The 53291-nt window shown below is 69.9% G+C and carries 65 protein-coding genes and 3 pseudogenes (1 of these 68 running past the window's edge); 56 read left to right on the forward strand and 12 right to left on the reverse strand.

All coding sequences use genetic code 11. From position 1 onward, the window contains the following. The first annotated feature begins 102 nt into the window (after window positions 1-102). The 12 genes from ACTHMS_RS23245 to dmpG all read left to right on the forward strand — a co-directional run bounded on the left by ACTHMS_RS23245 (window position 103) and on the right by dmpG (window position 11316). Window positions 103-852: an IclR family transcriptional regulator gene (locus ACTHMS_RS23245; protein WP_440309031.1), complete on the forward strand. Its 750-nt coding sequence runs from the start codon at window positions 103-105 to the stop codon at window positions 850-852. Window positions 853-933: 81 nt separating this feature from the next. Next, on the forward strand, window positions 934-1995 hold the full coding sequence (locus ACTHMS_RS23250) for an NADH:ubiquinone reductase (Na(+)-transporting) subunit F (RefSeq protein WP_440309032.1): 1062 nt from the start codon (window positions 934-936) through the stop codon (window positions 1993-1995). Continuing rightward, entirely contained in the window at window positions 1992-2849 is an 858-nt protein-coding gene (locus ACTHMS_RS23255; protein ID WP_440309033.1) for an alpha/beta fold hydrolase, read from the forward strand. The genes ACTHMS_RS23250 and ACTHMS_RS23255 overlap by 4 nt, the downstream gene beginning before the upstream one ends. Before the next feature lie 4 nt (window positions 2850-2853). Then, window positions 2854-4572: a PEP-utilizing enzyme gene (locus tag ACTHMS_RS23260; RefSeq protein WP_440309034.1), complete on the forward strand. Its 1719-nt coding sequence runs from the start codon at window positions 2854-2856 to the stop codon at window positions 4570-4572. Further along, window positions 4565-5413, forward strand: coding sequence for a PEP/pyruvate-binding domain-containing protein (locus ACTHMS_RS23265; protein WP_440309035.1), 849 nt, complete (start codon window positions 4565-4567; stop codon window positions 5411-5413). The genes ACTHMS_RS23260 and ACTHMS_RS23265 overlap by 8 nt, the downstream gene beginning before the upstream one ends. Then, entirely contained in the window at window positions 5410-5976 is a 567-nt protein-coding gene (locus ACTHMS_RS23270; RefSeq protein WP_440309036.1) for an HAD-IA family hydrolase, read from the forward strand. The genes ACTHMS_RS23265 and ACTHMS_RS23270 overlap by 4 nt, the downstream gene beginning before the upstream one ends. Window positions 5977-6021: 45 nt before the next feature. Further along, the gene (locus ACTHMS_RS23275) at window positions 6022-6858 is read left to right on the forward strand and encodes a 2-keto-4-pentenoate hydratase (RefSeq protein WP_440309037.1); all 837 of its coding nucleotides are present in this window, start codon (window positions 6022-6024) and stop codon (window positions 6856-6858) included. Further along, the gene (locus ACTHMS_RS23280) at window positions 6855-7643 is read left to right on the forward strand and encodes a 2-keto-4-pentenoate hydratase (protein WP_440309038.1); all 789 of its coding nucleotides are present in this window, start codon (window positions 6855-6857) and stop codon (window positions 7641-7643) included. The genes ACTHMS_RS23275 and ACTHMS_RS23280 overlap by 4 nt, the downstream gene beginning before the upstream one ends. Next, window positions 7643-7837: a 2-hydroxymuconate tautomerase gene (locus ACTHMS_RS23285; RefSeq protein ID WP_440309039.1), complete on the forward strand. Its 195-nt coding sequence runs from the start codon at window positions 7643-7645 to the stop codon at window positions 7835-7837. The genes ACTHMS_RS23280 and ACTHMS_RS23285 overlap by 1 nt, the downstream gene beginning before the upstream one ends. Next, window positions 7834-9267, forward strand: coding sequence for an aldehyde dehydrogenase (locus ACTHMS_RS23290; RefSeq protein ID WP_440309040.1), 1434 nt, complete (start codon window positions 7834-7836; stop codon window positions 9265-9267). Before ACTHMS_RS23285 ends, ACTHMS_RS23290 begins: the two co-directional genes overlap by 4 nt. Window positions 9268-9322: 55 nt before the next feature. Next, window positions 9323-10282 (forward strand): acetaldehyde dehydrogenase (acetylating), encoded by a 960-nt coding sequence (locus ACTHMS_RS23295; RefSeq protein WP_440309041.1) that lies wholly within the window; start codon window positions 9323-9325, stop codon window positions 10280-10282. Further along, entirely contained in the window at window positions 10279-11316 is a 1038-nt protein-coding gene (gene dmpG / locus ACTHMS_RS23300) for a 4-hydroxy-2-oxovalerate aldolase (protein ID WP_440309042.1), read from the forward strand. Before ACTHMS_RS23295 ends, dmpG begins: the two co-directional genes overlap by 4 nt. Before the next feature lie 24 nt (window positions 11317-11340). Here the strand turns inward: dmpG and ACTHMS_RS23305 are convergent, their stop codons facing one another. Continuing rightward, window positions 11341-11880 carry a DUF5134 domain-containing protein gene (locus ACTHMS_RS23305; RefSeq protein ID WP_440309043.1) on the reverse strand — a complete coding sequence of 180 codons (540 nt, stop codon included), beginning with the start codon at window positions 11878-11880 and terminating at the stop codon, window positions 11341-11343. A 151-nt stretch (window positions 11881-12031) separates the two neighbouring features. On the opposite strand from ACTHMS_RS23305, the pseudogene ACTHMS_RS23310 reads away from it, so the two are divergent. The 4 genes and pseudogenes from ACTHMS_RS23310 to ACTHMS_RS23325 all read left to right on the forward strand — a co-directional run bounded on the left by ACTHMS_RS23310 (window position 12032) and on the right by ACTHMS_RS23325 (window position 15531). After that, a pseudogene (locus ACTHMS_RS23310) lies at window positions 12032-12906 on the forward strand (FAD binding domain-containing protein). Window position 12907: 1 nt separating this feature from the next. Then, window positions 12908-13513 carry a (2Fe-2S)-binding protein gene (locus ACTHMS_RS23315; RefSeq protein ID WP_440309044.1) on the forward strand — a complete coding sequence of 202 codons (606 nt, stop codon included), beginning with the start codon at window positions 12908-12910 and terminating at the stop codon, window positions 13511-13513. Between the two features lie 1044 nt (window positions 13514-14557). Beyond that, window positions 14558-15097 (forward strand): hypothetical protein, encoded by a 540-nt coding sequence (locus ACTHMS_RS23320; RefSeq protein ID WP_440309045.1) that lies wholly within the window; start codon window positions 14558-14560, stop codon window positions 15095-15097. Beyond that, window positions 15097-15531, forward strand: a complete 435-nt coding sequence (locus ACTHMS_RS23325; RefSeq protein ID WP_440309046.1) for a hypothetical protein — start codon at window positions 15097-15099, stop codon at window positions 15529-15531. Before ACTHMS_RS23320 ends, ACTHMS_RS23325 begins: the two co-directional genes overlap by 1 nt. Window positions 15532-15887: 356 nt before the next feature. Here the strand turns inward: ACTHMS_RS23325 and ACTHMS_RS23330 are convergent, their stop codons facing one another. From ACTHMS_RS23330 to ACTHMS_RS23355, 6 genes are all read right to left on the reverse strand, one after another. Continuing rightward, window positions 15888-17087 (reverse strand): NAD(P)/FAD-dependent oxidoreductase, encoded by a 1200-nt coding sequence (locus tag ACTHMS_RS23330; protein ID WP_440309047.1) that lies wholly within the window; start codon window positions 17085-17087, stop codon window positions 15888-15890. Further along, window positions 17084-18490 (reverse strand): cytochrome P450, encoded by a 1407-nt coding sequence (locus tag ACTHMS_RS23335; protein WP_440309048.1) that lies wholly within the window; start codon window positions 18488-18490, stop codon window positions 17084-17086. Before ACTHMS_RS23335 ends, ACTHMS_RS23330 begins: the two co-directional genes overlap by 4 nt. A 33-nt stretch (window positions 18491-18523) precedes the next feature. Further along, entirely contained in the window at window positions 18524-18844 is a 321-nt protein-coding gene (locus ACTHMS_RS23340; protein ID WP_440309049.1) for a 2Fe-2S iron-sulfur cluster-binding protein, read from the reverse strand. A gap of 390 nt (window positions 18845-19234) precedes the next feature. Further along, the gene (locus ACTHMS_RS23345) at window positions 19235-20326 is read right to left on the reverse strand and encodes a BtrH N-terminal domain-containing protein (RefSeq protein WP_440309050.1); all 1092 of its coding nucleotides are present in this window, start codon (window positions 20324-20326) and stop codon (window positions 19235-19237) included. Window positions 20327-20373: 47 nt separating this feature from the next. Continuing rightward, entirely contained in the window at window positions 20374-21615 is a 1242-nt protein-coding gene (locus tag ACTHMS_RS23350) for a cytochrome P450 (RefSeq protein WP_440309051.1), read from the reverse strand. Continuing rightward, window positions 21612-22082, reverse strand: coding sequence for a PaaI family thioesterase (locus ACTHMS_RS23355; RefSeq protein WP_440309052.1), 471 nt, complete (start codon window positions 22080-22082; stop codon window positions 21612-21614). The genes ACTHMS_RS23350 and ACTHMS_RS23355 overlap by 4 nt, the downstream gene beginning before the upstream one ends. 268 nt (window positions 22083-22350) lie before the next feature. Between ACTHMS_RS23355 and ACTHMS_RS23360 the strand changes: the two genes are divergently transcribed. The 7 genes and pseudogenes from ACTHMS_RS23360 (at window position 22351) to ACTHMS_RS23390 (ending at window position 30914) form a co-directional block, all read left to right on the forward strand. Continuing rightward, window positions 22351-22974 carry a TetR/AcrR family transcriptional regulator gene (locus ACTHMS_RS23360; RefSeq protein WP_440309112.1) on the forward strand — a complete coding sequence of 208 codons (624 nt, stop codon included), beginning with the start codon at window positions 22351-22353 and terminating at the stop codon, window positions 22972-22974. A 277-nt stretch (window positions 22975-23251) separates the two neighbouring features. Continuing rightward, window positions 23252-24736: pseudogene (locus ACTHMS_RS23365) on the forward strand (cytochrome P450). Continuing rightward, entirely contained in the window at window positions 24733-25404 is a 672-nt protein-coding gene (locus ACTHMS_RS23370) for a transglutaminase domain-containing protein (protein ID WP_440309053.1), read from the forward strand. Before ACTHMS_RS23365 ends, ACTHMS_RS23370 begins: the two are co-directional and overlap by 4 nt. A gap of 26 nt (window positions 25405-25430) precedes the next feature. Next, on the forward strand, window positions 25431-26573 hold the full coding sequence (locus tag ACTHMS_RS23375) for an acyl-CoA dehydrogenase family protein (protein ID WP_440309054.1): 1143 nt from the start codon (window positions 25431-25433) through the stop codon (window positions 26571-26573). 50 nt (window positions 26574-26623) lie between these two features. After that, a complete protein-coding gene (locus tag ACTHMS_RS23380; RefSeq protein ID WP_440309055.1) occupies window positions 26624-28153 on the forward strand; it encodes an aldehyde dehydrogenase family protein in 1530 nt (509 codons plus the stop codon). Further along, window positions 28150-29997, forward strand: a complete 1848-nt coding sequence (locus ACTHMS_RS23385) for an AMP-dependent synthetase/ligase (protein ID WP_440309056.1) — start codon at window positions 28150-28152, stop codon at window positions 29995-29997. Before ACTHMS_RS23380 ends, ACTHMS_RS23385 begins: the two co-directional genes overlap by 4 nt. 80 nt (window positions 29998-30077) lie before the next feature. After that, on the forward strand, window positions 30078-30914 hold the full coding sequence (locus ACTHMS_RS23390; protein ID WP_440309057.1) for an SDR family oxidoreductase: 837 nt from the start codon (window positions 30078-30080) through the stop codon (window positions 30912-30914). Between the two features lie 124 nt (window positions 30915-31038). Here ACTHMS_RS23390 and ACTHMS_RS23395 read toward each other — a convergent pair whose 3' ends face one another. Continuing rightward, entirely contained in the window at window positions 31039-32319 is a 1281-nt protein-coding gene (locus ACTHMS_RS23395) for an IS256 family transposase (RefSeq protein ID WP_440309058.1), read from the reverse strand. Window positions 32320-32445: 126 nt separating this feature from the next. On the opposite strand from ACTHMS_RS23395, the pseudogene ACTHMS_RS23400 reads away from it, so the two are divergent. The 3 genes and pseudogenes from ACTHMS_RS23400 to ACTHMS_RS23410 all read left to right on the forward strand — a co-directional run. Next, window positions 32446-33228, forward strand: a pseudogene (locus ACTHMS_RS23400) (CpaF family protein); the annotation flags it as partial. Then, entirely contained in the window at window positions 33228-34085 is an 858-nt protein-coding gene (locus ACTHMS_RS23405) for a type II secretion system F family protein (RefSeq protein ID WP_440309059.1), read from the forward strand. The pseudogene ACTHMS_RS23400 and the gene ACTHMS_RS23405, both read left to right, overlap by 1 nt. Then, a complete protein-coding gene (locus ACTHMS_RS23410; protein ID WP_440309060.1) occupies window positions 34082-35017 on the forward strand; it encodes a type II secretion system F family protein in 936 nt (311 codons plus the stop codon). Before ACTHMS_RS23405 ends, ACTHMS_RS23410 begins: the two co-directional genes overlap by 4 nt. A gap of 127 nt (window positions 35018-35144) precedes the next feature. On the opposite strand, the gene ACTHMS_RS23415 is transcribed toward ACTHMS_RS23410, so the two are convergent. From ACTHMS_RS23415 to ACTHMS_RS23430, 4 genes are read right to left on the reverse strand one after another with little or no spacing between them, the layout of a single operon-like run. Beyond that, a complete protein-coding gene (locus tag ACTHMS_RS23415) occupies window positions 35145-36602 on the reverse strand; it encodes a recombinase family protein (protein ID WP_440309061.1) in 1458 nt (485 codons plus the stop codon). Between the two features lie 3 nt (window positions 36603-36605). Then, a complete protein-coding gene (locus tag ACTHMS_RS23420) occupies window positions 36606-37193 on the reverse strand; it encodes a DUF4352 domain-containing protein (protein ID WP_440309062.1) in 588 nt (195 codons plus the stop codon). Then, window positions 37190-37621 (reverse strand): hypothetical protein, encoded by a 432-nt coding sequence (locus tag ACTHMS_RS23425; protein WP_440309063.1) that lies wholly within the window; start codon window positions 37619-37621, stop codon window positions 37190-37192. Before ACTHMS_RS23425 ends, ACTHMS_RS23420 begins: the two co-directional genes overlap by 4 nt. A gap of 24 nt (window positions 37622-37645) precedes the next feature. Beyond that, window positions 37646-38101 (reverse strand): hypothetical protein, encoded by a 456-nt coding sequence (locus ACTHMS_RS23430; protein WP_440309064.1) that lies wholly within the window; start codon window positions 38099-38101, stop codon window positions 37646-37648. 199 nt (window positions 38102-38300) lie between these two features. Between ACTHMS_RS23430 and ACTHMS_RS23435 the strand changes: the two genes are divergently transcribed. From ACTHMS_RS23435 to ACTHMS_RS23580, 30 genes are all read left to right on the forward strand, one after another. Then, entirely contained in the window at window positions 38301-38570 is a 270-nt protein-coding gene (locus ACTHMS_RS23435; protein WP_440309065.1) for a helix-turn-helix transcriptional regulator, read from the forward strand. After that, window positions 38567-38752: a hypothetical protein gene (locus tag ACTHMS_RS23440; RefSeq protein ID WP_440309066.1), complete on the forward strand. Its 186-nt coding sequence runs from the start codon at window positions 38567-38569 to the stop codon at window positions 38750-38752. The genes ACTHMS_RS23435 and ACTHMS_RS23440 overlap by 4 nt, the downstream gene beginning before the upstream one ends. Further along, window positions 38752-38910: a hypothetical protein gene (locus tag ACTHMS_RS23445; RefSeq protein ID WP_440309067.1), complete on the forward strand. Its 159-nt coding sequence runs from the start codon at window positions 38752-38754 to the stop codon at window positions 38908-38910. Before ACTHMS_RS23440 ends, ACTHMS_RS23445 begins: the two co-directional genes overlap by 1 nt. 131 nt (window positions 38911-39041) lie before the next feature. Then, the gene (locus ACTHMS_RS23450; protein ID WP_440309068.1) at window positions 39042-39416 is read left to right on the forward strand and encodes a hypothetical protein; all 375 of its coding nucleotides are present in this window, start codon (window positions 39042-39044) and stop codon (window positions 39414-39416) included. Further along, window positions 39416-39670, forward strand: coding sequence for a hypothetical protein (locus tag ACTHMS_RS23455; protein ID WP_440309069.1), 255 nt, complete (start codon window positions 39416-39418; stop codon window positions 39668-39670). Before ACTHMS_RS23450 ends, ACTHMS_RS23455 begins: the two co-directional genes overlap by 1 nt. Then, entirely contained in the window at window positions 39667-39855 is a 189-nt protein-coding gene (locus tag ACTHMS_RS23460; RefSeq protein WP_440309070.1) for a hypothetical protein, read from the forward strand. Before ACTHMS_RS23455 ends, ACTHMS_RS23460 begins: the two co-directional genes overlap by 4 nt. Beyond that, window positions 39852-40103, forward strand: a complete 252-nt coding sequence (locus ACTHMS_RS23465; RefSeq protein WP_440309071.1) for a hypothetical protein — start codon at window positions 39852-39854, stop codon at window positions 40101-40103. Before ACTHMS_RS23460 ends, ACTHMS_RS23465 begins: the two co-directional genes overlap by 4 nt. A gap of 94 nt (window positions 40104-40197) precedes the next feature. Further along, window positions 40198-41286 (forward strand): YqaJ viral recombinase family protein, encoded by a 1089-nt coding sequence (locus ACTHMS_RS23470; protein WP_440309072.1) that lies wholly within the window; start codon window positions 40198-40200, stop codon window positions 41284-41286. Continuing rightward, entirely contained in the window at window positions 41283-42377 is a 1095-nt protein-coding gene (locus ACTHMS_RS23475; RefSeq protein ID WP_440309073.1) for a recombinase RecT, read from the forward strand. Before ACTHMS_RS23470 ends, ACTHMS_RS23475 begins: the two co-directional genes overlap by 4 nt. Beyond that, window positions 42374-42784, forward strand: a complete 411-nt coding sequence (locus ACTHMS_RS23480; RefSeq protein ID WP_440309074.1) for a hypothetical protein — start codon at window positions 42374-42376, stop codon at window positions 42782-42784. The genes ACTHMS_RS23475 and ACTHMS_RS23480 overlap by 4 nt, the downstream gene beginning before the upstream one ends. A gap of 2 nt (window positions 42785-42786) precedes the next feature. Continuing rightward, window positions 42787-43227, forward strand: a complete 441-nt coding sequence (locus tag ACTHMS_RS23485; protein ID WP_440309075.1) for a hypothetical protein — start codon at window positions 42787-42789, stop codon at window positions 43225-43227. Beyond that, window positions 43224-43724, forward strand: coding sequence for a RusA family crossover junction endodeoxyribonuclease (locus tag ACTHMS_RS23490; RefSeq protein ID WP_440309076.1), 501 nt, complete (start codon window positions 43224-43226; stop codon window positions 43722-43724). The genes ACTHMS_RS23485 and ACTHMS_RS23490 overlap by 4 nt, the downstream gene beginning before the upstream one ends. Beyond that, the gene (locus ACTHMS_RS23495) at window positions 43724-44032 is read left to right on the forward strand and encodes a hypothetical protein (RefSeq protein ID WP_440309077.1); all 309 of its coding nucleotides are present in this window, start codon (window positions 43724-43726) and stop codon (window positions 44030-44032) included. Before ACTHMS_RS23490 ends, ACTHMS_RS23495 begins: the two co-directional genes overlap by 1 nt. A gap of 213 nt (window positions 44033-44245) precedes the next feature. Next, the gene (locus ACTHMS_RS23500; RefSeq protein WP_440309078.1) at window positions 44246-44638 is read left to right on the forward strand and encodes a hypothetical protein; all 393 of its coding nucleotides are present in this window, start codon (window positions 44246-44248) and stop codon (window positions 44636-44638) included. Continuing rightward, entirely contained in the window at window positions 44635-45483 is an 849-nt protein-coding gene (locus ACTHMS_RS23505; protein ID WP_440309079.1) for a DUF2303 family protein, read from the forward strand. Before ACTHMS_RS23500 ends, ACTHMS_RS23505 begins: the two co-directional genes overlap by 4 nt. A gap of 92 nt (window positions 45484-45575) precedes the next feature. Then, the gene (locus tag ACTHMS_RS23510; protein ID WP_440309080.1) at window positions 45576-45875 is read left to right on the forward strand and encodes a hypothetical protein; all 300 of its coding nucleotides are present in this window, start codon (window positions 45576-45578) and stop codon (window positions 45873-45875) included. Continuing rightward, window positions 45872-46156, forward strand: coding sequence for a hypothetical protein (locus tag ACTHMS_RS23515; RefSeq protein WP_440309081.1), 285 nt, complete (start codon window positions 45872-45874; stop codon window positions 46154-46156). Before ACTHMS_RS23510 ends, ACTHMS_RS23515 begins: the two co-directional genes overlap by 4 nt. Beyond that, complete coding sequence (locus ACTHMS_RS23520) at window positions 46153-46530, forward strand: hypothetical protein (protein ID WP_440309082.1); 378 nt, start codon at window positions 46153-46155, stop codon at window positions 46528-46530. Before ACTHMS_RS23515 ends, ACTHMS_RS23520 begins: the two co-directional genes overlap by 4 nt. Then, window positions 46527-46736, forward strand: coding sequence for a hypothetical protein (locus ACTHMS_RS23525; protein ID WP_440309083.1), 210 nt, complete (start codon window positions 46527-46529; stop codon window positions 46734-46736). Before ACTHMS_RS23520 ends, ACTHMS_RS23525 begins: the two co-directional genes overlap by 4 nt. Next, window positions 46736-47029: a hypothetical protein gene (locus tag ACTHMS_RS23530; protein ID WP_440309084.1), complete on the forward strand. Its 294-nt coding sequence runs from the start codon at window positions 46736-46738 to the stop codon at window positions 47027-47029. The genes ACTHMS_RS23525 and ACTHMS_RS23530 overlap by 1 nt, the downstream gene beginning before the upstream one ends. Then, window positions 47029-47280: a hypothetical protein gene (locus tag ACTHMS_RS23535; protein ID WP_440309085.1), complete on the forward strand. Its 252-nt coding sequence runs from the start codon at window positions 47029-47031 to the stop codon at window positions 47278-47280. Before ACTHMS_RS23530 ends, ACTHMS_RS23535 begins: the two co-directional genes overlap by 1 nt. Further along, window positions 47277-49268: a DNA cytosine methyltransferase gene (locus ACTHMS_RS23540; protein ID WP_440309086.1), complete on the forward strand. Its 1992-nt coding sequence runs from the start codon at window positions 47277-47279 to the stop codon at window positions 49266-49268. The genes ACTHMS_RS23535 and ACTHMS_RS23540 overlap by 4 nt, the downstream gene beginning before the upstream one ends. A 235-nt stretch (window positions 49269-49503) precedes the next feature. Further along, complete coding sequence (locus ACTHMS_RS23545; protein ID WP_440309087.1) at window positions 49504-49839, forward strand: DNA N-6-adenine-methyltransferase; 336 nt, start codon at window positions 49504-49506, stop codon at window positions 49837-49839. Further along, window positions 49836-50285, forward strand: coding sequence for a MazG-like family protein (locus tag ACTHMS_RS23550; RefSeq protein WP_440309088.1), 450 nt, complete (start codon window positions 49836-49838; stop codon window positions 50283-50285). Before ACTHMS_RS23545 ends, ACTHMS_RS23550 begins: the two co-directional genes overlap by 4 nt. Then, entirely contained in the window at window positions 50282-50950 is a 669-nt protein-coding gene (locus tag ACTHMS_RS23555; RefSeq protein ID WP_440309089.1) for a molecular chaperone DnaJ, read from the forward strand. Before ACTHMS_RS23550 ends, ACTHMS_RS23555 begins: the two co-directional genes overlap by 4 nt. Window positions 50951-51117: 167 nt before the next feature. Next, entirely contained in the window at window positions 51118-51924 is an 807-nt protein-coding gene (locus ACTHMS_RS23560) for a hypothetical protein (protein ID WP_440309090.1), read from the forward strand. Next, window positions 51921-52133 (forward strand): hypothetical protein, encoded by a 213-nt coding sequence (locus ACTHMS_RS23565; protein ID WP_440309091.1) that lies wholly within the window; start codon window positions 51921-51923, stop codon window positions 52131-52133. The genes ACTHMS_RS23560 and ACTHMS_RS23565 overlap by 4 nt, the downstream gene beginning before the upstream one ends. Further along, the gene (locus ACTHMS_RS23570) at window positions 52130-52777 is read left to right on the forward strand and encodes a hypothetical protein (RefSeq protein ID WP_440309092.1); all 648 of its coding nucleotides are present in this window, start codon (window positions 52130-52132) and stop codon (window positions 52775-52777) included. Before ACTHMS_RS23565 ends, ACTHMS_RS23570 begins: the two co-directional genes overlap by 4 nt. Beyond that, window positions 52774-53145 carry a DUF4326 domain-containing protein gene (locus ACTHMS_RS23575; RefSeq protein WP_440309093.1) on the forward strand — a complete coding sequence of 124 codons (372 nt, stop codon included), beginning with the start codon at window positions 52774-52776 and terminating at the stop codon, window positions 53143-53145. Before ACTHMS_RS23570 ends, ACTHMS_RS23575 begins: the two co-directional genes overlap by 4 nt. Continuing rightward, window positions 53142-53291 carry the 5' portion of a hypothetical protein gene (locus ACTHMS_RS23580; RefSeq protein ID WP_440309094.1) on the forward strand. It continues 378 nt past the right edge of the window, so 150 of the gene's 528 nt are visible here — the first part of the coding sequence; it begins with the start codon at window positions 53142-53144; its stop codon lies beyond the right edge, outside the window. Before ACTHMS_RS23575 ends, ACTHMS_RS23580 begins: the two co-directional genes overlap by 4 nt.

A 53291-nucleotide genomic window follows, 5' to 3' on the forward strand; every position in this document is an offset into this window, starting at 1 on the left:
CTTCTTCCCCTGGGGGGGTCAACACACCGCGCTATCCCCCCGCTCCGTGTGGTGTGGGGGTGGCGGGGCGGGGTGGGGGGGCGCGCGCCCCACGGCGAGGTGGTGGAGGGCGGACTGAAGTCCGTCCTCGCCACCCTCGACCTGCTCGACTGCTTCATGGCCGCTGACGAGCTCGGCGTCAGCGACATCGCGCGCCGCCTCGGCGTCGCCAAGAGCAGTGCCCACCGCATGCTGACGACGCTCGCGGCGCGCGGCCTGGTGGAGAAGAACGCCGAGACCGGGCGGTACCGGCTCGGCCTGCACGTCTACGAGCTCGGTGCGTTGACGGCGACCCGCAACCGGCTGCGCAACATCGCGCTGCCGGTGATGGAGGATCTGCGCCGCCGCACCGGGCACACGATCCACCTCACCGTCGCCGACGGCGCGGACGTCATCCACCTCGAGCGGCTCCAGTCGATGCACGGCATCCAGGTGCTCGGTGAGATGAAGCGCCGGTTCCCCGCCCACTCGACCTCCGGTGGCAAGGCCATCGCCGCGTTCGACCCGGCCGTCGCCCAGGCGCGCCGCGAGGCCGACTTCCCTGTGCTCACCCGGAACACCGCGAAGTCGGTCAAGGAGTTCGACGCGATGCTGGCCGACGTCCGCCGGCTCGGGTACGCGATGAACCGGGACGAGGCCCTGCTGGGCTTCACCTCGATCGCCGCCCCCATCCTCGACCCGACCAACCGCGCGCGCGCCGCCATCTCGATGGCCGGCCCGACCGAGGACTTCGCCGCGTCCGTCGCGCAGGACGCCCGGCTGGTCATCAGCGCCGCCCGGTGCATCGCGAAAGCGCTGCCCTGGGTCCCTTGAGGGCGGGTCCCTCGACGACCTGCGTTCCGTGACGAGGAACGACGCCTGTGGCTGGTGTCACCGCAGCCCAAGCTTGCCGGCATGAGCGAAACCTTCACGGTCACCGTCGAACCGCTCGGGGTCGACGTCGAGTGCCGCGCCGACCAGAACATCCTCGACGCCTGTCTGCGCCAGGGCGTGAACCTGCCGCACGCGTGCACGCACGGCACGTGCGCCACCTGCAAGGTCGACGTCGTGGACGGGTCCGTCGATCTCGGCGACGCGTCGGCGTTCGCGCTGATGGAGTTCGAGCGCTCGGAGGGCAAGGCCCTGATCTGCACGGCCTGCCCTCGCAGCGACGTCACGATCGAGGCGGACGTCGACGAGGAGGAGGACGTCGTCTTCCACCCGGTGCGCGACTTCGTCGGCACGGTCCGCGAGATCGACGACTGCGCCCGCGACACCCGCCGGCTGATCGTCGACCTCGACGACGACATCGCGTTCAACCCGGGCCAGTACGTGCAGGTGTCGGTTCCGGGGCAGGGCTGCACGCGGAGCTGGTCGATCGCCAGCCCGCCGGCCCAGCCGCGCACGATCGAGCTGCACATCCGGCGCACCCCCGGCGGTCTGGCCACGGACGGATGGGTGTTCGGCCGGCTGGCCGTCGGGGACGGGATCCGGATCAGCGGCCCGTACGGGCGGTTCTTCCTGCGGGAGGCACGCGACGAGCCGGCGATCCTGATCGGCGGTGGCACCGGGCTGGCGCCCCTGAAGGCGATGGTGCGTCACGTGCTGGAGGGTGGTGTCGGGCCGCGGCTGTACCTCTACCACGGCGCGCGAACCATCGCCGACCTCTACGACGTCGACTACTTCCGCGCGCTCGAGGCCGAACACGGCGGGCGTTTCCACTACCGGCCGGTGCTGTCGGAGGACGCCGTCGACGGCGTGGCAGAGGGCTTCGTGACCGACGCCGTCGATGCCGACTACGACACCTGCGCCGGGCACACCGCCTACCTGTGCGGTCCGCCGGCGATGGTCGACGCGGCACTGAAACTGTTGATGCGGAAGCGGCTGTTCCCCCGCGACATCTACCGTGAGAACTTCTTCGACGCCTCCGACAAGTCGGGCGGCGCGAAGAGCCCGCTGCTGCGGATGTCGTCATGACGGCGTCCGGCGGCCGTCCCGCCTCACTCGCCGTCGACGAGCGGCCCGAGATCGGCCGCACGGTGGTCGCCGACGGCATCGCCACCAACTACCTCGAAGCCGGTGCCGGCGCGCCGCTGGTGTTCGTGCACGGCTCGGGCCCGGGCGTCACCGCCTACGCGAACTGGCGCGGCGTGCTGCCCGTGCTGGCGGAGCACTTCCACTGCTACGCGCCGGACATGGTGGGCTTCGGCTTCACCGAACGCCCCGACGGCATCGAGTACGGCGTCCAGACGTGGGCCGACCAGCTGCTCGGCTTCCTCGACGCCCTCGGCCTCGACCGCGTGCACCTCGTCGGGAACAGCTTCGGCGGCGCGATCGCGCTGCGGCTGGCGGCCCGGCACCCCGAGCGGGTCGACCGGCTCGCGCTGATGGGCAGCGTGGGGGTGCCGTTCCCGATCACCGAGGGGCTCGACGCGGTGTGGGGGTATCAGCCGTCGTTCGAGAACATGCGCCGAATCATGGACTACTTCGCCTACTCGCGCGAGCTGGTCACCGACGAACTGGCCGAGGTGCGCTACCGGGCGAGCGTCCAGCCCGGTTTTCAGGAGTCGTTCGGTGCGATGTTCCCCGCGCCGCGCCAGCAGTGGGTCGATGCCATGGCCACACCCGACGACGAACTGGCCGCTTTGCCGCACCGCACGCTCCTCGTGCACGGCCGTGACGATCAGGTAATCCCGCTGGCCACGTCACTGCGGCTGCTGGAGCTGATCGACGACAGCGAGCTGCACGTGTACAGCCGGTGCGGGCACTGGACCCAGATCGAGCGCGCGGAGAAGTTCAGCCGTCTGCTGGCCGAGTTTCTGGTTGACTGACGTCGTGGCCGTCATTCCGGTCGACGAGTTCGTCACCGACGAGTGGTATCCGGGGTTCACTCCGTCCTACGGCCAGGCCCCCTTCGTCGTCGAGCCGTTCGGCACGTTCAGCAAGGCCGATGAGCAACGGTTCTGGTTCCTCGACTTCCACTGGCCGCGCGGTCTCACCCCCCTCGGCACGATCGCGATGGAGGACGGCTACGCCTGGGGCACGCAGCTGGCCGCCGAGCAGCTGCCGCTGCCGCCGGGGCGTGGCGTCGCCCAGCGCATGGCCGGCACGCACGCCTACGCCGCGGCCATCCCGGTCGACCGCGCACACGAGCGTGCGGCCCGTGCGGCGCGGCTGCAGCGGAGCCTGCCCGCCGTGCTGTCGTCACTGCGCACGACCTGGGCGGACCGCGTGGACGAGCTCGACGCCGGCTGGCAGCACTTCCGGCAACGGGATCTCTCGCGCTGCTCGCTGCCCGAGCTGGCGGCGCTGCTCGACGACGCCCGCCGCTACCACCGGCGCGCGTGGGAGATCCACTTCGAGGTGATGTACCCGCTGCTCTTCAACCACCTGGCCTTCGCGCGGTTGTGTTCGCGGCTCGGTGTCGACCCTGACCGGATCGGCACGTTCCTCGCCGGCTGCGAGACGCGGATCATGGAGTCCGACCGCGCGCTCGGGGGGCTGACGGCCGCGGCCCGCAGTGCCGGACTCGCGCCCGTGTTCCACGCCCACGAGCCCGAGGACCTGGCGTCGGCACTCGCCGGGCACCCCTGGCTGGCGTTGCTCGACCGTTTCCTGGACGAGCACGGCGACCGCACCGAGGGCATCGACGATGTGGCCCTGCCCTCGTGGCGGGAGGATCCGACGCCCGTCCTCGGCACGGTCAAGACCCTGCTGCAGAAGGGGGTCGACCACGACTTCGACGCGGCGCTGACGCGCGTGCGCGCCGAGCGGGACGCCGCGCTGGACGAGGTGCGGTCGACGCTGACGGGCCAGGAGCAGCAGGTGTTCGACGCCGGCCTCGCGGCCGCCGAGCAGGCCAACTTCCCGCAGTGGCAGGACGACCACAACGTCGTCATCGACCTGCGGGTGTCGCTGCCGATGCGGCACGTCGCGCTGGAGATCGCGGCGCGGGTGGGGGCGACGCGTCCGGACGACACCGTCTTCCTCTTTTTCCCCGAACTCGCGGCGGTGGCGGCGGGGGAGCGGAGCTACACGCACTTCGCCGCGCTCGTCGAGGAGCGCCGGCAGTACTACGACCACTGGCGTGCGCGCCGGTCGCGGATGCCGAAGGTGCTGGGCACCTGCCCCGATGCGGTGAGGGATCCGATCCTGATCGAGGTCTTCGGCCTGAACCGGCAGTTCCTGCGCACGGTCGAGGCGGCCGCGGCGGGCACGGCGGTCACGACCTTCACCGGTATCGCCGCCGCCCGGGGGGTGGCCCGGGGGGCGGCCCGCGTGCTGGCCGACTCCGACGCGCTCCACCGGCTGCGGCCCGGCGAGGTGCTGGTCTGCGAGTCGACCTCACCGAACTGGACCCCCGCGTTCGCCAAGGCGGCCGCGTGCGTCTGCGACACCGGCGGCATGCTGTCGCACGCGGCGATCGTCGGACGCGAGTACGGCGTCCCGACGGTGACCGCGTGCGGCATCGCCACGGCGGTGATCAAGGACGGTGACGAGCTCGAGGTCGACGGTGACCGTGGCGTCGTGACGCTGGTGCGGGCCCATGCCTGAGGTGGTGTGGCTGGCCGACCGACCGGCGGAGACGGTCGCGGGCGGGAAGATGGCCCGGCTCGCGCAGCTGCTGGGTGTCGTGCGGGTGCCGCGGTCGTTCGTCGTCGCCGCCGGTGCGCGCGGATCCCCGACGGTCGACCGGGCGATCGCCGCCGCGTACGCCGAGCTCGGCGGGCGGGTCGCTGTCCGCTCGTCGGCGGTCGGCGAGGACGCGTCGGGTGCGAGCTTCGCGGGGATCTTCGAGTCCTACCTGGGTGTCTCCGGCGCGGCCGAGGTGGTCGCCGCCGTGCACCGGTGCTGGGACACGGTCGCGTTGCCGCGGGTCGTGGCCTACCTGCGCGAACACGGCATGGCGGAGCTGCCGATGGCGGTCGGCGTCTGCGAGCTCGTCGAGGCGGTCGCGTCCGGCGTGGCGTTCTCCGTCCACCCGTTGACCGGCAGCCCCGACCGGGTCGTGATCGAGGCGAACTGGGGCTTGGGCGAGACGGTCGCGCAGGGCACCGTCAGCCCCGATCGCATCGAGGTCGACAAGGCCGACGGTCGGGTGCTTGTCCACACCGTCACCGACAAGACCGTCGTGTCGCAGCTGTCGCCGTCCGGGCGGGTGGTGCAGGTGCCGGCCCCGCCCGAGCTGCGGTGCCGCCCGGTGCTGGACGCCGCCGGCATCGCCGCCGTGCTCGACGTGGTGCGCGCCGTCGAGCGGCACGACGGACACCCGGTCGACCTCGAATGGGTGATCGACGACGCGGGCGTCGTCGTGGTGCAGGCACGTCCGATCACGGTGGCGGTGGCGCCCGCCGTCTGGGACCCCGTGGCCCTGTTCCTGGAGAGCATGCCGTGATCCGCGCCGTCGTCTTCGACTTCGGCGGACCGGTGCTGCGCACGCCGTGGGAGCTCGGCGTCCCGGGGGGCCCGTTCGGCGACGACCCGGAGTGGCGCGCCGTCGTCGATGGGACGCTGTCCGAACGGCAGTACTGGCGCCGTCGCGCCGACGGGGACATCCCCGCGTTCATGCGCGCGGTCTACCAGGGCCAGGACGCCATCAGGCCGGAGGCCGAGCAGTGCCTTGCGGACGTCACGCGCGCCGGGCTGCGCACGGCGATCCTCACCAACGACCTCGCTGCCTTCCAGACGCCGGAATGGGTGCGCGGCAACACCTTCGTGCAGACCGTCGACGTGCTGGCCGACGCCTCCGTGACCGGTCTCGCCAAGCCTGACCCGCGCGCGTACCGGGAGGTGCTGGCGGCGCTGCGGGTCGAGGCGCGGGAGGCGGTGTTCCTGGACGACCTGCCGCGCAACGTCCGCGGCGCCCGCGCCGTCGGCATGACGGCGATCTGGTTCGACGTGGGCGACGTCGCGGGCAGTTACGCGCGGCTCGCCGACGCGGTCCACGTTCCGGTCTGAGGAACGGTCCCTCGTCTCGCTCGCCGCGCTCCCTAGTTTCGCGGCATGCGGACGATGTCCACCTCCCCCGATCGCAGGCTCGCCGACGTCGCGGATGCGTTGCTCGGCGCCTACCGCGCGCGGGCGCCCCTTCCGCCGCTGCAGCAGAAGTTCGGTGAGCTCACGATCGACGACGCCTACGCCGTGCAGTTGGCCCAGGTCGACGCCTGGCTCGCCGACGGGCGGCGATTGTCCGGCCGGAAGGTGGGCCTCACCAGCGCGGTCATGCAGCGGCAACTCGGCGTCGACCAGCCCGACTTCGGCCACCTGTTCGCGGACATGTGCTTCGCCGAGAACGCGCCCATCTTGGCCGACCGCTTCCTGCAGTCGCGCGTCGAGCCCGAGGTCGCGTTCGTCCTGAAGGGGGATCTCGCCGGTCCGGGCGTGACGGTGGCCCAGGCGATCGCCGCGGTCGACCACGTGCTGCCCGCGCTCGAAGTGATCGACTCGCGCATCGCCGACTGGCAGATCGGCATCGTCGACACGATCGCCGACAACGCCTCCAGCGGCGGGTACGTCCTCGGCAGCCGGCCGGTCGCACTCGCCGACGTCGACCTGCGCACGGGCGGCTGCGTGCTCGTCCGGAACGGTCAGGTGGCCGGCACCGGTGCCGGCGGCGCGGTGCTCGGCTCGCCGGTCAACTCCCTCGTGTGGTTGGCGAACCTGCTGGGTGAGCGGGGCGAGTCGCTGCACGCGGGCCAGGTCGTGCTGCCCGGCTCGATCACCGCGTCGGTGCCGTTCGGCCCCGGCGACGTCGTCACGGCGACCTTCGCCGGCGTCGGCACCGTCACGGCACGCATGGCCACGGAGTTCCCGGCAGGAATGGAGTTGACGTCAGCATGAGCGACACATGGACGGTCGACCGGGCAGCGGCGGCGCTGCTCGACGCCGAGGAGACCCGCACCGAGCGTGAGCCGCTCACCGACGAGTGGCCCGAGCTCGACAAGGCCACCGCGTACGACATCCAGGACGAGACGATGTACCGGCGCCTGCGCCGCGGCGAGAACGTGGTCGGCTTCAAGCTGGGTCTGACGTCGCGGGCCAAGCAGGAGCGGATGAACGTCCGTGCGCCGCTGGTCGCCTGGCTCACCGACGCGATGGCGCTGCCGGCCGGCGACCCGGTGCCGCAGGACGCGCTGATCCATCCCCGGGTCGAGCCCGAGATCGTGTTCGTGATGAAGCAGCAGCTCGCGGGGCCGGGTGTCACGGCGGCGCAGGCCCTCGCGGCGGTCGAGCGGGTCTACGCCGGCGCGGAGGTGATCGACAGCCGCTACCGCGACTTCCGCTTCACCCTGCCCGACGTCATCGCCGACAACGCCTCCTCGGGCGCGTTCGTCGTCGGCGCGGTCGGGCTGCGTCCGGAACAGCTCGACCTCGCGCTCGAGGCGGTGCTGGTCGAGGTCGACGGCGCGGTCGTCGACTCGGCCACCGGCGCCGCCGTGCAGGGCAACCCGGCCGAGGCGCTCGCCCTCGCGGCCAACGAGCTGGCCGAGCGCGGGCTGGCCATCGAGGCCGGCCAGGTGGTGCTCACCGGCGGCATGACCGATGCGGTACCGATCCCGTCGGGCGGGACGGTGTCGTTCCACTTCAGCACGCTCGGCTCGGTGCACCTCAGCGGCGGTGCGTGATGCCCTTCGTCCAGGTCTCCCTGCGCGAGGGACGCACGCCGCAGCAGCTGCGCGCCCTGATCAGCGCGCTCACCGACGCCGTCGTCGACTCCATCGGCGCCGCCAAGGACTCCGTCCGCGTCGTCATCACCGAAGTCCCGCCGACGCACTGGGCCGCCGGGGACGTCACGCTCGCGGAAAGGGCACAGTCATGACCACGCAGTTCGGACACGTCATCGATGGCGTCGAGGTCGGGTCGGTCGACGGCGCAGCGTTCGACACCGTCGACCCCTGGACCCGTCAGCCGTGGGCGCGCGTCGCGCTCGGCGGCCGCCTCGACGCCGACCGCGCCGTCGCCGCCGCCCGTCGCGCCTTCGACGAGGGGCCGTGGCCGCGCCTCGGCTTCGCCGAGCGGGGCCGCCTGCTGCACCGTCTGGCCGACCTGATGGAGGAGCGCCGCGACGAGCTCGCGCTGGCCGACTCGCGCGACATGGGCAAGCCGCTGGCGCAGGCCCGGCACGATGTCGGCCGCTCGGCACAGAACATCCGCTTTTTCGCCGACCACGCCCGGCTGGCGACGGCGGACACGCTGCCGATGGACAGCGGGCACCATGCCTACACCCGGTACGAGGCCGCGGGCGTGGTGGCCGCCATCGCCCCGTGGAACTTCCCGTTGATGCTCGAGACGTGGAAGATCGCGCCCGCGCTCGCGTGGGGCAACACGGTGGTGCTCAAGCCAGCCGAGGACACGCCGGCGTCCGCGACGATCCTGGGCCGTCTCGCTCTCGAGGCCGGCCTGCCACCCGGCGTCCTCAACATCGTGCACGGGTACGGTCCCGACTCGGCGGGTCAGGCGCTCACGGAGCACCCGGACGTCGACCGCATCACCTTCACCGGCGAGTCCGGCACCGGCAAGATCATCGCGCGGGCGGCCGCCGGCAACCTCACACCGGTCAGCCTCGAACTCGGCGGCAAGGGCGCCAACCTGGTCTTCGAGGACGCCGACCTCGCCAATGCGATCTCGTGGTCGGTCGAGGCGATCTTCCGCAACGCCGGACAGGTCTGCCTCGCCGGCAGCCGCCTCTACGTCCAGCGCAGCATCTACGAGGACTTCCTGGCCGGCTTCGTCGACGCCGCCGAGGCGCTGCGCGTCGGCGACCCGCGCGACGAGGCGACCCAGTTCGGCCCGCTCGCTTCCGAGGAGCACTACCGCAAGGTCGCCGGCTATCTCGACCTGATCGAGCAGGAGGGCGGCAAGCTGCGGACCGGTGGTCTCGGCGACGGCTGGGTGGTGCGACCCACCGTCGTCACGGATCTCGGCGCCGACTCGCGCCTCGTGCGGGAGGAGATCTTCGGGCCCATCGTGGTGGTCACGCCGTTCGACACGGAGGCCGAGGCTGTCGCCCTGGCCAACGACACGCCGTACGGCCTCAACGCGATGCTCTTCACCGACAACCTGCACCGCGCCCACCGCGTGTCTGCGGCGCTGGACGCCGGCACCGTCTGGGTCAACTGCTTCTTCATCCGCGACCTGCGCGCTCCGTTCGGAGGCGTGGGTGAGAGCGGCATCGGCCGCGAGGGCGGCAATTTCAGCCGAGAGTTCTTCACCGAGCCGAAGGCCGTGATCATGCAGGTGGACGCGTGATGCCCCGGCTCGCGTGCTGTCACGGCCGGTTCACGTCACCACAGGGGGAGCGTCGATGAGCAAGGTGAAGGTGGCCGTCATCGGATCGGGCAACATCGGCACCGACCTGATGATCAAGGTCTTGCGGCGCTCGGACGTGCTGGAGATGGGCGCCATGGTCGGCATCGACCCAGACTCCGACGGCCTGGCCCGCGCCCGGCGCCTCGGCGTGCCGACGACCGACCGGGGCGTCGACGGGCTGATCGCGCTGCCCGGGTTCGACGAGATCGCGATCGTGTTCGACGCGACGTCGGCCAGGGCCCACGTGGCCAACGCTGCCAAGCTGGCCCCGTACGGCAAGAAGCTGGTCGACCTGACGCCCGCCGCCATCGGCCCCTACGTGGTGCCGCTGGTCAATCTCGACCAGCACCTGGCCGACGATGTCGCCAACGTCAACATGGTGACCTGCGGCGGCCAGGCGACGATCCCGATGGTGCACGCGATCGCCCGGGTCACGCCGGTGCCCTACGCCGAGATCGTCGCCTCCATCGCGTCCCGCTCGGCCGGCCCGGGCACACGCGCGAACATCGACGAGTTCACCGAGACGACGGCCCACGCCATCGAGGCGGTCGGTGGCGCCGGCCGGGGCAAGGCGGTGATCGTCCTCAACCCGGCCGAGCCGCCGCTGATCATGCGCGACACCGTCCTCTGCCTGATCGGGGACGCCGACCACGACGCCATCCGGGCGTCCGTCGCCGAGATGGCCGCGTCGGTGGCCGAGTACGTGCCGGGTTACCGGCTCAAGCAGGAGGTGCAGTTCACGCCGGTGCCCGAGGGCGAGCCGGTGCACACGCTGCTGCCCGACGGGGCCGGCCCGGTGGTCACCAAGGTGACCGTGTTCCTCGAGGTCGAGGGCGCCGCCGACTACCTGCCGGCCTACGCCGGCAACCTCGACATCATGACCTCCGCCGCCGTGCGCGTTGCGGAGCGGATCGTGACCGACACCGTGCGAGCGCCCGCGGAGGTGGCCTCATGACCGAGCTCTACATCCAGGACGTCACCCTGCGCGACGGCATGCACGCCGTGCGCCACCGCATCACCCCGGCCGACGTCTCGACGATCGTCGCCGCCCTGGACGCGGCCGGCGTCGACGCCATCGAGGTGGCCCACGGCGACGGGTTGGCCGGGGGGAGCCTGACCTACGGTCCGGGCAGCAACACCGACTGGGAGTGGATCGAGGCCGCCGCGGAGCAGTGCCGACGGGCGACCCTAACCACCCTGCTGCTGCCGGGGATCGGCACGATCGCCGAGCTGAAGCACGCCTACGCGCTGGGCGTGCGCTCGGTGCGCGTGGCGACCCACTGCACCGAGGCCGACGTCGCGGCGCAGCACATCGCCACCGCGCGCGAGCTCGGCATGGACGTCTCCGGCTTCCTCATGCTCAGCCACATGGCCCCGGCGCCCGAACTGGCGCGGCAGGCCGCGCTGATGGAGTCCTACGGCGCGCAGTGCGTGTACGTCACCGACTCGGGCGGACGCCTGACCATGGACGGCGTGCGCGAGCGGGTGCGCGCCTACCGCGACGTCCTCGACCCCGGCACACAGATCGGCATCCACGCGCACCAGAACCTGTCGCTCGCGGTGGCCAACTCCGTCGTCGCCGTCGAAGAGGGCGTCACCCGGGTGGACGCATCGCTCGCGGGTCACGGCGCCGGCGCCGGCAACTGCCCGATCGAGCCGTTCGTCGCGGTGGCCGACCTGCAGGGCTGGCAGCACGGCTGCGACCTGTTCGCGCTGCAGGACGCGGCCGACGACCTCGTGCGTCCGCTGCAGGACCGGCCGGTGCAGGTCGACCGCGAGACGCTCACCCTCGGCTACGCCGGCGTCTACTCCAGCTTCCTCCGGCACGCCGAGAGCGCTGCGCGGCAGTACGGCCTCGATGTCCGCACCATCCTGCTCGAGGTCGGCCGACGTCGGCTGGTCGGCGGCCAGGAGGACATGATCGTCGACATCGCCCTCGACCTGGTCGCGGCCGGCAACGGCTCGGCGGGGAAGTCCGCGGCCGCCTGACGTGCCGGGCGGCCCGCTCGACGGTCAGGCCAGGGTGAGCAGCACCGCCGTCACCGCGTCGAGGGCCACGCGGCAGCCGAGCACGACGGGTTCGGCGGTCGCGGGACGACGCCGGCTGGTGACCGTCGCGGCGGCCGTCGCCACCAGCAACCCGAGCAGCACGACCACGGGCAGTGTCCAGCGTCCCGGGGACATCGCCATGCCGGCCATCGCGCCGGGAGGTCGTGCCGGCACGGACATCCCGAGCATGTACGCCATGGCGGTACATCCGATGGCTGCGTCCGCCCGCACCAGGACACGGCCGTCGGCGCCGTCGAGGACGTAGGTGCGCACGGCCGTCGCGGCCCACCAAACCGCCCCTACGCCGAACGCCACGCTGCCCCACCGCTGCGACGACGGTGGCATCAGTCCCAGCAGCATCGCGAGCATCGCCGCGGCCATCCCGGCGTGCAGGACGTCGCCCGGCAGCGGACGCCGCGCCCGCACCATCCGGCCGAGGTGGATCAGCGCGACCGACAGCGCGATCGCGCCGGCCGCGGCCCGCACCACGAGCGTCGCCGTCACCAGGCGGTCCCTTCGTCGGCGGCGAGCATGGAAGCGTCCGCGGTGCCTGTCAACGGCCACTTAAGGGAGTGCTTAGGTCGCCATTGACAACCGCATCAGCGAGGAGCCCACTGACCCGCACGCCGTCGGGATCCGAGCGCAGGGGTGGCACATGCAGGTTCCAGCACCGTTCGAGTACCAGCGGGCTCGACGATCGACCAGGCGGTCGGGCTGCTCGATCGGCTCGGGGACACCGCCCGGCTCGTCGCCGGCGGCCACAGCCTGCTGCCGATGATGAAACTGCGGTTGGCCAACCCCGAGTACCTGATCGACATCAACGACCTGCACGACGAGCTCGGCTACATCAGGGTCGGCAGTGACGAGATCCGCCTCGGTGCGATGACGCGACACCGTGAGCTGCTGGAGTCGGCCGAACTCGCCCGCGCGTTCCCGATCTTCGCCGATGCCGAGCGGGTCATCGCCGACCCGATCGTGCGGAATCGCGGCACGCTGGGCGGGTCGCTGTGCCAGGCGGATCCCTCGGAGGACCTCTCGGCGGTCTGCACGACGTTGGGGGCGACGTGCGTGATCCGCGGCAGGGACGGCGAGCGGACGGTGCCGATGGAGGAGTTCTACCGCGGGCCGTACGAGACCGCGGTCGGGGACGCGGAGATGCTCGTCGAGGTACGGATCCCGGTGCGTCCTCGCGGATCGAGCGCGTACGAAAAGGTCGAGCGCCGGGCGGGCGACTGGGCGGTCGCCTCGGCGGGTGCGGCGGTGTGGCTCGACGGCGACGTGATTGCCGACGCCCGCGTCGGCCTGGCGGCGGTCGGGCCGAACACGACGGGGCTGGCGGAGATCTCGGCCGCGTTGCGCGGCCGTCGCCCCGGCGAGGACGTCTACGCCGACGCCGGCGCGATTGCCGCCCGTAGCTGCAGGCCGGTCACCGACACTCGCGGAAGTGCCGACTACAAGCGGCACCTGGCCGACGAACTCACCCGCCGTGCGCTGCGTCGTGCGGTCGCCCGGATCGAGGGAGGCGCCTGACATGCAGGTCACGATGACGGTCAATGGCGAGGAGTACACGCGCGAGATCGAGGGGCGGCTGCTGCTTGTCCACTTCCTGCGCGACCACCTGGGGCTCACGGGAACGCACTGGGGGTGCGACACCAGCAACTGCGGGACGTGCGTGGTGTGGCTCGACGGCGAGCCGGTCAAGTCCTGCACGGTGCTGGCGGCGATGGCAGGTGGCCACGAGGTCCGCACCGTCGAGGGCCTGGAACGCAACGGAGAGCTCGACCCGATCCAACGCGGCTTCACCGAGTGTCACGGCCTGCAGTGCGGCTTCTGCACGCCGGGCATGCTCATGACCACCCGCGCGCTGCTCGACCGGAACCCGCACCCGACCGAAGCCGAGATCCGCGAGGCGATCAGCGGCCAGATCTGCCGGTGCACCGGCTACGTCGACAAATCTACAGTCAACCCATTACGACGCTGCCGGATGGTCAACCGAACCGCTCGCTCATCGGCGTTCGAGCGGTTCGGGGGTGCCGTCGCGGAGGTCGTCGCGGCGCCCTCATCCCGCAGCGCGGACAGGGGGCGACGGCATGACGCAGGCGACGACGCGACCGGCGCCAAGTCGCGAGCCAGCTGAGGTTGGTGACCACAGCGCGCAGGTCGACGGTCAGGGCGCCCAGCGGTTCCGGCGGGCAGTCGCGAACAGTGTTCACTTGGCGAGTCCTACGCTCCGCGCGCCAGTCGAAGAGGTGGCCGCTCGAGCCGTGTGACGCTCTCCGGCGAGGTGGTCGCCGGTCGGCTCGCAGGGTGGGGGAGTAGCCGCCGCAGCGGTGCATGTCGCTCGTGCATATTAAATGGCGGTGAACATAGCAACGTAGGACCAGACTCTTCACGTCAACCATACGCGCAGCGCGCTGGGGGCGGGTGGTCACCAGCCGTGCAGCAGCCGCCAATTGCATGTGCAGCCTCGCCTGCTACTGGGTCTCGCGAGTGCGCGAAGTTGAGTGCAAATGTCGTCGATGTCGGTGATCATCGAGGGGCGCACAGGACGCGCCGCTGCGCCTCGCCGGGGCCGATCCACGACGATGATCGATCGGAACACCTTCGTTGCGCTGATGGAGGACTCCTGGCAGCGGGAGGCGAAGGAGTACCTCAAGGCGCTAGAGACATCGCGCATTTCGTTCGCGAAGCTGGTCGCGCTCGGCCGCAGCGCGGAGATTCCGTACTCGATGTTCTTCGCACCCATCGACGTGGCGGAGGCTCAGCTCAAGCGGAAGCGAGACATCCTGCTCGGCGGGGTCAGCAAGGGAACGTTCTCGCTCAACTCCCGCGGCACGGTGCGGATCGCCGACATCGAGCTCATCGTGAAGGACATGCTGCGCAAGCGGGAGCTGCTGAAGCGGCTTGACCCGGCTCTACCGGACAACGCGTTCGTCGGCGCGTTGCGCAAGTCGCGGCGGACCGTGGGTGGTCACGCTGACTGGCTGGTCGGCCAACTAGGCATCAACCGTTCCTACCTGCTGAAGATCAAGACCAAGGAGCTCGCCTTCGACCACGTACTGGACCGCCTGGAAGAACACAACATCTTCGTGTCCCAGAGCATGCGGAACTACATGCCAAGGCAATCCCGCCGCGTGCCCGGTTCAGCGGCATCTGCATCCGGGACAAGAAGGTTCCTTTCTTGTTCATCAACAACGGCGATCACCGCGACAGCGTGGAGCCAGCGGGCCGCCGACTGCTCACACTGGCGCTGCTCACCGTGTGCCTCGCTCGGGGCCAGTTCAATCCCGTCGCCTACTCCGACCAGTCGGACGACCCCATCGCGAACCGCGAGTACGAGATCGCGGAGGAGATGCTCATGCCCGCGGCGTCCGTCGCTGAGTTGGCTCTCTCCTCGCTGGATGACATCAAGGCGCACGCGGCCACCTACTGCGTGACGCCGAGCGGCTTCCTGATGCGCACCCGACGGCTCAACATCGTCGACACCGCCACCGGCCGTGAGTACATGGCGACCCTCCGCGAGGAGTTCCGAAGCCGCCCGAAGCAGAGGGCCTCGCAGCCCCTCGCGGTGAACGCGCTGCGCAAGTACAACAGCGCCGAGTACTCGCGGTCGCTGCTGCGCCAGATGGACGTTGGCAGACTGGCGCGTTCGGAGATCAACCGAGTGCTGTTCCAGAACCGACGGGCCGTCTCCCTCGATGACTTCCGAGCGAGGCTGTGATGATCGACCGCTACCTCGTGGACACGGTCACGCTGTCGAGGATGACCGCGGCACAGCGTGCCTGCGCGTTTGTGCGCAGCCGGTGTCGAATCCCCGAGGAGATCCTCTTCGAGGCGCAGGGGCTGCCAGACATCGACGTCCTCAAGCAGCTCGCATATCCGATCACGACCGCCGTCCTCGAGAAGGTGAAGGTCGTGATGGCGACGATCATTCCCAAAGACAAGGTGGTCGACCTCTACCGCAACAAGGGCAACGGCGACGTCATGCTGCTTGCCACCGCGCTGACTGAGATGGATGTCAGTGCGGGCCAGCTCATCGGTGATCGCTGGATCATCGCGACTGGCGACGATGGGCTCACCAAGAAGGCCGCAGACATGGGCGTGCTGACCTGCACTCCAGGGGAGTTCATCGCGCTGACGAGTTCGGCGGCCTGATCATTACGCTAGGTTGCGGTCGGCCGGCGCGATGACGACTGGCTGCCAGCAGAAGGGGGAGCCAACCGTCGGGCTCGGTCACCACTCACCCTCGGTCCATTCGTACACGTTGGCCACGCCGATCCCGTCGCCGTGGTGGTACAGCTGATGGCGCTCAGCGAAGTTCCCCAGGTGTGCTCGTTGAAATGTCTCACCTGTGAGCAGTCCCCCGACCCGCGCCCCCTCATCGGTCGTGCACGGCAGTCGGATGGTCGAACGGGAGGCGCAGCAGCTCTGTGCCTGCTGTCAAGGCGGTCGCCGGGGGCTGTCCGGCCAGCACCTCTCTGTGTCAAGCCGCCGTGGCCAGAGAGGTGCCGTTAGTTGGACAGTCCCGCCAGCTCGGCTTGGTCGATCGGCGTTCCCCGGGCGAGGGTCTGCTTGCTGAATATGAAGTCGCGGGGGCGGTTGATGCAGTCGGCCGCGATCATCTCGTTGTCGCGGAAGTAGTAGCAGACGAAGTCGCGATCGCGGGTCGGGTCTCCGTTGAGGATGATGTCGTCATAGCCGGCGTTGAGTCCAGCGATCTGGAGTTTGAGGTCGTACTGGTCGGACCAAAACCATGGCAGCGCGGAGATCTCCTTTGTCTTGCCGCATAGGGTCGCTGCGGCGATCTTGGCCTGTTCGGTGGCGCTCGGGACGGACTCCAGGCGGATCTTGCGGCCGTAGCGGGGGATGTATTGGCGGGTGCAGTCGCCCGCGGCCACGATGGCGGGGTCGCTGGTGCGGCCCCGGGGGTCGATCAGCACTCCGTCGTCGACCTTTAGCCCGGCCGCGGCGGCGAGTTCGGTATTCGGTTCAATCCCGATACCGATGACGACCAGATCGGCGGGAATCGATTCGCCGCCGGTCAGCACTACTTCGCGCACCCGGGTGTCGCCGATGAGGCCAACGACCAGGGCGCCGGTGCGGATGTCGATGCCCTCATCGCGGTGGATTCTGGTGAAGAAGGCCGAGACCTCGGGTGCGGTGACGCGTTCCAGGACGCGCTCGGCCGCTTCGAGCAGGGTCACCTCCAGCCCGAGGTTGCGAAGTGACGCTGCGCACTCGAGCCCGACGTAACCGCCGCCGATGATCACGGCTTGACGGCCCGGTCCCGCGACCGCCCGGATGCCCTCGACGTCGGCAGCCGTGCGCAGGTAGGACACGTGCTGCAGCTCGGCGCCCGGGATGGGCAGCCGCCGCGGACGCGAGCCAGTGCACAGCGCGAGCGAGTCGAATCGCAGCGATTCTCCGGTGCCGAGCACGAGTTCGCTGCGGTCCCGGTCGATTGACTCGACCCGGGCGTCGAGCAGTTCGATGCGCTGCTTGGCGTAGAACTGGGCGTTGCGAATGGCCAGTTCGTCCAGGGTGTGCTGGCCGGCCAGGTAGGCCTTCGACAACGGCGGACGCTGGTAGGGCAACGCCGACTCGTCCCCGACGAGCACAACCTCGCCGGCCCAGCCCTCTTTTCGCAGGCTGGCGGCCAGCTGGGCACCGGCGTGACTTGCCCCGACGATGACCGCTCTCGGCTCGGTCATTCGCCAGGTTTGGGCGTTAGGCGGACCGGCAGCTTGCTGATGCCGCGGACGAAGTTGGACTGCACGTACTCGGGCTCGCCGACGACCTCGATCTTGTCGAAGCGGGGGAGCAGCTCTTCCCAAAGGATGCGCAGCTGCAGTTCGGCGAGCCGGTTACCCATGCACCGGTGCACCCCGAATCCGAACGCGACGTGGTTGCGGGCGTTGCTGCGGTCGATGATCAGTTCGTCGGCACGCTCGAATTGCGTTTCGTCACGGTTGCCTGAGGCGTACCACATGACGACCTTGTCGCCCTTGCGAATGAACTGACCGTTGAGAATGGTGTCCTTCTTCGCGACGCGACGCATATAGGCAAGCGGTGTCTGCCAGCGGATGATCTCCGAGACCATGTTGGGGATCAGGTCGGGGTTGGCCTTGAGCTTGTCGAACTGGTCAGGGAACCGGTTGAGCGCCAGCACCCCGCCACTCATGGAGTTTCGGGTGGTGTCGTTACCGCCGATGATCAGCAGGAGCAGGTTGCCGATGAACTCCATCGGCCGGTTGATCAGGTCCTTGGTGCTCTCGTCGGCCTGAAGCATGCTGATCAGGTCAAAGCCGGGCGCCTCGCCGGAAGCTCTGCGAGCGGCTTTGTCGTGCCAGTGCGCGCTCAGGCTGCGGGCAGCATCGAGCATCCCGCGGAAGACCTCGTCGTTGTCTGAGGGGCCGCCGTTGGCCTGCTCCATCGATGCGCCGAGATCCGACCACTGCACCAGCTTGTGCCGTTGCTCAAGTGGAAAGTCCAGCAAAGTGGCGAGCATGCGCGCGGTCAGGTCGACGGAGACCGTCCTGACCCAGTCGAATGGCTCGTTCACCGGAAGGCTGTCGAGCACCTCACGGACCCGTTCGCGGATGAGGCCCTCCATTTCGCGGAGGTTCTTCGGTGCGACGACACCCTGGACGGCTTGACGCTGCTGGTCGTGCTTGGGTGGGTCCATCGCGATGAACATCGCAACGTCCAGGAAGCGCGGGGGGGTGCCGATGATGATGAAGGGCTCGGCCGAGAACACGTCGTGGTTCTTGTCGACGGCGATGATGTCAGCGTGGCGGGTGACCGACCAGAACGGGCCGAACGGGCTGTTGGCCTGGTAGTGGACCGGGGCTTCCTTCCGCAGCCGCGCGAAGTAGGACTCCCACAGTCCCTGCCGATACAGGAAGGGGTTGCTTACATCGATGTCGAGCAGGTCGAGGTCCTCGACCGGTGGCAGCGGCTGCTCGACGAACATCTTCGTGCCGTTCGTGCCGGTCACCCAACGACGGACCTTGTCATAGGCGTGTGCGGCCTGAATGACACGGTCGATCGGGACGGCGGCTCGAATGCCGGTGTTGACTGCGTCCGGGATTCTGACTGCGTCCGGGATCCTCATCATGCTCACCTGGCTCTCTGCGTGGGTTGCTCGTCACATCTGGAATTCGGGCAGCTGGACGGTCAATCCATCCCAGTCAGCGCGGACTGCCATTTGGCAAGACAAGCGAGACGTCGACTGCCGTTCAGGGTTCATCGACAGCATCTCCTCCTCGACGTCACCGCTCGGGCCGACCAGCGCCGACCACTCCGGGTTGACGATGACGTGGCAGGTGCCGCAGGCGGCTTCGCCGCCGCAGTCGCCGTCGATGCCGGGGATCGCCTCGTTGACGGCGACCTGCATCAGCGAGTGACCCTCGACCAAGGGCGCTTCGTACTTCTCGCCATCGTGCGAGACAAAGGTGACGGTTGCCATGACAACTCCCGAGGTGTGTCTTGTCGGCTGCGTAGTCGCGTCGGTGTAGTCGCGTCGGTCCGTGGCGGGCGAGCGGCCTCCGGGCAGCCACCAGCTTGCGACGAAATGCTGCCGTGTGTCAAGTGCGCTGACAAATAGGCAGCTAATGTCAGTGATGCTGGATGCGGTGCCGGCCGCTGTCGACGCAGATCGCTCGGGTGACGGGACGAGTCGCCGCGCTGCAGTGTCGCTGCAGTGCGGCTGCGGCGTGGCGCCGCATCATCGACAGAGGGCCCCGAGGCAGAGGCAGAGGCAGAGACGGTGGCAGGGGCAGGGGCAGAGGTGGCCATTTCATGCGCGCACGGCCGAGACAGCCCGCGGTTGTTCTCGCCTTCTGTGCGCGAACGGCGTTCAAGCGGTGAGGTCGGTGGCGGCGTGGGCCAGACAATCGCGAAGGAATGTTTCGAGGGCGGGTAGGTGCTGTAGTTCGTCTGCTGCGATCGCGTGGCCTTCTGCGAGATCGGCCGCAGACCCCGCTGCGGCCGCCGCTGCGGTCGCCGCTGCGTTCGCCGCTGCGGTCCATGCTGCCGCGGCGTCTGACGCGGCCGCCGCTACCTGTGCGACAGCGCTGCTGTGCAGGTGCAGATTCGCGTCGTGGGCGCCTTGGGCGAGCAGCTTCCTGAACAGTCCGCCGCCGGTTCCCGCTTTCTCGACGAAGGCCGCGAAGGAGCGCAGCGTGAGGTCGAGGGCCGCGGGGTGGAAGATGTCAGGCCACCGCATGAAGTCCTCGACGAACAGCGCCACCCCGGCTAGCCCTGCTGCCGCGACGCTGGGATGCGCGGACCCGACGGTGGTGAACCCGGGCGGGGAGGGCGATCTCGTCGTCATGGCCTGCGCACTGCGGCGGAAGGCGTCGGCGAGGGCGACGCCGAGGTCCGGGAGGTTGTCGGGCCAGATGATGTCGTAGGTCGTGTGCCGTGTCGGCTCGGGAAAAGACGTGGAGGACCGCGCTCGGGCCAAGGCGTCGAAGGTCACCAGTTGGGTGTCTGCGCGGTCGTTGTCGACGACGTGAACGACCTGCTGCTCGTCGTCATAGCCGATGAGGACGATGTCGTGGCGGCTCATGCGCAGCCGCACCCTCAGGTAGGGAAGTTCGGCGATGTCGGCCCACGCGAGCACCGGGCGCCCTTGGTCGAGTTGGTCGCGCACGTGCTGCCAGCCCGCCCCGGGATCGTCGGTGGACCGCAGGGCGGCGTGGCCGCCGAGGCGGTGGATCAGGTCGAGTTCGAGATCGCTGCCGCGGCCGACGAGGTAGACGGGCGGGATGAGGGTGCTGGATCGCACGTAGTGGAAATCGAGAGATCCGCCGAGAGCGAACACGAGACCCTCGCTGGGTGGTCCGTCCCAGCCGAGGCGGTGCCACTGCATCAGGTCGCGCAGCGCCGCGGAGCCGCAGTGGCCGCCCATCAGGTGCGGGTAGTCGGTCAGTAGTGCGCGCGGCACGGGTGCCCCTTTGTCGGTGATCTGGGATCGCGAGTTGTGATCGGCGATCAGGCGGCGTGGACGGGTAGCGAGGTCAGACCGCGAAAGGACAGGCCGGCGCGCCAGGTCGGTTCGTCGCGTGCTGTCAGGTTTGGGAAGCGGGTCAGCAGGCGGGAAAGGGCTTCGGCGCCCTCCATGCGTGCCAGGGCGGCGCCCAGGCAGTAGTGGATGCCGCCGCCGAAGGACAGCGGCGAGGGGCTGGGCCGCCCGAGGTCGAGCTGGTCGGCGTTGGCGTAGCGGTCCGGGTCGCGGTTCGCGGAGCCGAGCAGCATCAACACGACCTGCCCGGGCTCGATGGCGGTGTCGCCGATCGTGGTGGTGGTCAGCGCGGTACGGCCGTTGGTCTGCACCGGTGCGTCCCAGCGCAGCAGCTCCTCGACCGCGTTGGCGGCGAGATCGGGTGCGGCGCGGAGCTTGGCGGCTTGGTCCGGGTGGGCGAGCAGTGCTGCTGTGCCGTTGCCGATGAGGTTCGTCGTGGTCTCGAAGCCGGCGGCGAAGAGCAGGATCGCGGTGCCGATGCACTCGTCGTGATCGAGGGTGTCGCGGCCGCGGGCGGTCGCGAGGCGGCTGAGCAGGTCGTCGCCGGGGCGGCGCCGTTTGCCGGCGAGGATGTCACCGAGGTAGTCGGCCAGGTGGTCTTCGGCGATGGCGGCGCGTTCGACGGCGGCGGCGTCGGCGGCCGGTTCGAGCGGTGCCATGAGGTCGCGTACCAAGGCTGCGGCGGCAGCGCGTCCGTCCGGGGGCAGGCCCAGCAGATCCCCGATGACCGACACGGGCAACGGCAGGGCGAGGTCGGTGACGAGGTCGGCTTCGCGCTTGTCGGCGATGTGGTCCAGCAACTGTTCGACGGTGTTAACCACGGCGCCGCGCATCTCGCGGATATGGCGGGCGGTGAACACGTCGGCGACCAGGGTGCGCAGCCGGTGGTGATCGGGTGGGTTGCGGAACAGCATGGTGCGCCGAAATCGGTGCATCGCGCGCTCGGCGAGCTCGGCTGGGACCGATGACAGCCGGAAACCTAGGGACTCGTCGGCCTTGCCCAGGGCGCGGTCGCGCAGGGCGGTGTCACAGTCACGGAATCGGCTCAGGACGACGACACCGCTGGCGCTGACGTGGATCGGTGCGATCTCGCGCAGGCGCCGGTAGGCAGCGTACGGGCCCGCCGGCCCGTGCTGGGACAGCAGGACCTCCAGGAGCAGATGGTCACCCGCGTCGCCGGTGGTCGACGCCTGCTCTGTGCGTTTCGTCATCCGCCCGCGGCCCTCGTGAAGTGGTGGGTGTCGACCACGACGAAGGTGGCCTCGGCCGTTGCGACGACGATGTCGTCGAGGTTGCGCAGCGCGGCCGAGACGGGCAGACGCCGACCGACACGTTCGCCGTGATCCGCGCGCAGCACATACCGGGCGCCGAGCCGGACCGGCGCCAAGTAGCTGACGCGCAAGTCGCGCGTCACGGCCAGCTCGCCGATCAGGTAGAGCAGGAACCCGAACAGGTCGTCGAAGGCCATGGCCACGGCACCGCCGTGAGCTACCCCCGGTGCACCGGTATGGCGGTCGTCGAAGGTGTGCTCGGCCTGAACGCCGCTGCCGCGGCGACGCACCGCCAGGTGCAGCCCGTGGGGGTTGTCGGGCCCGCATCCCACGCAGCCGGGCGAGTGGGGCGCGAACAGCTGGCCGTCCTCGACGGGCTGGAACGCCGCGGCCCAGCTGGCGATCACCGGATCGACAGTCTGCTCAACGCTCGCGACCGTCGTCTCGGCACCGGCTCGCGCGTCCCGGGCAGGGCGGTTGTGTGTACCGTCGGTCACCAGGACACCATTGACGATGACCCAAGAACTGTCAATGAGGCGACAGGATTGGAGCCGGTGTTCAGCTCGTGACACGGACGGGTGGCCGGCTACGGTGTCCTTGCGCTGACGACGGCCCAGGTTTGTCTAGCATTGCGGGGTGGGCAGCGGGTCGTTGCGCGAGTCGTTCCGGCAGCACATGCGCGAGCGGGTGCTGCTGACAGCGCACGCACTCACCGTGGAGAAGGGCTGGGATCGCGTCCGCCTCAGCGAGATCGCCGAGATCGTCGGTGTGTCGCGGCCCACCATCTACAAGGAGTTCGGCGACAAGGCGGGGCTCGGCGACGCGATGCTCGTCGCGGAAGCCGAACGGTTCCTCGCCGGCATCACGACCACCCTTGAGGAGCACGCCGAGGACGCTGCTGCAGCAATTCTTGCTGCCGTGGCGTACACCCTCGACGAAGCCGAACGGAGCCCGCTACTCAAAGCGGTCCTGACCTCAAACCGAGACAGTGCCGAGGCCTCAGGTGGCGGGGACGGGCGCAGCGACGCAAACCGCGGTGGTGGCACGGGGATGCTGCCACTACTCACGACCTCGCACTCGATGCTGCACACCGCCTCGGCCGCCCTGGTCACCTGGTTCGCCGACCATTTTCCGGACCTGGCCCCCGTGGACGTGGCCGACGGCGTGGACGCCCTGGTGCGCCTGACGGTCAGCCACCTGGTCCTGCCCGACGACACTCGCGAGGGCACCTCCCGCCGTATCACCCTCGTCGCGTTGCGGTACCTGCGCCTGGACGACATCGCCACCTCGCGGCTGTAGCCCAACACATCGGCCGGCAAGAGGCGGGCGAAAGTGTCGCCTGACAGGTCGCGGCGAACCCAGACGCAAGAGTTGACGATTCCGCACTTCTCGTCAATAGGTTGACAAGACTGGAATGAATGTAAGTATTGGCGGAGGCGTGGCAGTCCGCAGCCCACCCGGTGCGCCGGCTTGGCGTGCCGGTCGGGCTGAACCGACTCGGCGTTCGACTGCCGCGTTCGCCGCCAGCGATCCCGTTCGCGCGCTGGCCTACGTGGAAGGCAGGTGCCGCCGCCCGATGACCAGGACGATCGTCAACCCGGCCCGCGAGTTTCGGCAGCGACTGTCCTCGGTGCTTCTGGTGCCGCTGCCCGAGCGCGTCGAGTCCGGAATCCGATCTGTCAGCCGCTCCGGGCCCGTCCGCACGCTGGCTGACCCGCCGCCCGGCTCCGGCCCGCCGCCCGGCTCCGGCCCGCCGCCCGTGCCCGGCGACGCCGGTCTTGTGCTGCTCGGTCACACCTTGGACGACATCCGCTTCGGATGCCAGTTCACTCGCGACCGCTACCAGCGGTCCGGGCCGGTGTCGTGGATGGGCGCCCTCGGCACCCGCGTGGTCGTCATCTCCGGCGCCGAAGCCACCCAGCAGGCCCTGACCACCGACGCGAAAGCGTCCTCCCAATCCGGCTGGACCTGTCTGATCGATGCGTTCTTTCACCGCGGCCCGATGCTGATGAGCTTCGACGAGCACAAGATGCACCGCCGCATCACACACGAGGCGTTCACCCGGCCCCGCCTGACCAGCTACACGCGGAAGGTCAGCCCCGCCGTGCGCGCCCCGGTCGCCGACTGGCCAACCGACGCTGCGACCCGCGTCTATCCGCTGCTCAAGGCGCTGACCCTCGACATCGCCACCGACGTCTTCATGGGCAGGCGCGGCGGGCGCGAGGACACCGACGCGATCAACAACGCCTTCGTCGCGAGTGTCAGCGCCGCCAGCGCCATTATCCGAGCCCCACTGCCCGGCACCCGGTATCGGGCCGGCATCACCGGACGTCGCCTGCTCGAGGACCACTTCACCCGGCACCTGCCGTACGCCCGAACCAGCGACGGTGACGACCTGTTCGCCGGGCCGTGCAGCGCCCGCACCGAAGACGGCGAGCAGGTCAGCGACGCCGACATCGTCAGCCACATGATCTTCCTCATGATGGCGGCCCACGACACCTTCACCATCACTGCGCCGCCCCTGTACTACCTCGCCGAACACCCCGACTGGCAGCACCGAGCCCGAGCCGAATCCGATGCCCTAGGCGACCGCAACCCGGCCATCGACGACCTCGAATCGCTGACCTCGCTCGATCTTGTGGTCAAGGAGACGCTGCGTCTCGTCGCGCCGTGCCGATCATCCTGCGCAAGACCGTCCGCGACGTCGCCATCGCCGACCACCACATCCGCGCCGACACGCTCGTGGCCATCGCAGGCGCGGTCAACCACTTCGACCCTGACGTGTGGCGCGCACCGGATCAGTTCGACCCGGTGCGATTCGCCGACGTCCGCGCCGGGGACACGGACCACCGATTCGCCTGGGTCCCATTCGGCGGTGGCGCCCACAAGTGCATCGGCCTGCACGTCGCCACCCTCGAAGTCAAAGCGATCCTGCACGAACTGCCGCGCTCGCACACCTGGACCGTGCCTTCGGGCCACACCGTCCGCTGGGACAACACCTTTCTGCCCATCACGGTCGGCGGGCTTCCGCCTCACCCTCTCGCGCCGGCCAGCCCGTTGACCGGGCCGTTGGCCACGTTCCTGGCCCCGTCACGCTTCCTGGACCACGACCACCGCGCCGTGCAAGAGTTCGCCGGGCGTGCGACCGGACCCGTGACAGATCCGCGCGCGAAAGCCACAGCGATCTTCACCGCTGTTCGGGACCAGCTCTGGTACGACCCCTACACCCTGTCGCAGGACCCCGCGGACTACCGCGCCAGCAGCATCGCCCGACGCGGCCACGGCTGGTGCGTGCCCAAAGCTGTCCTGCTGACAGCCGCCTGCCGCGCCGCCGGGATCCCTGCCCGGCTCGGATTCGCCGACGTCCGCAACCATCTGCAGACCGACACCCTCCGCGCCCGCATGGGCGGCTCGGACCTGTTCGTCTACCACGGCTACAGCGAGCTGTATCTCGACGGCCGGTGGGTCAAAGCCACGCCGGCGTTCAACAAGGAACTCTGCGCCCGATTCGGGGTCCCGCCGATCGAGTTCGACGGCCTCCACGACGCACTCATGCACCCCTACTGCGCCGACGGCAGTCGCTACATGGACTACGTGACCGACCACGGCTGGTACCCCGACCTCCCGCTGGACGAGATCTTCGCCGCGCTGCGCGCCGAGTACGGCAACGCCCTGACCGACACCGACGGCGCAGCGACGCCCACAGGCGCCGACACCTTCACCCGCTGATCCGCACGCCAGGGAGAACAACCACCATGCCGACCGCGCCGTCCTGGTCCACCCCGGAGACCGAACAACTACGCGACCTCGCCGCGAAGTTCTGCGCGACCGAACTCGTCCCCCACCGCGACCGCTTCGCCGAACAACACCAGGTCGACCGCGACCTGTGGAACCGCGCCGGCGATCTCGGGTTGCTGTGCCTGTCGATCCCGGAACAGTACGGCGGCGGCGGCGGAAGTTTCGCCCACGAGGCCGTTCTGCTCGAGGAGCAAGCCAAGGTCGGCGACGCTGCCTGGGGCGCGGGCCTGCACAGCGGCATCGTCGCCCACTATCTGCTGGCCTACGCCGCCGAGGACCTCAAACAGCGTTGGCTGCCGAAGATGGCCACCGGTGAACTGGTCGGCGCCATCGCCATGACCGAGCCCGGCACAGGCTCCGACCTGCAAAGCGTCCGCACCACCGCCGTCGCCGACGGCGACGAATACGTGATCAACGGCAGCAAAACCTTCATTACCAACGGCCAGCAGGCCGACCTGATCATCGTCGTCGCCAAGACCGACACGACCCAGGGCGCATCCGGTACCTCGCTGATCGTTGTCGAGGCACACCGGGAAGGATTCCGCCGCGGCCGCGCGCTGCACAAGATCGGCCAGCAGGGCCAAGACACCTCTGAGCTGTTCTTCGACGCCGTGCGCGTGCCCAAAACGCACCTACTCGGCGAGGCCGAAGGACAGGGATTCGTGCAGCTGATGCGCCAGCTGCCGCAGGAGCGGCTCATCGTGGCCGTCGGTGCAGTCGCCGTCATGGAGGCCGCGCTGGAGCAGACCCTGCGCTACACCAAAGAGCGGCAGGCGTTCGGCCGCCCGATCTTCGAGTTCCAGAACACCCGGTTCACCCTCGCCGAAGCAGCCACCGAGACCCGCATCGCCCGGGTCTTCTTGGACCACTGCATCATCGAGCACCTCGCCGGTCGCCTCGACATCCCCACCGTCGCCATGGCCAAGTGGTGGACCACCGACAGGGCCATGGAAGTCCTCGATGACTGCCTGCAACTGCACGGCGGCTATGGCTATATGGCCGAGTACCCGATCTCGCGCATGTGGGTCGACCAGCGCGTGCAACGCATTTACGCCGGCACCAACGAAATCATGAAAGACATCATCTCCCGCACCCTATGACCACTCGAAGCACACCGCACACCCTCATCAACCCGAACCGGAGACACCCAGTGACGACCCTCGTCGCGCCCAACTCCTTGCCGGTGCGAAACCCCGCCGACAACCACTTGCTGGCAACGCTGGCCGTCGACGACGCGACGGAGGTCGCCGCCGCGGCCGCGCACCTGCGCCGCGCGCAGACCGAGTGGTCCGAATCCGGCCCGCGAGCCCGGGCGGACTGGCTGCGGCGCTGGCGCACCTGGATCCTCGACCATACTGACGAGCTGACAGACCTGCTTCGGGCCGAGACCGGCAAAGTGAGACCGGACGCGGTGGTGGAGACGATCGCCTCGTGCGAGTTCATCAGCCACTACGCCGACCACGCGGCCAAATACCTCGCTGCCGAGTCCGTGAAACCCGCGGGGCCGTTGAGCCTGCCGAAGCGGCTCTACACGCGATACAGCCCCTACCCGCTGGTCGGGATCATCACGCCGTGGAACTTCCCGATCACGCTGTTCTTGATGGACGCCGCTCCCGCGTTGGCGGCAGGGTGCGCCGTGCTCGCCAAGCCTTCGGAGGAGACGCCGCTGGCCTGCGGCCGGCTCATCGACGGCTGGAAGGAGATCGGCGCGCCGCCGGTGCTGACCCAGGTCGTCGGCCGCGGTGACACCGGTGCTGCCGTCGTCGAAGCCGCCGATTTCGTGCAGTTCACCGGGTCGACCGCGACCGGCCGCCGAATCGGGATGCGCTGCGCCGAATTGCTCAAGCCCTACAGCCTTGAGCTCGGCGGCAAAGACGCCGCCATCGTCCTGGACGACGCCGACCTCGACCGCGCCGTCAACGGCATCACCTGGGGCGGTCTGTTCAACTCCGGCCAGGTGTGCATCTCCGTGGAGCGGGTCTACGTCGCCGCACCCGTCTACGACGAGTTCGTGCACCGCCTCACCGCAAAGGTCCGCAGCCTGAGCCAGGGAACCGCGGACGGCGACGACGTCGGCGCGATGGTCACCGCGAACCAGGTCGACATCGCCGATCGCCACGTCACCGACGCGATCGCCTGCGGCGCGCGTGTCCTCGTCGGCGGGACCCGCAGCATCACCGGCAACTTCTTCGCTCCCACCGTGCTTGTCGACGTCGACCACACGATGGCCTGCATGACTGAGGAAACCTTCGGCCCGACGATCCCGGTCATGAAGGTCGCCGACGAAGACGAGGCGGTCAGCCTGGCCAACGACTGCGATTACGCGCTCTCAGCGACCGTCTGGACCCGCGACCACGCCCGCGGACAACGGGTCGCCGCCCGGCTGGAAGCGGGCGCGGTCAACGTCAACGACGTCTTCAGCAATCTGTTCGCGACCACGCTGCCGCACAACGGATGGAAGCAGTCCGGCGTCGGTGCGCGGCTCGGCGGCGCGTACGGGCTGCGCAAGTATTGCCGTGTCCAGGCCGTCACCGTGCCGCGAATCCCGACGCTGCGCAGCGAACTCACCTGGTATCCGTACTCGCCGCGCCGCACGGCCGTGACGCGATGGGTACTGCGTGCGGTCGCCAGTCGCGGCGTTGCGGCCCGCCTGGGGCTGCGAGGGACGGGGCCGCGATGAGCGCGACGATAACGTCCGAGCCACAGGTTCAGCGCGGAGCGGCGATCGACTTGACGTCGATGCCGGTCAACGCGGCCGTGCAGTTTCTCGACCGGGTCGCGCTCGGAGGCGACCACGAGGCGTTCCGTTACCCGCGCGGCGAACGGTGGGAGTCGATCAGCTGGCGGCAGGTCGGTGCGCAGGTTCGCGACCTGGCCGCAGGACTGCTCGCCCTCGGCCTGCAGCCCGAGCAGCGGGTCGGGATCGTCTCCGCCACCCGCTACGAGTGGATCGTGGCCGACCTCGCGGTCGTGTGCGCCGCCGGCGCGACCACCACCGTCTACCCGAACACCACCGCCGAAGACACCGGGTTCATTCTTGGCGACAGTGCGTGCCGGGTCGTCTTCGTCGAGGACGCGCATCAGCTCGCGAAGATCCGACAGCGCCGGCACCAGCTGCCGCAGCTGGCGACTGTCGTGGCCTTCGACCCGGTGATAGCCGATGGAGCGGATGTGCTCTCCCTCGATGAGCTGGCCGCTCTCGGCGCGGCATTCAGGGACGATCACCCCGACATCGTCGACCGGACGGCGAACGCGATCCGAGCCGACCAGCTGGCCACCCTGATCTACACCTCCGGTACGACGGGCCGGCCCAAGGGCGTCCGGACCCTGCATCGCGCCTGGGTGTTCGAAGGCGAAGCGGTCCGAGCGCAGGCGATGCTCGACGAGACCGATCTGCAGTACCTGTGGCTGCCGCTGTCGCACGCCTTCGGCAGGGCCCTGCTGTCGGCGCAGATGGCCTGCGGATTCGCGACCGCCGTGGACGGGCGGGTCGATAAGATCATGGACAACCTGGCGATCGTGCAGCCCACCTTCATGGGCGCGGCACCGCGCATCTTCGAAAAGGCCTACGCACGGGTGACGACCGGTACCGCCGCCGAGTCGCGAGCCAAGCAGGCTCTGCTCTCCGTCGCCTTCGGCGTCGGGGGGCGAGCCGCCCAGCGCAGACGCGACGCACGTCCCATCCCGCCGCACCTGGCGATCGCCCATCGGCTTTTCGACAGGCTCGTCTATCGCATAATCCGCGACCGCTTCGGCGGGCGCATCCGCTTCTTCATCTCCGGCGCGGCAGCGCTCAACGCCGATATCGCCACGTGGTTCGACGCGGCCGGCCTGGTCATTCTCGAGGGCTACGGGATGACCGAGGACGCCGCGGGCGCCACGATCAACCGGCTCGACGACTACCGCATCGGTACCGTCGGCAGGCCCTTGCCCGGCACCGAGGTCCGCGTCGCCGCCGACGGGGAGGTGCAGATCAAGGGCCCGCACGTGATGGACGGCTACCACAACCTGCCCGACGCCACCGCTGCGGCGATAACGGCAGACGGGTGGCTACGCACAGGCGACCAGGGTGAGTTCGTCGACGGCTACCTGAAGATCACCGGCCGTCTCAAGGAGCTGTTCAAGACCTCGGGCGGTAAATACGTCGCCGCGCCCGCGATCGAAGCCAAGTTCAAAGCGCTGTGCCCGTATGCCAGCCAATTCGTTGTCTTCGGCGCCGAGCGCAAGTTCGTCGTCGCGCTCATCACGCTCGACCCCGACGTGATCACCGACTGGGCCCGCACCACCGGCCTCACCGGGCGGACATACGCCGACATCGTGGCCGATCCCGCCACCCTGGAGATGGTCGGGCTGCACGTCGACCGACTCAACGCACAGCTCAACCGCTGGGAAACGATCAAGAAATGGCGACTTTTAGACCACGATCTGACGGTCGAGTCCGGGGAGCTCACCCCTTCGATGAAAGTGAAGCGGTCCGCGGTCGAAACCATGCACCGCGCGGCCATCGACGACCTCTACCAGTGACCCGCAATCGACCGGGATGGTGCCTGGCCGCGACTGCACGACCACCGCAACCAACAACGAACGTCTTCGACGGAGAGCACATGAAAACCGGCACCGCATCAACCGGAAGCAAGGTCGTCGCCATCACCGGCGCCGCCCGCGGCATCGGCTACCAGACAGCGAAAGAACTCCTCCGTCGCGGCCACCGCGTCGCCATCGGCGACATCGACGAACAGCAACTGAAGGTCGCCGCCCACGAACTCGGCATCACCTGCGCCTGCGCCCTCGACGTCACCCAACCAGACTCCATCAGCGCCTTCTTCGACCTCGTCGAAGCCGGCCTCGGCCCGCTCGATGTCGTCATCAACAACGCCGGCATCATGCCCACCGGTCACACCCACGAAGAGACCGACGCGATTACCCGGCGCCAGGTCGAGATCAACCTGCTCGGCGTCATCTTCGGCACCAAACTTGCTCTGCACCGCATGCTGCCTCGACGCACCGGCCACATCATCAACACTGCGTCTCTCGCCGGCGAACTGCCCGTCCCAGGCCTCGCGACCTACTGCGGAACCAAATTCGCCGTCATCGGATTCACCGAAGCGGCCAGGCGGGAGTACAGAAAATCCGGAATCCAACTGTCCTCCGTACGGCCCACGTTCACCAACACCGAGCTGGTTGCCGGCACCGCCGGCGCCAAAGGCATCCGCAACGCCGAACCCGAAGAGATCGCCGCCGCCATCGCAGAGCTCATCGAACGCCCCAAGCCCTTCGTACGCGTCACCCGAGTCGCCGGGGGCCTCGCCGCCGCCATGAAATTCGTTCCCACACGGCTCGCCGCCACTCTCGGATCAACCCTCGGCGCCGACACCGTCTTCCTCGACGACATCGACACGGCCGCCCGGAAGAATTACCTCGCCCGGATATCAACCCACTGACAACGACGCGCAGGACGAGGGACTGTGTGACCACCATCAGCGACCGCCACCACCAAGCGCCTACACGAGCGATGTGGCGGCCGTAGCGGGTCTATCTCGCTAACGGTGTTTCCGGCGGTGTTCATCAGTAGGTTTCGGCGGCCGGGAATCGGTCGGCGAAGGTGATCGCGAACGCGTTGAGCGCTGGCTTCCACCGCATGGTCCATCGTGCCCGGCCCTGCCCGGTCGGGTCCAGTGATCGGGTCACGAGGTAGAGACATTTCAACGCGGCCAGCTCGTTCGGGAAGTGGCCGCCGGCCTTGATCGCGCGCCGGTAGCGGGCGTTGAGCGACTCGATTGCGTTGGTGCTGCAGATGACGCGCCGGATCTCGACGTCGTAGTCGAGGAACGGGATGAACTCGGCCCAGGCGTTGTCCCAGAGCCTCACGACGGCTGGGTAGCGGGGACCCCACTTCTCGGCCAGGTCGTCGAACGCCGTCCTCGCCGCGGTGGCGTTGACGGCGGTGTAGATCGGCTTCAGATCACGCTTGATCTCGTCCCAGTACTTGCGGCTGGTGAGCCGGAAGGTGTTGCGGATCAGATGAATGATGCAGGTCTGCACGATCGCCTGCGGCCAGACGTTGGACACCACCTCGGGCAGCCCCTTGAGGCCGTCGCAGACGACGAAGAAGCTGTCCTTGACGCCGCGGTTCTTCAGATCCGTCAGCACCGCCATCCAGAACTTCGCACCCTCACCGCCAGTGCCGGCCCAGAGCCCGAGGATGTCGCGTTCGCCGGCCAGCGTGACCCCGATGGCCGCGTAGAACGGCCGGTTCGCGACCTGCCCGTCGCGGACCTTGACCACGATCGCGTCGATGAAGATCGCCGCGTAGATCTCGTCCAACGGGCGGGCGGCCCAGTCGGTCATCTCCTCGAGCACCTTGTCGGTGATCCGACTGATCGTCTCCTTGCTGACCGAGGCACCGTAGATCTCAGCGAAGTGCGCGCTGATCTCACCGGTGGTCAGGCCCTTGGCATAGAGCGAGAGCACGACCTCGTCGACCCCGTTCAGGCGCCGTTGCCGCTTCTTCACGATCTGTGGCTCGAACGTGCCGGCCCGGTCGCGCGGCACCTCGATCTCGACGTGGCCGCTCGCCTCTGTGAGCACGGTCTTGGCTCGGGTGCCGTTGCGGATGTTGCCCGTCCCGGCGCCGGCCGGGTCGTGCTTCTCATAGCCCAGGTGCTCGGTCATCTCCTCGTTCAACGAGGTCTCGAGCACCGTCTTCGTGAGCTGTTTGAGCAGTCCGTCCGGGCCGGTCAAGGACAGGCCCTGTTCCTTGGCCAGCCGGACGAGCTCGGCCGCAGCCTGCGCCTCGGCCGACGGTTCAGCCTTCTTCTTCGCCACATCGTTCAGTGTCGTCGTCATCAGACGCCAACCCTTCCCGCCGAGCTCCCGCTCGGCGCGTCAGGCCGGAAACACCGTTAGTCGGACAGTCCCGCCGTAGCGTTCGTGGCGGTCGGTAGGGGCTGGATCACTCGTGTATTTGGAATGGCGGTCAACATCCGCAAGTTCGCGGTGAACCTGCGCTCGCTCGACGACCTCGTGCGCGCGGGCTCGCTGACCGAGCAGGCGGCGCACTTCCTGGAAGCGGCCGTCGTGGCCGGGCTGAACGTCCTCGTGGCGGGCGGCACCCAGGCCGGCAAGACGACGCTGCTCAACGCGTTGTGCGGCGCCATCCCCGGACGCGAGCGGGTGATCACGGTCGAGGAGGTCTTCGAGCTCTCGCTGTCCTCGCCGGACGTCGTGGCGATGCAGACGCGTCAGGCGAACCTCGAGGGCACCGGCGAGATCGCGTTGCGGCGTCTGGTCAAGGAGGCGCTGCGCATGCGCCCGTCGCGCATCATCGTCGGCGAGGTGCGGCAGGAGGAGTGCCTCGACCTGCTCATCGCGTTGAACAGCGGCCTGCCCGGCATGTGCACGCTGCACGCCAACTCGGCGCGCGAGGCGCTGGTGAAGATGTGCACGCTGCCGCTGCTCGCCGGCGAGAACGTGTCGGCGGCCTTCGTCGTGCCGACGGTCGCGAGCAGCGTCGACGTCGTCGTGCATCTGGCCATGGACGCGAGCGGGCAGCGCCGGGTGCGCGAGATCGTCGGCGTCACCGGCCGGGTCGAGGGCGACGTGATCGAGACCAGCGAGTTGTTCGCCCTGCGCGGCGGCCGGCTCGAGCGCGGCGACGGCTTCCCGCCGCGGGCCGACCGGTTCGAGGCGGCCGGCATCGACGTGCGTCGCGCGCTCGGTCACCGTTCCGAGCGCTGGCTGCCCGAGGTGTCGTGATGGGGGTGCTGCTCGGTCTCATGCTCGGCGGCGGGGTGCTGCTGATCTGGCGCAGCGGCCCGCGGGCGCCGCAGCGCTCGTCGTCCGGGCCGTCGTGGGTGCAGCGCCGCAACGACGTGCTGCGGCAGGCGGGCATCGACGGTGTCGGTCCGGTGCAGGTGATCGGCGCGCAGGTTCTCTGCGCGCTGGTCGCCGCGGTACTGGTGCTGGGCCTGACGCGCACGGTGACCGTCGCGGCGGTCTTCGGTCTGTTCGGCGCGGCGCTGCCCGAGGTGATCGTCCGGCGGCTGCGCCGGCGGCGACAGACGGCGCTGCGAGAGCTGTGGCCCGAGGCCATCGACCATCTCGCGTCCGCGGTGCGCGCCGGGCTGTCGCTGCCGGAGGGGTTGTCCGCGCTCGCGGTACGTGGCCCGGCCGAACTCCGACCGCCGTTCGCGCGCTTCGGTGCGGCGTACCGCGCCAGCGGCCGCTTCGGCGAGTGCCTCGACGCGCTGAAGGACGACCTCGCCGACCCGGTCGGCGACCGGGTGTGCGAGACGATTCGTGTCGCGCGTGAGGTCGGCGGCAGCGACCTCGGCACCGTGCTGCGCACCCTGTCCGAGCTGCTGCGCGCCGACGCACGAACCCGCGCCGAGCTCGAGACCCGGCAGGGGTGGGTGGTGAACGCGGCCCGGCTCGCCGTCGCCGCACCGTGGGTCGTGTTGCTGTTGCTCGGCACGCAGTCGGCGACGCTGCACGCGTACGACAGTGCCGGCGGCACCGTCATGCTCGCCGTCGGCGCGGTCGTCTGCGCCGTCGCCTACCGCATCATGCTGCGCATCGGACGGCTGCCGGAGGACCGGCGGGTGCTGCGGTGATCATCGGTGCACTCCTCGGGCTGCTCGCCGCAACAGGTGTTGTGCTCATCGTGCGGGCCGCCCCGCCGATGCGGCCGATCCGGTTGAGCGAGCGGATGGCGCCGTACCTCGCCGACACCCCTGCGCCGTCGCGGCTCCTCAGTCGTCCCGACGCGACGTCGGCGCCGTTCACGGTGGCCCGGCGGCTCTTCGGTCCCGCGCTCGGCGAACTGGTCGGGCGGGTCGACCAGCTGCTCGGCGGCGCGGCGTCGGTACGCCGGCGGCTGGCCGGTCTCGGGACCGGGATGACGCTCGAGGAGTTCCGCATCGAGCAGGTGCTGTGGGGAGCCGGCGGCGCCCTCGCCTCGGCGTTGGCGGTGGTGCTGGGCGGGCTCGCGTCCGGCCGGGTGAACGTCGTGCTCGCCGTGCTGCTCGGGCTCGGTGGCCTCGTCGGTGGTCTGCTCGCCCGCGACTGGTACCTGAGCCGGCAGCTCGCGCAGCGCGAGGCGGCGATGCTCGCCGAGTTTCCCGTCGTCGCCGACCTGCTCGCCCTGTCGGTGCTCGCCGGCGAGTCGCCGCTCGACGCGCTGCAGCGGGTCTGCCGGCTGACCCGCGGGGAGCTGGCGCGAGACCTCGAGCGGGCGCTCGGCCGGGCGCGGTCGGGCGTGCCGATCGCCCGGGCGCTCACCGACCTGGCCGAGACGACGACGCTCGATCCGTTCGCCCGCTTCCTGCAGGGCGTCGTCGTCGCGCTCGAGCGCGGCACCCCGCTCGCCGAGGTGCTGCGCGCGCAGGCCGTCGACGTCCGCGAGATCGGCAAGCGCGCCCTGCTCGAAGCGGGCGGCCGCAAGGAGATCTCGATGATGGCGCCGGTCGTCTTCCTCGTGCTGCCCGTGACCGTGCTCTTCGCCCTCTACCCGGGTCTGCTGACCCTCACCTCGTTGTCCCGCTAGAAGGAGAACCCCATGCACCTGCTCTACGCCTGGCTGATGAGCCGGATCGACCAACGGTCACCCGACCGGGAACGCGGTGACGTTCCCGGCTGGGTCATGGTGACGGTCGTGACTGGTACCTCTTGCCCTACCAGGCCGGGACCAAAGTGATCGTGGCTTTCGGTCGGCCTGGCGTGACTTCGACCCGTGCGAGGAGCTTCCTCACGAAAGCGCGTTTCTCGGCGGTCGTCAACGCTTCGACGTCCCAGTCCTTGACGAGGACGGCCGCGATCGGGCCGGCGTCGACTCGCTGAACCGCGACGAGCGCCCGGTCGTGCTGGCCACGGAGTCGGCGCTGCTCGGCGAGGATCTGGTCGCGTGCGGCCTCGTAGACCGACTCCGGGACGATGCGGCGGGCAAGTTGCACCGACAGGGTCACGAGCTGCTGCTCGAGGTCGCTGATCTCGCGGGCGAGCGCGTCGGCGTCTCGCTTGATCGACGACGCGGGTGTGACCTGCCCTGTTGTCTCGTCGACCTCGTCGGCGACGTCTTGCAGCCACGCGCGGACGGCGTCTTCGACGACGCGCATGGTCACGTACCCGCCGGGGTGGCGCCGTTCGGCGTGGGCGGCGATGCACCGGAACTTCGCGACGTGGCCGTTGCCGAACTGGCCACCGCCCATGCTGGATCCGCAGGGCTGGCCGTCGACGTCGACCATGCACCGCACCATTCCGGAGAGGAGGTACTGGGACCGCTCTGAGCGGCGCAGTGTGCGTCGGGCTGCCCGCGCGACTTGGTAGGCGGCCCATGTCCTCTCGTCGATGACCGGCTCGTGCGCACCCGGGATGTGCTCGCCTGCGACAGTGAGCAGCCCGGCGCCGAATCCGGAGTCGAGGACGCGCCGCAACGTCCGTTGCGTCCACGCACCGGGGCCGCTGGTCGAGTAGCCGGGCGCGGTGCGGATCCCTTCGCGGTTGAGCCACTCGACGAGCGCGTAGGCCGACTCCCCGGCGATGTACCTGCGGTACAGCGCGGCGAGCACCGACCCGGTGTCCGGTGAGGGGCGGTGCTTGCCGTCGGTGTAGTCGTAGCCGAACCGTGGTTTCCCGTTTGCCGGCAGCCCTGCTCGTGTGCGGCGCGCGTGGACGTCTCGCCACACTGAGCCGATCTCCTCGGCCCGGTAGGCGGCCATCTCGCCGAGCATGCCGCGGGCGAACCGGCCGGATGCGGTCGTCGTGTCGATCGGTTCGGTCGCGGACTCGATCGCTCCGCCTGCGACATCGACCCGGTCGAGCGCGACGTTCCACCGCAGCCGGTTTCGGGCGGTGCGGTCGAACCGCCACACCACGATGACGTCGACGTCGCCGGCCTCGACTTGGCCGACTGCCTGGTCGAGCTTCGCCCACCACGGCGACCTGCGGCGGCTGCCGGATTCGTCGATCCCTTCGATGCGCCCGACGAGCTGGTAGCCGCGTCGGGTGCAGTGGTCGGTGATCGCTGTCCACTGGATCTCCGGGCTGACCATCTCGTCGCGCTCTTTCGAGACGCGGACGACGCCGAGCGCACGACGGGGCGATTCGGTGACAGGGCGAAGACGAGCGGGCATCGGTCAGCCCGCGGACCACGTGTGCAGAGGCGAACCCAGGGGGTCGTTAAGCGAGACCGAAGCGATCTTCTGGCCGCGGGGGACGTTGAACGCGATCAGGCCGCGGATCCGCCGGCCAGCGGTGAGCGTGGTGTCCGTAAGTTCGCCGTCGTAGTCGCCGAGCGCGGTCTGATAGGTGTCGCCGGCCGCGTTCTGGGCGCTGAAGAACGTTGGGTTGACGTCGAACTTGCCGGAGGCGCCGACGATCGTCACCTCGTAGCCGACCAGGTGTTCGTGAGGGGCGGCGAGAACGCTCGGCTTCACGACCGCGGGAAGCACAGTGACCTGCGCCGCGGTGTCCGAGCCATCGCTGCCGGTCGACTTCACCGTGACCGTCGAGCCCGTTCCGACAGAGGTGTCGTTCGGTGTCGAGGGGGCGGCCGCGTTCGATGACGGTTGAACATTCAGCTGCGGGACGCCGGATATGGTGGCCGCTCCGTTCGGTCCGACGGTTTCCGTGACGGTCTTGGTCACCGTCGTCGTCACCGTGCTGCCGGCCGTGCAACCTGCAACGGCCAAGACCGCTCCGCAAGCCGCGATGAGCAACTTCATGCTGCTTCCCTTCGTTGTTCGATGATCAGCCACTCCTGCTCGGTGAGGCTCTTGATGCGGTCCATGAGGAGCGGGAACGTCACCCATAGCTCGGTCGCCGCTCGGTGCATGTCGTAGACCGCGAGAGCGTCGGCAAGCCGGTGAATGTCGGGTAGCAGCCAGCGGGCGGTCGCGGTGATGACGCGCTGCTCGATGGATGCCTTCAACGTCTGGCAGGGCGCTCCTCGGTCGAGGTGCTCGCACTCGTGGGTGATGGCTACGCGCCGTTCGACCTGGGTTAGTCGGGAGTGGAGCAGAACGTCGATTGGCCGGCCGTCGCGCCAGCGGGTAAGCGCCCAGATGTCGCCGAGGTCGGCGAACTTGATGGGAATGTCGGGCCAGTCGCGGGCGAACCGCTTCCAGGGGTCGGGGTACACGCGGCGGATCATGCGGGTGAGGTCAGACAATTTCCGCTACGGCTGGTCGTCGGTGGTGGTGCCCGGGGGCTGATCGGGCCGGTACGCGGCGATGACCATGTCTGCATCTGCCTGTGCCTGCTCGACGGCTTCGTTGGCCTCGATGAACGCGTTGACCACGGCGAGGACTGCCTTGCGCTGGTCGCCCGTGAGTTCGGTTGCGCGTTCGGGGAGCTTGAACGGCGCGAGTGAGCGAATGCCGGCCAGCTCGTCGACGACCCGGCGAGGCACACCGGCGAGCTTTGCGAGCCGTTCCCGCTTCTCCTCGGTGAAGCGGTGGAGGTACTGGTTGCGGCGGAGGTTGTTGATGACGGTGTAGGAGAGTGCAAGGTCGAGTTCCTCGGATCGGCGGGCGAGCGCGCGACCGCTGTCGACCTGCTGTTTCTCCATGGCGAGGTCGACGACCTCCGCCAGGCTCTGCGGCCGGAGCGGTCTCACGTTGGCCATGCTCACCGCCCACCTTTCACTTGAGCCATGACGGCGCGCGGGAGCGCCGACAACCTGACCCGCTTGCAGCCTCCGAATGGTGGCACGCACACCGCTTGTCAAGTTGACAAGTACTGATGTACGGTGTGCACATCACTTGTCAAATCACATGGGGGAGAGCAAGATGGGACGCCGCAGGCCGAAGCCGTACGAGAGGGTCCGGTGGATGAAGGTCCGAGAGCACGGGGTAGCGGTGCAGCGGTGGCGCAAGCGGCGTGGTCTCACGCAGCGCGAACTCGCGTTCCTCGTCAAGAAGTCGCAGACCACCATCTACCTGATCGAGTCCGGTCAGCTGATCACGATCAGCGAGCCCCTCGCGTTGGAGATCGCCCGCCGGCTCGACGTGCCCTGGGAGGAACTGTTCGAACTCCGCGAGTCCTCTCGTGGCGCCGCCGTGACAAACGGTGGGCACATCGCCGCTCGGGCAACAGCATGAAGACGCTCGCGCCCACCAGTCGTGTCGACGCGATCCGTCACCTCGCGATGCTCGCCGACCTCGCGGCATCGCTGGTCGAGCCCGGCATGGACGCCGACGCCGACGCGATCCGCCGCCAGTTCCGCTGCGACCTCCACGCCCTCGGCGTCACCAGCGACGAACTCGACCGGGCGGGTGCGTGATGCCGTCCCGTGAGGAGTGCATCGCCGCCGCTGCCGAGGTGTACCGGGCGATCTTGTCCGACCCGGAGCGGGCCGCGCAGATCCGTGCCCGGCGGGCCGAGGCGGAAGCGGTCGAGCGGGCCAGCGAGCAGCAGGAGACGCCGGCGAAGTCGGCGTGACACAGACCGCCTGGGCGGCTCCGCGGGGGAGCGGCCCAGGCACCAGCAACACCCACAACACAAGGCAAGGGCAGCCGGGCTGGTTTGGCGACCAGTGGGCCCGACTGCCCTAGACGAAGGGAAGTGTAGTGATGACAGTGACGATCCCGCGCTGGTTGCGGGCGGATGACGTCGACGTCGACCGGGTCCTGATCGCGGCGTGGCTCCTCGACTCGGGCGAGCAGGAGGCCGCGGTCGGCATCGCCGCCTCGGCGGTCGCGATGCAGGGGCACCGCGTGGACCGGCAGGTCATCGAGGTGAAGCTCCGCGGCGTCGCCGAGCACCTCGCCGACTACGTCGAGTGCGAGGCCGACCCGCGGACGTGGGGGAAGGTCGTCTGCGAGATCGACGGCGACGGCGACTGGCGGGCGTGGGGCGAGGCGCACTGCGAGCAGATCCTCGCCGACGCGGTCGTGGACGCCGAGGCGATCCTGCTGCTCGGGCGCCGCCTGTCGGTGGTGGCTTGATGAGCATGGATGTCTCGTTCCGGCCGGACGCCGCCACGAGGTTTCACGCACGCGGCTACATCTACGAGTCCACCGGCGACTTGTACGCGACTGTGCGCACCGGCGAGATCGACATCGCAGTCACGTCCGAGAACTTCAAGCACCTGATCCGGCTCCGCGACGCCATCGACATCGCGCTCGCGCAGGCCCACCACGCGCAGCAGGATGCTGACCTCGCCGACCTGGCGCAGCAGCCCGTGCAGGCGGCGTCATGACCGCGCAGCAGCAGTGGGTCGTCACCGCGGTTTGGTCCGACTCGGCGCCGACGGTCTACGGCCCGTTCCCGACCTCCGACCAGGCCGAGGTGTGGGCGGCGGGCAGTGTCGCGCGGCTCGTCGCCTGCGTCGAGTACCGCGTCGAGACGCTGATCTCGCCGACCCGGAAGCCGGTGCAGCCGTGACCGCGGTCCGGGTGCGGTTCTGCGACGTCAACGGGCACGCCGGGTCTTACCCGACCGGTCAGTGCTGGTCGTGCGGCGCGATGCCGCTGATTCCGTTGCCGCCGCAGACGCCGGAGCAGATCGCCGCGGCCGCCGCTCAAGCGCTGCGCCGCGGCCGGATCCTCGCCGAGCGCGGCTACCGGCCGGCATCGAAGGACGAGGCCGCGGCCGACCGAGCCGCCGACCGCGCCGCATGGGGTGACGACTGATGCGCCCCTTCGACTGGTCTATCGCCGGCGTCCTGTTCGCGACCGTCGTCCTGTCGATCGCGTGGACCTGCGTCATCGAGAAGTGGGGCAAGCGGTGACCGGCCTCAACACCCGCGTCGAGCGGATCGAGGTGGCCGGCCGCGGCGGGCGGCTGGTGCGGCGGCACGTCGTGCACTGCCGCTGCGGCTGGACGTCGGAGCCGCGGACGTCGGCGAAGCTGGCCGAGCAGCGCTCGGCGACGCACGAGGCCGAGTTCTGCCCCACCCCGGGCCCGGTCCGTGTCGGCGTGTTCGAGCACGGATCGCCGGAGTGGCACGCCGCCCGCGCCTCGCGGCTCGGCGGCAGCGAGGTCGCCGCGGTCGTCGGCCTATCGCCATGGGAGTCGCGGTTCTCGCTGTGGCACCGCAAGTCGGGGCTGTTCGTCGAGGACCGCGACAACGACGAGATGCGCGCCGGCCGCGAGTTCGAGGCGATCATCGCGGCCCGGTTCGCCGCGAACCACCCGGACTGGACCGTGCAGACCGGTGTCGGGACGTGGGTGCACCGTGACCGGCCGTGGCAGCTGTCCAACCCGGACGGGCTGATCCGGAAGGCGGACGGACGGCTGGCGCTGCTCGAGGTGAAGTTCGCCCTGCAGGACTGGCAGTGGGGTGAGCCCGGGACGGCGGACGTGCCGGTCTACTACGACTGCCAGGCCCAGTGGTACGCCGACGTGTTCGGCGTCGACGAGGTGCACTTCGCGGTGTTCTTCGGCGGGTCGGCTCGTCACCGCGAGTACCTCGTCCCGGCGAAGGCCGACGACCAGGCGTTCCTGCGCGAGCAGGGCGCCGCGTTCCTCGCGGACGTCGCCGCAGGTGTCCGTCCGGACATCGACGGCCACGACTCCACCTACGAGATCGTCAAGGCTCTGTCGCCCGGAATCGACCCGATCAGCGTGCAGGTGCCGGAGCCGCTCGCGCGGGCGTACTGCGAAGCGAGGCACGACCTCGCCCGCGCCGAGCTGGTGGCGAAGGAGCAGACCGCCCGGCTCGCCGACCACATGGGCACCGCCCAGTACGCGCAGTACGGCGAGCGGCGGATCGCTCGACGCCAGTCCAAGGGCGGCGGCACGCCGTACCTCGTCGCCGAGCGGGCTCTCCCGTTCGACGCACCCGACATCGAAGTCCTTCAGGAGGCATCGTGACCAGCATCAGGGACGCCGCGCAGGCCCGCGGCACCACCACCAGCAGCAACGGTGGCGGCGCGCAGCAGCCGCCGTCGGCGGCCGGTGGCCAACAGCCGGGCACCGACGTGGCGAAGCGAGACAACTCCGCGCGCGGCCTGATCGAGCAGTACAGCAGCGACTTCGCGACCGTGCTCCCGTCGCACATCAAGCCCGCGACGTGGGTGCGGGTCGCTCAGGGCGCGCTGAAGAAAGGCAAGAAGGTCCGCGTCAAGGCGCCCTCCGGCGAGTGGGTCGAGCGGTTCGAGCTCGAAGTCGCGGCGCAGAACAACCCGGCCGCGTTCCTGTCGGCGCTGCTCGACGCCGCCCGGCAGGGCCTCGAACCGGGCACGGACCAGTACTACCTGACGCCGCGGAAGGTGAAGGGCGAACTCGAGATCCTCGGCGTCCGCGGATACCAGGGCGAGATCGAGATGATGTACCGCGCCGGCGCGGTCGCCTCGGTGATCGTCGAGGTCGTCCGCGAACGCGACACGTTCGTGTGGACGCCTGGCCGGGTCGACCCGCAGCGCCGGTGGGAAGGGCCGCAGGAGCGCCCGTTCCACGAGGTCGACTGGTTCGCCGACGACCGCGGCGGGCTGCGTGGTGTCTACGCGTACGCGGTGATGAAGTCGGGGTCGACGTCGAAGGTCGTCGTGCTGAACCGCAAGCAGGTCGAGGCTGCCCGCGACGTCTCGCCCGGCTCGCAGTCGGAGTACTCGCCGTGGGTGAAGTGGGAAGAGGCGATGTGGCTGAAGACCGCCGCCCACCACCTGCACAAGTGGGTGCCGACCAGCGCCGAGTACCTCGAGACGATGGCGCGCGCCGCAGGCACGGCGGCGGGTGCCGCGCAGGCTGAGCGGGCCCGGGCGCTCGGTGTCGCGTCGCCGCCGCTGCGCTCCGAGGTGGAGCTGGGTGCGAACCCGAACTACAACGGCGACCAGGTGTTCGACGCCGAGATCGTCGATGAGGCCGACGTCCCGCCGCCGGGCGTGGATCCGCAGTCGGGGGAGATGGTCGACCCGCGCGAGCCGGACGACCAGTTCTTCGCCGACCTCGAGGCTGGCCGGTGAAGACCCTCGCCGACGTCGCCGCAGCGTTCGAGGACCTGACCGCTGCTGGCAAGTCGGCGAATGAGGCGATGGCCGCGCTCGCGAAGACGATCCGCGAGTCGATCCCGGCGATCGGGGCGTGCCGCCGCTGCGGGTCGCCGTTCCTCCGCGCGCTGACCGCGCCGGGCGTCGTGCTGTGCCGCACCTGCAAGTACATCCACCTCGGCTTCCGCCCGGCTGACGACTGCCCCACCGACGGCCCGGTGCTGGTCGTGTCGCCGCCACAGGCGGACGGCAGCGTCGTGGTGCAGCGTGTGCTGCCGGATCGGGTGCTGTGCTCGTCCGTCGCGGCGCCACGCGAACGAGTGGTCGAGGTGCCGCGCAAGGTCATCAACGTACCGCCGACGATGCCGCGGACGTGGGTCTGATCATGCCCGGTGCGTTCCTGCGGTGCGTCTCCTGCGGTCGGGAGGTGTTCCACGGCGAGGACTACTTCGACGACCAGCCCATCGAGGACTGGTGGAAGTCGAAGGGGGAGCGGTGCACCCCGTGCCGGCAGCAGCGCCGGGCACGCGGCCAGCGGCGCCCGGCCCGGGCGGCGCGGTCGTCCCGGTCGCTGGTGCTGCCGCGGCCGGGATCGCGACGCCGGCAGGTGTTCGACGTGGCCCGGGTCGCCGAAGGCCGCGGGGTGACGGTCGAGGACCTGTGCGGGGCGCTCGGCCGCGCGTACGGCGAGGTGCAGCCCGACGTCGAAGCGCTCGAACGCAGCGGCCTGCTGGTCGCGGCAGGGCGGCGCCGAGGCCCGTCGGGTGTGGGGCAGGGCGTGTGGGTTGCGGCGATGTACGCCGACCAGATCGGAGTGGAGCGGTGACTGGTGTCGTGGCTGCGCCGTCGCAGTACTGCGCCGCCCAGATGGCGACGCTGGTCGGGCGGCTGTACGTGGAGGCGCTGGGTGAGCCGAAGCCGCAGGGGTCGAAGCGGCACGTCGGCGGCAGTCGGATGGTCGAGTCGTCGAAGGCGTTGAAGCCGTGGCGCACGCACGTGCAGTCGTGCTTCGAGGACGCGCTTGACCGCGCCGGGATCGTCGACGCGATCGACGGCCCGCTGGCGGTCGAGGTGACGTTCACGATGCGGAAGCCGGCGTCGGCGCCGAAGCGTCGGCGGACGTGGCCGATCGCCCGCCCGGACGTCGACAAGCTCGTCCGTGCCGTGCTCGACGCCGGTCAGGCTGCGGGCGCATACCGGGATGACGCACAGGTCGTGCGGCTCGTCGTCGACAAGGTCTTCCCCCGCGAGACGTTCGACGCGTCCGGCGCTCCGGGTGTGCGGGTGCGGCTGTACCAGGTCGTGGACGCGAAGGACGCGTGATGGCGGCGACCGAGATGGTGCGGTTCACCGCACGGTGCGCATGCGGGCACGACGCGCTGTGGGTCGGGCGGCCGCTCGGCGGTAACGCGTCCGGCACCCGGTACGAGATCGAGTGCGCGCGCTGTGACGGCTGGACGATGACCGCGCAAGTACAGCGGTGGGCCGCGCGCCCGATCCCGGTCGACGGTGTGCCGCCGCTGACCGAGGTCGCGGCCGACCAGTCGTCGCTGTTCGAGCGGGAGTGGGCGCGGAACCCGCTGTGGCAGCTGATCCGAGCTGGCGTCGACCGCCTCACCGGGGCGGCGTGACATGCCGGGCCTGGACTACAAGAACGCGGTCGGTGCCGGGACGCGGGTGTTCGCGTCGCGCCGGTTCTACGACGGCACGACCGGCCGGGAGCTCACATCGTGCCCGCGGTGCGGGGGCGACGCCGACGCGATGTTCGGCGACCACGGCGGGGACTGCCCGCCGCAACAGATGTCCGGGCGCGACCAGCGCGTGCCGGCCGAAGGAGAGAGGTAGTGGTGCCGGTGGCCGAGAGCCCACCCACGCAGGAGGACGAGGTGCAGACGCGCCCGTTCGCCGACGTGCTGCAGGCGTTGCAGCGCGGCAAGACCCACCGGGAGCTGTCGTCGTCGCTGCAGGCGTTGACGTCCGCGGTGGTCGACACGCACCGGAAGGGGACGCTGACGCTGAAGCTGACCCTGTCGATCAACAAGGCGGGCATGATCGAGGTCGACGACGCGGTCAGTCTGGTGCTGCCGAAGCAGGACCGGACGACGTCGCTGTTCTTCCCCGACAAGGACCGCAACCTCGTCCGTGACGACCCGAACCAGCTGGCCCTGCCGGTCGGCCCGGTCCGGCTCGCCGATGAACCCACGCCCGCCGCGGCCAAGGTGGTCGGTGCCGAATGAGCGAGTACCGCACCGACGGCGAAGTGATCGCCGACCTCGCCGACCGCGCCGCCGCCCGCGAGGTGATCGAGCTCGTCGAGGACCGCGTCATCGGGTTCGTGCTTGAGCACGGGCAGCACCTCGAGAAGGTCGACTTCGAGCAGTACGCCGACCAGCCGTCGATCAAGCGGGGGACCGTGCTGGTCACCGACGCGGGATCGCTGATCGAGTACACGAAGCGGCACCGGCACGCGAAAGGCACCACCCTGTGGGGCGACCTCGACAAGGGCCGCGTCATCGCCGTGCTCGACGACCACATGATCGGCGACGCGTCCGCCATGGGCGCAGGGTGGGCCGAGCACCGCGCGGTCCTCACGCTGACCGAGACGCCGGACTGGAAGCACTGGGCCGGCGCCGACGGGAAGCTGATGAGCCAGGCCTCGTTCGCCGAGTTCATCGAGGACGGCGCGACCGCGATCATCAAGCCGGCCGCGGCCGAGATGCTGGAGATCGCGCAGACGTTCCACGCGAAGACCGGTGTCGACTTCAAGTCCTCGACCCGCCTGTCGTCCGGTGAGACGCAGCTGCGGTACGAGGAGTCGACGAACGCGACGGCCGGGAAGGCCGGGACGATCGACATCCCGTCGGTCTTCACCCTCGGCCTCGAGCCGTTCGACGGGTCGCCGCGGTACGAGCTGGTGGCCCGGTTCCGGTACCGGATCGTCAACGGGCAGTTGGCGCTCGGCTACAAGCTGCAGCGCCCCGACCTGGTGCGCAAGCAGGCGTTCGCCGACATCACCGCCGAGATCTCCACCGCCACCGAGCTGCCGGTTCTCGCCGGCACGCCCCGGGCCGCAGGCCGCTGACACCTGCTCCGGGTCGCTGATCCACCCGCTCCTCACAGGACGGGGGCGGGTGGGTCGGCGTGCCGGACCAGAGACACGAGAAGGAGTGCCCGATGGGCATGGCTGAACTGCTCGACGCTGTCCGTGAGGTGCAGGCAGTCGACTGGGACTCGCTGACACCGTGCTGCGAGGTCATGCACGACCCCGCCCGCCGAGTCCGCTGCGACCGGCCGGCAGCGTGGATCCTGCGGACCCGCTGCCACTGCGGCATCTCCGAGATCACACTGCTGTGCGACCCGTGCATGGAGAAGGTCCGGCGCCGCCAGATGCGGTTCACCTGCGACGGGTGCGGGTGTGTCAACGCGCAGGTCCACAACGAAGCGCAGCCGCTCGTCCCGCTCGGTGTCTCATGAGCACGATCAACGTGAGGCTCGCGGACTGCCCGACCGACGTTCTCGTGTACCTGGTCGACCACGGACCAGCCACGTTCGACGCGGTCGTCGCGGCGGTCGCGCCGGCGGACGCGGTCGCGCCTCGCGGGAAGGTGTCGTCCGCGCTGTCGCTGCTCGTCGACATGGGTTGCGTCCGTCCGGACCGGCAGCGCGGCCGAGCGCAGGGGATGCCGAGGCTGTGGCGCGCCACCCCGGACGGCTGCTCGATGGTCGCGCTCGCCCGAGAAGGGCAGCCGTCATGACCGACGACATCGTGACGCGGGCACGAAGGTTCCAAGGGGGGATCGCTGCCGCTGATCACTTGATCGCCGACCTGGCCGACGAGGTCGAGCGGCGGATCGCGGATGTCGAGGACCTGCACCGGCTCGTCGACAAGCAGGCCAAGCTGCTCACGGGCGCGGTGAACGCCCTTCGCGGTACCCCGCCGCCGCTGACCCTGTGGTCGCACCACGACGTCGGCGAGCACGCGACCGCGATGCGGGCCCGCGCCGAACTGGCCGAGCAGCGTCTCGCCGCCGTCGCGCGGATCCTCGCGCACTCGCGGCTCGTGTCGCCGTCGGAGTCGATGACCGTCTACGTGACCGAGGTCCAGGCCGCGCTGGACGGTGCCCCGTGACCGGGATCTGGGTCGCGCACTTCGTCGGCCGCTGCGGCGACTGCGACGGCGTCGTGCACATCGGCGACGAATGCCGGTGGCTCGACCGGGCCGGGAACTACGCCCACGCCGTCTGCCCCGACGCACCCGACCAGGCCGCCGACGCCGCGGCGCTCAAGTCGCCGCGCTGCGCCGAGTGCGGCACCAACCACCCGAGGGAGTGCTGATGGCCCGCGACCTGCTGCGGAAAGCCGGCGTGTACCTCGGCCTCGTCGACCCCGAACCGTCGCCCCGGCTCCTGCCCTATGAAGACGACCGTCTCGCCGACACAGCCGAGCGCACCTTCCTCCGGTCGACCGTCGACGCCCTCGAAGCGCGCGCGAGCAAGGCCGAGGCGGCGATCGCCCGCGTTCTCGACGAGTGCGACGCCATCGACCGCCGTTGGCGGCAAGCCGGTATCGCGTCACCCGGCCTGATCGACACGTGGCGGATCCGTCGAGCAATCCAGGGCGACGCCTGATGGCCGTAATCGAAGGACGCCAGCACGCCGACGGCACCCTCGCCGTCGGGTTCAGCTCGGACGGCGCATGCGGGCACTGCAGCGCACGCGGCGTCGCCCTGGCCCCGTCCGCGTTCGGCGTGTTCTGCCTGGCCTGCTGCCGCTGGCCCGCCTGGTGGGGCCCTGCGCCTGTCGCGTCGGTCGAGCTGCTGCTCCAAGCGACCAGCGCCGCCCTCACCCACACACCCGACCCCGGAAGGAGCAGCACATGAGCGCGACCACCGCGCGAAGGAAGAAGCGCGGCGCCGCCGAGCACCGCCCGGCCGTCCGGAAGCGGCGGTTCAAGCACGACGACCTGATCGCCGGCGACCTGTTCTCCGGATTCGGCGGCCTCACCCGCGGCATCGAGCGCGCCGGGTTCACCACGATCGTCGCCGCCAACCACAACGAGTACAAGGTCCAGGTCCACGAGGCGAACCACCCGCACGCCGAGCACTGGATCGCCGACCTCGTCGACCCCGAGTCCGCCGACTACCACTCCGCCCGCGACCTCCCCCCGGTCGACCTGCTCGCCGCCGGCGTCTCCTGCGTCAACCACTCGCAGGCCAACACGCAGAAGGCGTACGAGCAGCGGGTATCGCTGTTCGACCTCGAGGACCCAGACTTCGAGGCCCGCGTCACCAGGTCAGAGCGGGACCGCGCAACCGCGAACTGCGTCCTGCACTACGCCGCCGAGCACCACCCCCGGCTGATCCTCGTCGAGTGCACGACCGAGCTCACCTCGTGGGGACCGGCGCTCGTCACGAACCCGAAGATCGGCGACGGCACCACCTACCGGTGGTGGATCGGCGAGTTCGGAAAGCTCGGCTACCGGCACCGCGTGCTCTACCTGAACTCGATGTTCTTCGGCGTGCCGCAGTCCCGCGACCGGCTCTACATCGCGTTCTGGGACCGCATGCTCCCCGCGCCGGATCTCGACCACCGGCCGCACTCGTGGTGCTCGCGCTGCTCGACCGTCGTCGAGGCGGTGTGGACGTGGAAGACCGGCGTCCCACCGTCGGGGTCGGTCCGCTACGGCAAGCAGTACTGCTACCGGTGCCCGTCGTGCAGGTCGGAGGTGATCCCGTCAGCGACGCCGTCGCTGCACGCCCTCGACCTGTCGAACCTCGGCACCCGCATCGGCGACAAGCCGCTGAAGCCGTTCTACGACAAGAAGACCAAGGCGTACCTCGGCGACTTCCCGATGGCGCCCGCGACGCTCGCCAGGGCCGAGCGCTGCCGTCAGCGGTTCGCCGACTTCCCCGCCGTTCTGATGCCGGCGAAGGCCGACCACGGGTCGGAGCGGCACCTGCTGCAGCCGATGGCCACGCAGACGTCGCAGCAGGAGGCCGCGCTCCTCACGACGGGCACGGTGCTGCCCGCGCACCGCCACAACGGCGACGGGCAGCACATCACCCGGCCGATGGACACGGTCACGTCGGTTCACGAGAAGGCCGTCCTGCTCGCGGTCGACAACTACCAGGGCGCACCGCGGTCGGCGGCCGAGGCGCTGCCGACGCAGGGCGGCTCGGAGACGCTCGGGCTGCTGACGGCGCGGGTGATCCCGAACCGCACGAACGGCACCAGTCGCAGCCTCGGCGAACCGATGGAGACGCTCGTCGGCAACGCCGGCTCCGGTGGCCTCGGCGTCCTGTCGACGGGTGTGGTGCCGTTCCGGCAGAACACCCTGCCGACCACGCACGGCGAAGCGATGCCGACCGTCACCTCCGACCAGATCCCCGGCCTGCTCACCGCCGCCGGAACACTTCGACTCAATGGGCCCCAAGGGTCGGAGACTGCGCCCCATCCAGTCTCGGACCCACTCGGCACAGTCGTCGGAGCGGGCGTGACGCAGAGCCTGCTGTTCTCCGGCTGGTACAAGCAGAACGGCTCGTCGCCCGACGACACCGCCCCCCACCCGGTCACCGATCCGCTCGGCGCGCTCACATCGCGGGACACCACCGCGCTGCTGACGGCCGAGTGGCGCGCCGCCCTCGCCGACCTGCCCCTCGAGGACTGCTACTTCCGGATGATGGCCGCCCACGAGGTCGGCCGCGGCTGCGGGTTCGACGTCGACTTCGGCGACCACAAGGGCGACTTCATCGTCTGGGGCTCCGCGCGAGACCAGGTCGATGGGTTCGGCAACGCCGTTTCGCCGCCCGTCGGGGAGTGGATCGGAGCCCGGCTCCGGGCGATTGTGCACGGCGAGGCCGTCGCGTGAGCCTCGTCCGGTTCCAGGCACAGAACCACCCGCAGCAGGTCAAGGGCCGGCCGCATCGGTCCGGCAACGACCGGCGGTGGGCGTCGACCGACGAGACCGACGACCGCGCCATCACCGACGAGGACTGGGCGCCGCTCCACGACCGGTGGCAGTTCACCGTCGACGCCGCCGCAGCCCCGCACAACGCGAAACTGCCCCGGTTCTGGACGCGCGAGGACGACGCACTGTCAAGGTCATGGGGGGGGAGACCGTCTGGTGCAACCCGCCGTACAGCGACATCGAACCTTGGGTCGCGAAGGCCTGGGACGAGCACCCCGCCACCGGCGGCATCGTCATGCTGCTGCCCGCCAACCGCACCGAGCAGGGCTGGTGGCAGCGCCTCGTCGAGCCGTTCCGCGACCAGCCCGGCTCGCCGCTCACCGTCACGTTCCTCCGCGGCCGTATGCGGTTCCTCCGCCCCGGTCAGTCGGCGATCGGCCCGAACGAGCGGCCGCCGTTCGGCTGCTGCTTGCTCGTCTGGCACCCGCCCATCCGCCCCACTCGGCAGCTCATGATCGGAGCAACCCCATGACCACCGTCCCGACCGACGCCGATCTCCTCGTCGCGCTGTCGATGTGGATCGACGACGGCAACGCGCACCGCGGCACGGAGGCCCGCACATGGGGCCGGCTCGCCAAGGTGGCCGAGGAGTGCGGCGAGGTCATCCAGGCCTACATCGGCGCGACCGGTCAGAACCCGCGCAAGGGCGTCACCAACGACACCAGCCTCGTCGTGAAGGAGCTGCTCGACGTCGCCCTGACCGCCCTCGCCGCGGTCGAACACCTCGACGGTCACCGCGGCAACGCCATGGACGCCCTCGCGAGCCACATCGATTGGGTAGCCGCGCGCGCCGGCCTCGTCGACGGCTGCCCGGGCGACGACGGGTGCCCGGGCGCGGAGTGCGAGCGCTGCAGCTCCGGCCGCTTCGTGCTCATGTGCGCGGACTGCCGCTCGTACGCAATGGAGGACGCCCGATGACGGCGCGCTACACCGTCCGGCCGATCAGCGACCGCACCTGGTTCCGGCCGCCGGAGCAGCGGATCTACTCGCCGTTCTCGGCGTCGTGGGGCGAGACACTCGGCGACCTGATCCGCGAGGTCTACGCGCTGCAGGAGCAGGGCATGCCTGATCCCGTCGTCGAGGTCGACGTCCGCGAGCGCGACATCCGTGTCGACGGCGAGCTGCGCGCCGACGCCAAGGCCTCGTCACCGGCCGTCGTGGTCGCCTTCGAGTCGATCCACGGCCCGCTCCTGTACCGCTGCGACCGGTACGTGCGCGGGCCGGTCGACCGGCACCGGCGCCTCGCCGACTGGCAGCACAACGTCCGCGCGATCGCGAAGACGCTCAAGGCGCTGCGCGCGGTCGACCGGTACGGCGCCACCCGCCGCGCCGAGCAGTACCAAGGGTTCCGCGCGCTCCCTGCTGGGTCCGGCGCCGCGCCGTCCGGCATGACGGACGAGATGGCCGCCGCCGTGCTGCTCAAGGAGGCAGGCGTCGAGGAGTTCGGCGAGAACGGCGGCATCGCCGGAGTCTTGCGCCGAGCGAAGGCGCACGCGCACCCCGACCGCAACAACGGCGACCGGTCCCGGTGGGACGCCGTCGAGCAGGCCGAACAGGTACTTCGCCGGGCGGGCCGACTGTGATCCCCGCAGAGGCGCCGGTGCGCGGCCCACCAGGACGGACGAGGGCCCGGACAGCCCCAATTGCCCTTACCCCGTAGCAGCACGGTTCAAACCCGACACCGCACCCAGGAAGGCGCCCCGGCCTTGACTCCGCCACCATCAACACCCGCCCCACGCTGGCGGCGTTGATGCCGAAGACCCCGGACTACTGGTACCGGTTCTGGACCGAGATGCCGTCCGACCCGAAGATCCGCAGCCTCACGCCGACGCAGCGGTGGATCTGGGCATGCGTCCTCGCCGCCGCCAGGAAGTCGCCGGAGCCAGGTGTCCTGCTGCTCTCACCAGGTGTCCCGATGACCGGCCGGCAGCTCGCCGACTTCGCCGGAGTGCCCACCCGCGAGGTCGCCGTCGCCCTCAGAAGGATGCGAGAAATGGGCCTAGTAAAGGTCGAGAAAGACACCGTGTTGGTCCCGAGATTCAGGGCCAGAAACCCCGCTTCAGATTCCTCCACGGAGCGGGTGCGTCGACACCGCAACGAGAAGCGAAACCTCGACAGACAGGGCGCTCTAGACGTCGATGCAACGTTACAAAACAGTTCCAACGATCAGACGATGCAACGTTCCAAGCCCGTTCCTGTAACGCCACAGAAGAAAGAAGTAGAAGAAAGAAGTGTTGTTAACCAGTTAGAACCGGGGGGGAGCGAAACGCTCCGCGCGAGCAACACCACCCCCACCCCCACAACCAAAGGCTGCCCTGAACACCCCAGCGGCACCGACCGCCCCTGCCACGGCTGCCGCCGCGTCCGCGAAGCCGAAGAAGCCGAAGCCACCGCAGCCACCGCACGCAAGAAAGCCGAACGCGCCGCACGAGCCGCCGCCATCCGAGCCTGCCCCGACTGCTCCGGCGACGGCTGGCTCACCGACCCCGACGGCAAACCCCTCGAACGCTGCACCCACCCACGAGCACTCCGCGCCATCGAAGGAGGCAACCCATGACCCCACCAACCCGCAGCCCACGACCTCTCGACCGCCCAACCGAGCCGCCGAAGACCCCCACGCAGCGCGCCGTCCTCGGCCTCGCCGCGGTCGCGTGCTGGCTGCAGGCCGTCGTCGGTGCGCTGCTGCTGCCCGGGATGCTCGGGTGGGGTTGGGCTCTCGGTGGGCTGCTGATCGGCGCTGCGCTGGTGCTGGAGGCGTCGGCGTGATGGGCGATGGGCAGACGACGGCGGTTGTCGCTGCGGTGCTGAACCTGGCGGTGGTCGTGCGGGACGAGGGCCCAGACGCGGTCCGGGACGCGGTCGGGACCGTGCTCGCCGCGGCCGGCGGCGACGCGGCGGCGGCGCTGGTCGCTGCGGCCGCGCTGGTGCGGGTCGACGTGCCGGTGGACCGGTGGTGGCAGCGTCCGCTGCCGCGGCTGAACGAGGCGCCGCTGCGGTCGGTCACGAAGCCGGTGTCGCTGGTGAAGAAGCCGCGCCGCCCGCCGCGGCCGTTGGCGGCGTGTGGGACACACGCGGCGTTCGTGCGGCACAAGGCGCGGCGGGAGCCGCTCGACGACGCGTGCATCGCGGCGGAGCGGGAGTACCAGCGCGCTCGGTACCAGGACGCGCACGGCCACCGGGCGAAGCCGTCTGGGCGGGCGAACCCACGGACGGTCGCTGCGCCGGCGCCGCCGGACGAGACGGCGATCGAGCGGGCGATGCGGGGCGAGTACGTGGTGCTGACGCAGATCGAGTTCGCGACGGCGGTGGCGACGTTGACGGCGCGGGGCCGGTCGGCGTTGGAGATCGCGGAGTTGCTGCACACGACGCCGCGGACGGTGCAGCGGCATCGCGCGAAGGAGGCGGCGTGACCGCCCCGGCCCGGGTTCAGCTGTCGCGCGCCGCCGGGTGGCGGAAGCCCGAGGGCGCGATCGTCGTCGCCCGCCCGAGCAAGTGGGGCAACCCGTTTCGCGTGGTCGAGTGCGCCCGGCGGGCGTGCGGCGTGACGCCCGGCTACTGCCTCGAGCTCGACCGGCACGGGTTCGACCACCAGCGCACGGGCCACAACCTCGCCGCCGCACGTGGGCGGGCTGTCGAGCGGTACCGGCTGTACCTGCCGGTCGACGTCAGCGAGGTCCTCACCGAACTGCACGGCCGGGATCTCTGCTGCTGGTGCCCGCTTGAGGACCCGTGCCACGCCGACGTCCTGCTGCAGATCGCGAACGGAGCCCTCCTGTGACCGAGATCGTGCACCGCGCCCCGCTCGGCGGCGATGTCGTGACGCCGTGCTGCCACCGGACGCCGTTCGAGCTTCCGCTCGATGACCGCATGACCGTCACCGACGCCGACGTGACCTGCGGCGTCGAGCAGGAGGCCGTCGCGCAG

The sequence above is a fragment of the Jatrophihabitans sp. genome (assembly GCF_051960575.1).
Taxonomy (GTDB): Bacteria; Actinomycetota; Actinomycetes; order Mycobacteriales; family Jatrophihabitantaceae; genus JBQCEE01.

Excerpts from the sequence above, each read along its gene's own strand:
- ACTHMS_RS23340 (WP_440309049.1), bottom strand. The coding sequence starts at position 18,844 with ATGGCAACCGTCACCTTTGTCTCGCACGATGGCGAGAAGTACGAAGCG.
- ACTHMS_RS23255 (WP_440309033.1), top strand. The coding sequence starts at position 1,992 with ATGACGGCGTCCGGCGGCCGTCCCGCCTCACTCGCCGTCGACGAGCGG.
- ACTHMS_RS23285 (WP_440309039.1), top strand. The coding sequence starts at position 7,643 with ATGCCCTTCGTCCAGGTCTCCCTGCGCGAGGGACGCACGCCGCAGCAG.
- ACTHMS_RS23540 (WP_440309086.1), top strand. The coding sequence starts at position 47,277 with ATGAGCGCGACCACCGCGCGAAGGAAGAAGCGCGGCGCCGCCGAGCAC.
- ACTHMS_RS23515 (WP_440309081.1), top strand. The coding sequence starts at position 45,872 with ATGAGCACGATCAACGTGAGGCTCGCGGACTGCCCGACCGACGTTCTC.
- ACTHMS_RS23495 (WP_440309077.1), top strand. The coding sequence starts at position 43,724 with ATGGCGGCGACCGAGATGGTGCGGTTCACCGCACGGTGCGCATGCGGG.
- ACTHMS_RS23375 (WP_440309054.1), top strand. The coding sequence starts at position 25,431 with ATGCCGACCGCGCCGTCCTGGTCCACCCCGGAGACCGAACAACTACGC.
- ACTHMS_RS23390 (WP_440309057.1), top strand. The coding sequence starts at position 30,078 with ATGAAAACCGGCACCGCATCAACCGGAAGCAAGGTCGTCGCCATCACC.
- ACTHMS_RS23440 (WP_440309066.1), top strand. The coding sequence starts at position 38,567 with ATGAAGACGCTCGCGCCCACCAGTCGTGTCGACGCGATCCGTCACCTC.
- ACTHMS_RS23560 (WP_440309090.1), top strand. The coding sequence starts at position 51,118 with ATGCCGAAGACCCCGGACTACTGGTACCGGTTCTGGACCGAGATGCCG.
- ACTHMS_RS23280 (WP_440309038.1), top strand. The coding sequence starts at position 6,855 with ATGAGCGACACATGGACGGTCGACCGGGCAGCGGCGGCGCTGCTCGAC.
- ACTHMS_RS23395 (WP_440309058.1), bottom strand. The coding sequence starts at position 32,319 with ATGACGACGACACTGAACGATGTGGCGAAGAAGAAGGCTGAACCGTCG.
- ACTHMS_RS23555 (WP_440309089.1), top strand. The coding sequence starts at position 50,282 with ATGACGGCGCGCTACACCGTCCGGCCGATCAGCGACCGCACCTGGTTC.
- ACTHMS_RS23250 (WP_440309032.1), top strand. The coding sequence starts at position 934 with ATGAGCGAAACCTTCACGGTCACCGTCGAACCGCTCGGGGTCGACGTC.
- ACTHMS_RS23420 (WP_440309062.1), bottom strand. The coding sequence starts at position 37,193 with ATGAAGTTGCTCATCGCGGCTTGCGGAGCGGTCTTGGCCGTTGCAGGT.
- ACTHMS_RS23275 (WP_440309037.1), top strand. The coding sequence starts at position 6,022 with ATGCGGACGATGTCCACCTCCCCCGATCGCAGGCTCGCCGACGTCGCG.
- ACTHMS_RS23545 (WP_440309087.1), top strand. The coding sequence starts at position 49,504 with ATGGGGGGGGAGACCGTCTGGTGCAACCCGCCGTACAGCGACATCGAA.
- ACTHMS_RS23405 (WP_440309059.1), top strand. The coding sequence starts at position 33,228 with ATGGGGGTGCTGCTCGGTCTCATGCTCGGCGGCGGGGTGCTGCTGATC.
- ACTHMS_RS23385 (WP_440309056.1), top strand. The coding sequence starts at position 28,150 with ATGAGCGCGACGATAACGTCCGAGCCACAGGTTCAGCGCGGAGCGGCG.
- ACTHMS_RS23315 (WP_440309044.1), top strand. The coding sequence starts at position 12,908 with ATGCAGGTCACGATGACGGTCAATGGCGAGGAGTACACGCGCGAGATC.
- ACTHMS_RS23265 (WP_440309035.1), top strand. The coding sequence starts at position 4,565 with ATGCCTGAGGTGGTGTGGCTGGCCGACCGACCGGCGGAGACGGTCGCG.
- ACTHMS_RS23350 (WP_440309051.1), bottom strand. The coding sequence starts at position 21,615 with ATGACGAAACGCACAGAGCAGGCGTCGACCACCGGCGACGCGGGTGAC.
- ACTHMS_RS23445 (WP_440309067.1), top strand. The coding sequence starts at position 38,752 with ATGCCGTCCCGTGAGGAGTGCATCGCCGCCGCTGCCGAGGTGTACCGG.
- ACTHMS_RS23290 (WP_440309040.1), top strand. The coding sequence starts at position 7,834 with ATGACCACGCAGTTCGGACACGTCATCGATGGCGTCGAGGTCGGGTCG.
- ACTHMS_RS23510 (WP_440309080.1), top strand. The coding sequence starts at position 45,576 with ATGGGCATGGCTGAACTGCTCGACGCTGTCCGTGAGGTGCAGGCAGTC.
- ACTHMS_RS23425 (WP_440309063.1), bottom strand. The coding sequence starts at position 37,621 with ATGATCCGCCGCGTGTACCCCGACCCCTGGAAGCGGTTCGCCCGCGAC.
- ACTHMS_RS23565 (WP_440309091.1), top strand. The coding sequence starts at position 51,921 with ATGACCCCACCAACCCGCAGCCCACGACCTCTCGACCGCCCAACCGAG.
- ACTHMS_RS23360 (WP_440309112.1), top strand. The coding sequence starts at position 22,351 with ATGCGCGAGCGGGTGCTGCTGACAGCGCACGCACTCACCGTGGAGAAG.
- ACTHMS_RS23330 (WP_440309047.1), bottom strand. The coding sequence starts at position 17,087 with ATGACCGAGCCGAGAGCGGTCATCGTCGGGGCAAGTCACGCCGGTGCC.
- ACTHMS_RS23485 (WP_440309075.1), top strand. The coding sequence starts at position 42,787 with ATGCCCGGTGCGTTCCTGCGGTGCGTCTCCTGCGGTCGGGAGGTGTTC.
- ACTHMS_RS23530 (WP_440309084.1), top strand. The coding sequence starts at position 46,736 with ATGGCCCGCGACCTGCTGCGGAAAGCCGGCGTGTACCTCGGCCTCGTC.
- ACTHMS_RS23550 (WP_440309088.1), top strand. The coding sequence starts at position 49,836 with ATGACCACCGTCCCGACCGACGCCGATCTCCTCGTCGCGCTGTCGATG.
- dmpG (WP_440309042.1), top strand. The coding sequence starts at position 10,279 with ATGACCGAGCTCTACATCCAGGACGTCACCCTGCGCGACGGCATGCAC.
- ACTHMS_RS23335 (WP_440309048.1), bottom strand. The coding sequence starts at position 18,490 with ATGAGGATCCCGGACGCAGTCAGAATCCCGGACGCAGTCAACACCGGC.
- ACTHMS_RS23505 (WP_440309079.1), top strand. The coding sequence starts at position 44,635 with ATGAGCGAGTACCGCACCGACGGCGAAGTGATCGCCGACCTCGCCGAC.
- ACTHMS_RS23325 (WP_440309046.1), top strand. The coding sequence starts at position 15,097 with ATGATCGACCGCTACCTCGTGGACACGGTCACGCTGTCGAGGATGACC.
- ACTHMS_RS23535 (WP_440309085.1), top strand. The coding sequence starts at position 47,029 with ATGGCCGTAATCGAAGGACGCCAGCACGCCGACGGCACCCTCGCCGTC.
- ACTHMS_RS23520 (WP_440309082.1), top strand. The coding sequence starts at position 46,153 with ATGACCGACGACATCGTGACGCGGGCACGAAGGTTCCAAGGGGGGATC.
- ACTHMS_RS23295 (WP_440309041.1), top strand. The coding sequence starts at position 9,323 with ATGAGCAAGGTGAAGGTGGCCGTCATCGGATCGGGCAACATCGGCACC.
- ACTHMS_RS23435 (WP_440309065.1), top strand. The coding sequence starts at position 38,301 with ATGAAGGTCCGAGAGCACGGGGTAGCGGTGCAGCGGTGGCGCAAGCGG.
- ACTHMS_RS23460 (WP_440309070.1), top strand. The coding sequence starts at position 39,667 with ATGACCGCGCAGCAGCAGTGGGTCGTCACCGCGGTTTGGTCCGACTCG.
- ACTHMS_RS23455 (WP_440309069.1), top strand. The coding sequence starts at position 39,416 with ATGAGCATGGATGTCTCGTTCCGGCCGGACGCCGCCACGAGGTTTCAC.
- ACTHMS_RS23450 (WP_440309068.1), top strand. The coding sequence starts at position 39,042 with ATGACAGTGACGATCCCGCGCTGGTTGCGGGCGGATGACGTCGACGTC.
- ACTHMS_RS23415 (WP_440309061.1), bottom strand. The coding sequence starts at position 36,602 with ATGCCCGCTCGTCTTCGCCCTGTCACCGAATCGCCCCGTCGTGCGCTC.